The sequence below is a fragment of the Micromonospora musae genome, from assembly GCF_003626635.1.
In the GTDB taxonomy this organism is placed as follows: Bacteria; Actinomycetota; Actinomycetes; order Mycobacteriales; family Micromonosporaceae; genus Micromonospora; species Micromonospora musae.
Map to the genome: position 1 here is coordinate 283,446 of NZ_RAZT01000004.1, position 57,671 is coordinate 341,116.

A 57,671-nucleotide genomic window follows, 5' to 3' on the forward strand; every position below is an offset into this window, starting at 1 on the left:
AGGACGGTCAGGGTGAAGTGGCGTACGGCGCTCGCCCGGCCCTTCGTCGCGCGTACGGTGAGCCGGGCCCGGGCCGCCTTCGCGCCGTGCTTCGGGCGGGTGACCTCGCCGGTCGTGGTGACCACCCGGGGGTCCTTCGTGCTCCAGCTGAGGGCGACGTCGCGCTCGCCCCTGGTGGGCAGGGTGATGTTGCCCCGGACGGCGTCCTGGTCGTGGATGACGATGGCCGCGAGGGCGTCGCCGACCTTCTCCCGGTCGCTGAGATCCTCCAGGACGGTGACGGTGAAGGCACGGGTGACGCGGTGGCCGGCGTAGGTGACCGCGGCGGTCAGCGTGACGGTGGCGTCTCCGGAGCGGGGCGCGGGGCGGGTCACCACGCCGGTGTCCGAGACCACCGCCGGGCTGCTGGAGGACCAGGTGACGGTCGAGCCGCCGACGCCCCGGGTGGGCAGGTCGAGGTTCTCGGTGACGGCGGTGGTGTCGCCCAGGTCGAGCGCGGCCGCGTCGGCGGCGGCGCGCCCCGTGGCGGTCTGCTCGCCGAGGGCGCGGGCCTCGTCGGCGGTGACCGCCCGGTCGTAGATGCGGAAGTCGCGGACCTGACCCTTGAGGTACCGGTCGGCCGCGTAGACGGAGCGGCCGAGGTAGTTGGCGGTGGTGCTGCCGCCACCGATCGCCCCGGGCGTCAGGCTGAGGCCGGCGGAGCGGGCCACCTCGACACCGTCCTCGTAGAGCAACGCGGTGCCACCGCCGAGGGTGTACGTGATGGTGCGCCAGCTGCCACGGGTGAGGTTGCGGCCGGTGGTGACCGTCTGCTCGGTCGACCAGTTGCCGCTCGCGATCGAGGCGCGGAAGGCGTTGCCGGTGGCGAAGAGGTACCCGTTGCCGACCCCGTCGGACCCGGTGTTGCCCAGCCCCCAGACGAAGTACGGCGTCGGCTGGTCGGTCGCCACGTTGACCTGCACCGACACGGTGACGCCGTCGAGACCGTTCAGGACGTCGTCGGGCAGCCGGACATGGCCGTCGACGCCGCCGAGACGCAGACCGTCGGGGCCCTGCCAGGTCGCGTCGCCGCTGACGGTGCCGTGGCGCCCGTGACCGGAGCTGTCCGGCACGGTCGTGCCGCTGCTCTGGGTGAGGTCGTAGCGCAGCACGAGACCGTCGTCGAGGGAGGCCGCCGCCCCGGCCGGGGTCGGGGTCATGACGCCGACCAGGCCGGTGACCAGCGCGGTGAGGCCGGCGAGTAGTCGGCGGCTGCGGCGACGTGGGCGACGGCGCGCCGGGCGGAGCGGGGCTGGCGGCGAGGACATTGCCGGGCTTCCTCCTGTGACTCGACGGAGATCGGGCGTCAGGACGGTGGTGCAGCCGGTCGGTGGCCGAGACGCCGCGCTCCGACGGAGGCGCTCGGCCCGCCAAGCGAGCGTTAACATGCTCGGGAATGAGCGCCAACGTACGCACATGTATCGATCACGTCAATATCGCTGCCAGTGCTGATGTCCTCGATCGACAAAGATGGCCGCAGGGATTGACAAGTCCGTATGTTTACGTTCACAAGCCGTTCGGGCGATGGGTGGGCGGCGAGGTCGACACGAAGGACGGGCCCGGGTGATTGCACGGCGTCTGAGGCCGCGCGCATCGCGCACCAGGCCCGCGTCTACATTCGGGTCCGTCGAGGAGGTGGCAATGGTCGCGGTAGGACCCGATGGCGCGTTCTCCGTGAACAGTGTGGGACTCGCTCGCGCGCCGTTCCCGTTGAGTTTCAGTGTTCGCGCAACGAAGGGCTCCTGGCTGGTCCATGCCACCGCAGCGCAGGCCGCGGAACTGGCCGATGTGCTCATGACCGTGGCGGGCGACACGATCGTGATCGTGGGCCTGGAGACCAACAGCTTTCTGGACGAGAGTTACCGTCCCTGGCGGCCGTCGCTGATCGCGGCCGAACAGGGCGTCGGCTATGAGGCTCACGACGTCGGCGTACTGGCGTCCGGTGTCGTCGGTCTCAGCGACGAGGCTCTGGTGATCCGCCGGGACGACCTGCCCAGATTTCTGGCCGGTTGGTATCCGTACGAGCTGACGATGATCGACGTGCCGGGTGCGCCGACCGCGGGGCGCCTTGACGAGATCATTCTCGCGGTAGGAACGGCCGGGCATGATGAGCCGATCCTGCTCTCCCTTACCGGCTCCCGCCTCTTCTTCTCCGGTCACGACGACTGCTATGTCGCGGTCGAGTCGACGGACCCGTCGCTGCCCGCGGCGATCATGAGCCGTCTCCTGGCCCTGCTGGTCGGCTCGGCGCTGGTCGACGACTCCGTCGTCGACGTGCCGGATCCCGACGTCGAGGCGCTGGAGAGCCTCATCGAAGAGAGCCGGCACTGGGTCGGCGTACTCGGTGTCACGACGCGCGACGCGGTGACCGTCGATCTTCACGCGGTGCCCGAACCGTGGCGGCTCGGTGAGCCGCCGGTCCCGGCGCGCGTCGACCGCCGCGCGGTCTACGACATCACAACCGGCGGGTGGCGGCTGCAGGACCCGGTCGCTCCCGCGTCAGCCCGTCCGGCTCATCCGAGCCGGGACACCTGGTAGTGGCTGATGAGCCAGCGCTCGCCGACCCGCCGCACGATCACGCTGAGGTTGACGGTCACCACCGGCCGATCGGTGAAGGCGAAGTCGACGCTCAGGTAGCCGAGGACGAGATCGTCGGCGAGGCGACGGGTCTCCTTGATGTCGTACGCGGCGGTCATCCCGACCGGCTGCGAGTCGTAGTACTCGGCGACGGCGGCGGGGCCGACGCCGTACGGGTGCAGGCCCTGGAAGATCGCGTCGTCGGTGAAGTACGACGCGACGCGCTCCGGTTCGTGAGCGTCGACGGCGGACCGCCACTGGTCGAGGACGCTACGAAGGATCTCGGTCTCCGTATTGGTCATGATGGTCTCCTCTGCTGTTGGGCGCGGCGGGCAGCGCCGAGAGCCGCTGCCCGCCACGGCTTTTGAACTGTCTCAGTGCCCGGCGCTCTGGCCGCCGTCGACGTGCAGGATCTCGCCGGTGACGAACCCGGCGTTCTCGAGGTAGGTCACGGCCTCGACGATGTCGTTGATCTCGCCCAGTCGGCCGACCGGGTTCAGGCCGGCGAGGAACTCGTGGAGCTCGGCGGAGTGCATCGGGGTGCGGATGGTGCCCGGCGAGACCGCGTTGACCCGGACGCCGCGAGTGGCGTACTCGATCGCCAGCGATTTGGTGACCGCGTTGAGGCCGCCCTTGGTCAGTGACGCCAGCGCCGACGGCAGGCTGGAGTTGGCGTGGTCGACCACGCTGGCCGTGATGTTGACGACGTGCCCGCCGCCGCCCTGGGCGATCATCGCGGCGATGGCCCGCTGCGACACCTCGAAGAACCCGCGCAGGTTGATCCCGGTCACCAGGTCGTAGTCCTCGGCGGTGTAGTCGGTGAACGGCTTGGCCACGAAGACGCCGGCGTTGTTGACCAATGTGTCGACGCGCCCGAACGTGCGGATTGCCTGATCGATGACGTGGGCGCCGACGGTCGGGTCGGCGATGTCACCGGCGACCGCCAGCACCAGGGGGTCATCGGACGGCGCGATCGAACGCGAGTTCGCGACGACGGCGTAGCCGAGCTTGCGGTAGGCGGTTACGAGCGCCGCGCCGATGCCCTGGGACGCCCCAGTGATCACGGCGACTTTCTGCGTACTCATCGGTTTCTCTCTTCTGGCTGGTTGAGGACGTGCCTCACCCGCACCGCGCTGGGCGGTGCCGGTCGGAATGCATGTGGGGTCGGGTGGTGATCGTTCCGCTGTACAGACACTCCACGGGCCGGTCGTATTCCCGCGGCCCCCAAATTTCCTTGGACTGTTCGGTCCGGTTTCTGAGTCCGGAGGCGGCCGGAAAGCGGCGATGACCCTGCCGTGTGACCTGGGCAAGGCGGTCGAAACAGTAGCACCCGGTTGATCCAAGAATGGACTCGATGGACCAGTTGGAGCGCGGCCGGGTTCGGGGCATCCGGTGGGGTGCGCCCGCGCGGCGAATTGCCCGACTTGCCCGCTGATGCCGATTTACAGCTGCTCGAACAGGCCGACGGGCTGCGCGCGTCGCGCCACCGGCGCTCCGTAAACGAACCGGTCCGGCTCGGTCACGTCAAGGGCTCCTCCGCCGTCCGGGCGAGGGACGCTCCGGTGCCGGTGGACACGGGCGCATCAGCGGGCCGGTCGACCCGGGTCGCTCGGGTGCGGCGACAACGGCGTGACCGTGTCCTGTCGCCACGCGCGCAACGGCATCGACGCCAGTAGGAACTCCAGCTGATCCGCGTCGTCGGCGTCGAAGAGTCCCCACGTCCGCCACTCGCCGGGGGCCAACGGCGGTCGCCACAGCCGTAGCAGATTCCCCTGCGCCACCAGCTCGGCCGTGCGTGTGGCCTCCCGTGCGCGCATGGCGGCGACCTCGTCGTCCGTCGTCCCCTCCGGCACCGAAGTCACCATGTCGACCAGGAACTCCACCGCTCTCCTCCGTCCGTCGGCGGGAACCGCACCCCCGGCCGTCACCAGGCGGTGGCGCCGCCCTCGGCCGGGAAGTTGGACCCGGTGAGGTACGACGCCCGGTCGGAGGCGAGGAACGCCGCCAGTTCGACGATCTCCTCGGGCTGGGCGAAGCGCTTGAGGAGCGTCTTGCGGGTGATCGCCTCGCGGGCCGCCTGGTTGTCGCCGAGGTCGCGGTCACTGGCCGGCGTCAGGACGGGGCCGGGGCTGATCGTCACGGCCCGGATCCCGACGGGCGCGCCCTCCAGGGCGAGCTGCCGCGTCATGCCGATGACGCCCGCGTTCGCCGCGCAGTGCGCGATCATCGGAGGGAACTCGCCGGCGATCATGCCGGCCTCGGAGGCCACGTTGATGATGACGCCACCACCGCGCCGGACCAGGTGCGGCCACGCGAACTTCGACACGAAGAAGGGGATGTCGAGTTCCCCGGCGATCGTCGCCCGCCAGTCCTCCACCGAGAAGTCGGGCATCGGGCCGAAGCGCTGCGAGGCCGCGTTGTTGTAGACCACGTCGAACCCGCCGTAGGCGACCGCCGCCTGCTCGACGAAGTCCCGAGCCTGCTCCGGATCGGTGAGGTCGATCGGCGCGATGCCGGTCATCTCACCGCCGGCGCTCCGGACGAGTTCGACCGTCTCGTCGTTGCCGGCCGGGTAGAGGTCGCACCCGACCACGGTCGCGCCCTCCCGGGTGAAGACCAGCGCGGCGGTGCGGCCCATCCCGCCGCCGGTGCCGGTGATGAGCACTACCTTCCCGTCGAGGGTTCCCATCGCGCTCCTCGTGCTTCGCGGTCGGGGCGGCTCGGTCGGGCGATCATCTTGAGACGCCGTCGGTGCGGAATCCGGCACCGCAGCGCGCGCCGAACCATCCACTCCTCGGCTGCGAAGGCTCCCGACCACGCCTGACCGCCCGCTATTTCGCACGGTACGTGGCGCTGGAGCGCAGCGGCCCCGGAACCAACGGAAGCCGTTGCGCTGGTCCTTGCTCGACCGGTGGGTCAGGCCCGGCTCGGGAGTCGTTGCGCCACGAACGTGAATCCGCTCAGCACGATGAGGACGATGGCGTAGCAGGCCGCCGTGGTGCGCAACCCGACAGCGGTGGAGGCGAGCCCGGCGATGACGGCAGGGACGCTGAAGGCCAGGTACGCGACCGTGTACGCCACCGCGAAGAGTTCGCCGCGTTCGGCCGGGCCGCCGAGGCGTACCACCGCGCCGAAGCTTCCGAGCACGGCGGCGCCGAACCCGACACCGCCCACGACGGTGCCGACGACCGCGAGCGTCACCGTGCCGCCGAGCACACCGGCGAGGGTGATCGCGGAGCCGAGCGCGAGCAGGAGCGCGCCGGCGTCCAGGACTCTGCGGCCGCTCTGTCGGTTGCGCAGCACGAACGCGGTCAGGGCGGAGCTGCCGCAGAGAACCGTGATGACGAGGCCGCCGATCAGATGGTTGGTGAGCCCGAAGACACCGGCCGCGACCGAGGGGCCGAGCGACAGGTACAGGCCACCGAGAGCCCAGGTAGCGACGAGGATCGGCACGAGCGGGTAGAAGGCTGCGCGTAGCCGCGCCGGGACGCCGAGCCGCGGCACGAGCGAGGCCACTCCGCCCGGTCGCCGCGCGGACGTCTCGGGCATCACCGCCACGGCCGCCACGGCCAGCAGCATTCCGGCGAGGAACAGGAGGTAGACGAGGTGGGTCGGGGCCGGGCCGTACTGCACGAGGACGCCGCAGCCGAGTGCTCCGAGCGCGAGCCCACCGGTCGGGGCGATCCCGTTGACCAGTCCGGCGCGGCCCGGCGCGTGGGGCGGGTTGAGGTCGACGAGGGTGGCGCTGAGCGTGGTGATCGCCGCACCGGTCGCGATGCCTTGCAGGGTCCGGGCGACGAAGAGCATCCAGACGTCGCCGGCGATCGCGAACAGGAGGAGCGAGAGCGCCTCCAGGCCGATCGCGGCGGCGAGGACCGGACGGCGCCCGACGTGATCGGAGAGCGCGCCGACCACGAGCAGTGACCCGATCAGCCCGACCACGTACACCGCGAAGACGGCGGTGAGCGTGGCCGCGGAGAAGTGCCACTGCTGCTGGTAGACGACGTAGAGGGGGGAGGGGGCGCTGGATGCGGCCGGGAAGAGCACGGCGATCACGGCGATCACGGCGAAGCTGACCGGTTGGGACAAGCGGCGTGGCGTGGACCGGACGGCGAGTGGCTGGGACAAGATGCACTCCCTAAACGCAGTGATTGTTGCGTTAGGGATGCTAGCGCTAACGCAGTTATCGCTGCAATAATGGGTTCGTGTCGAAGCCCAGCACGAACGCGAGGCCCGGCGGCCGGTCCGCGCGGGTGCGTGCCGCCGTGCATCGCGCGGTCACGGAACTCCTCGCCGAGGCGCCGGCCGAGGCGCTGACGCTGCCGGTGATAGCGGATCGTGCGGGCGTGCACCCGACGACGCTCTACCGCCGTTGGGGATCCACCGCCGACCTGCTGGCCGACGTGGCGACCAGCCGCTTCAGCGGCGACCTCGTGGTCCCCGACACCGGTTCCCTACGCGACGACCTCAAACGCTGGACCACGGACGTCGCCACCGACCTCACCGACCCGGACGGGCTGGCGCTCATGCGGGCCGCGGTCGGATCCGGGGCCGGTGCCAGCCGCGCCTGCATGGCCGACCGGCACGCCCAGCTCGCCGCGATCCTCGACCGGGAACGCGCCCGCGGCGGCACGGCGCCGGAGGTGGAGTGGGCCGCGGACGCGCTGCTCGGGCCGCTGATGTATCGCGCGGTGTTCACCAACAACTCTCTCGAACCCGGCTGGGTCGACGACCTGGTCGAGTCGTTCCTGGCCTGACGGCAGCCGGCCGTCGTCAGCGGTGGGCCTCGCCGAGGACGCGGGCGATCCGGGTGTGCTCGTCGTGCCACAGCGTGGTGGCGATCCGTACGTGCGACCCCCCGTCGCCGTGCACGGTGAACGGCGCGCCGGAGGCGATGCCGATGCCGTCGGCGGCCAGTGACCGGATCGCGGTCGCGGCGTCGCCGACGGGAACCCAGACCGAGAGTCCGGCGATGCCGGTGGGGGTCAGCCCCTGCTCGCGGAGGGCCTCGACCATCAGCTGCCGGCGTTGCCGGTAGGTGACCCGGGCCCGGTGGATCGTCTCCCGGGTCTGCGGGTCGGTGAGCATCTGCGCCAGGGCGCGCTGGGTCAGCACGGAGGGCCAGCCGCCGGTGGCCATCTGCCGGGCGCGCACCCGCGAGACGACCCGCCGGATCCCGGCCAGCGCCCCGACCCGCAGGTGCGGCCCGTGCGACTTGTTCCAGCTGCGGACGAGCAGCGTCTTCCCCGGCAGGAACTCGCCGAACGACACGTCGGGAGTCGGGGCGAGCTCGTGGGCGCCGTCCTGCTCCAGGATGACGATGTCGCGGTCGGCGAGCATCGGCATCAGCGTGCGGGCCCGCCGGCGGGAGAGCGCGTGCCCGTACGGGCTGGCCATGCGGGTCTGCAGGAGCAGCATGCCGGGACGGGTGGCCAGGGCCGCCTCCATCGACTCCGGCAACGGGCCCTCGTCGTCGCAGCGCACCGGCACCGCCTGGGCCCGGTGGTCCTCGACGATGTCGAGCAGCGAGGCGGCGGCGACCTCCTCGACGATGACCCGGTCGTGCGGGTGCAGCACCACGCCCGCCACCCGGTGCAGGGCGTCGTGGGCGCCGCTGGTCACGGTGAAGTCCTCGGCCTCGAAGGGCCAGGTGGCGCGCAGCACCGTCGCCAGCTGCCCGTCCACCGTGTCCTCCGGGTACGTCCGCCAGTGCGTCCCGGCCACAGCCACGGCCATCGGACCGGCCAGGTCGGGCAGCAGGGCCGGATCGGGATACGCCGTGGAGAGGTCCAGCCGCACCGGCGGCGGGGGCGGCAGGCTGGCGAACCGGCGGCCGGCCAGCGCCCCGGGCCCGCGTACGAAGCTGCCGCGCCGGCGGTCGCAGTGGATCAGGCCGCGCTGGCGCAGCCGGGCCCAGGCGGAGGCGATCGTGGTGGGGCCGACGTGCAGGGCGGCGGCCAGCGCGCGCACGGTGGGCAGGCGCAGACCCTGAGCGAGTTGACCGGAGTGAATGAGGTCACCGAGGTGGTCGGCGATTCCGCGCGCCGACCGGTCGGTGAACATCAATGCGAGTGCGCTGGCGTGCAGGCGTTCCGGTCGTCGTGCGACCGCCGCGTCCGCGACCGGATCGAGCGTGTCGGTCAACCGTGGTTTCGACAGCTCGGCGATCATGGTTTTTGATACCGCGTGAGCCGAAGCCGCGGCAACCATGTTGAGCCATTCTTGAGCTTTCCCGGCCGCGGAAACGCGAACAAACGCGAACAGCGGAGCCACTGTGGAGACCGGTGCGTGCGGTTACGGTTCAGCCACAGTCGATCGACGAGGACTGATGTCGAGCCGGAAGGTCTGCCGATGCTCAAGACCCGTCCACCCCTGCTCTACGGCGCCTGCGTGGCCCTGCTGGCGCTGGTCGGAGCCACCGCCACCGCACCGGTCGCGAGCGCCGCTCCCGACCTCGCCCGCGCCGCGGCGGTCGCCGGGGCAGCGAACATCCCCACCCCCGAGCAGCACTTCGGCTTCAAGATGGGCGCGGAGGGAAAACTCGCCTCATATCCCGACGTGCTCACGTACATGAAACTGATCGCCGAACGGTCCGACCGCGTCGACTACAAGACCATCGGTCCGACGACGATGGGCAACGAATACGGGACCGTCATCATCAGTTCGCCGAAGAATCTGCGCCGCCTGGATCGGCTGGTCGAAATCAACCAGAAACTCGCTGATCCGCGCAGCACCAGCCCGGAGGAGGCCCGCCGGCTGGCCTCGGAGGGGGTGCCCTTCTACCACCTGGAAGCGACCATCCACTCCAGCGAGGTCGGCAACGGGCAGGCGATCAACGACATCGTCCACCGCCTCGCCACCGAGGACTCGGACTTCACCCGGAACATCCTGAACAACTCGGTCGTGGTCCTGGTGCCGTCGCAGAACCCCGACGGGCAGCACCTCATCATCGACCACTTCAACCGGACCGCCGGCACCGACTACCGGCGGACCTTCCCGGACCTGTACCACAAGTACACCGGCCACGACGACAACCGGGACTGGACGATGTTCACCCAGGTCGAGGCGCGGTACCGGCTCGAACTGGAGAAGAAGTACCGCCCGGCGATCGTGCACATCATGCACCAGAAGGGCAACTCGGGCAGCCGCATCTTCGTCCCGCCCTACGGCGGCATCACCAGCGAGAACGTGCCGGCGAACATGAGCTCCTCGGTCTCCGCGATCGGCCAGCACGCCGCCCGGGCGCTCGCCGCCGCCGGCAAGACCGGAGTGGGCAGCCTCGACTACCACATCTTCTGGACCCTGGAGCAGCCCGTCGGGTACTTCCCGTTCACCGGCTCCGGCGTCTACCTGACCGAGATCGCCTCGGTGACCGACTACGCGTACCCGCAGAAGTCGCAGGACGGCCGTCCGCTCGGCCCGCAGCAGGCCCGGATGAACCTCATCGAGCCGTACCGCTCGGACACCTGGACCCTGGCCGACATCGTCGACTACGCGAAGATCGCCACCTACGCCGGCATGGAGTACACCGCGAGCAACGGCGAGAAGCTGCTCTACGACAACCTGTACGCCGTGCCGCACGAGTACCTGACCAAGGGCGTGCCGTCCGGGACCTTCGCGTTCGTGGTGGACGCCAAGCAGCGTGACCCGTACGCGACCTTCGAGATGCTCCAGCGTCTGGAGTGGACGGAGGTGGAGATCGAGCGTGCGAAGTCGGCGTTCGTCGCCGACGGGAAGCGCTACGACGCCGGCTCGTACGTCGTCAAGATGCACCAGCCGCGCGGCAACTGGGCACATCAGGTCCTCGGCACCGACCAGTACCCGGAGGTCCGTGACTGCGGCGAATGCCCGGTGCTGCTGCCGTACGCCGAGGCGACGACCAGCCTGCCGCTGCAGCTCGGTGTGGACGTCGCCGAGGTCCGCGCCCCGTTCGAGGCGCAGCTGGAGCGGGTGACCTCGGTCCAGCCGCCGCAGGTGACCATGCCGCCCGCCCCTCGGGCCAAGGGCGCCTACCTGGTCCGCCCCGAGTCGTACGGGACGATCCAGATCGTCTCGGCGCTGCAGGACGCCAACATCCCGACCTTCCGCGGCGCCAAGGGCTTCACCGCGAAGGGCGTCGCCTACCCCGCCGGCACCTACATCGTGCCGGCCACCCCGCAGGCGCGGAACACGCTGGCGACCGCGTCGGCCAAGGTCGGCCTCCAGGTCGCCGCCGTGGACCAGACCCCCAAGGTCGCCGGGGTGCAGCTCAAGCCGAAGACCCGGGTCGGTCTGCTGCGCGGGGTCGGCAACATGCCCGGCGGCTGGGACATGTGGCAGTTCGACCAGTACGGCATCAACTACGACGTGGTCTCCGCCCAGGACTTCCAGCGGAAATCGCTCAACGAGCTGTACGACACCATCGTCGTGTCGTCCGGGGTCTCCCGCGACGACATCGTCGAGGGCCTCGACCCGGCGCAGTACGACGAGGCGTACTCCTGGGCCTACGGGGTGGGCGAGAAGGGCTGGCGCAAGCTCCAGCAGTTCGTCCGCAACGGCGGCACACTGCTGGCGATCGGCGACTCGGTGCAGACCGCCCAGCAGCTGCTCGACCTGCCGATGAAGCCGGCGCTGCCCACCAGCGACGACGAGTTCGTCACCGGTGGCAGCCTGCTCAACCAGGAGTTCGACCCGAACGACCCGGTGGCCTGGGGCATGCCCGAGTCCTGGCCGGTCTGGCTCTACGACACTCAGGCGTGGGAGCTCACCGGCGACTCCGGCAAGGTGGTGTCGAACTACCCCGCCGAGGGTGAGGTCCTGGCCAGCGGCTACCTGCGTGGCGCCGAGCACATCCGGGGCGCCACCAACGTCGCCTCCTTCGACGTCGGCAAGGGCCAGGTCGTCACGTACGGCAGCGAGATCACCTTCCGGACGCTGCCCCGTTCGCAGTACAACCTGCTCTACAACGCGATCTACCACGGCCCGGCGGCCGAGGTGGACGCGACCGGGGTCCAGCAGCTGCGGCCGCAGTTCGGCCTCGACGGCGCACCCGTCAAGCGCTGACCCGCCGGACCCCCACCCGCTCCGGGTGGTCACCCTGCACGGTGACCACCCGGAGCGGCACCGCGTTCACGCCGCGCCCGACGGCGCGGGGAGGATGTTGTGGTTGATGCGGAACATGTTGCCCGGGTCGACGGCGGACTTGACCTCCGCGAGCCGGCGGTACGTCTGCGGATCGTAGGCCCGCGCCACCGCCCCGGCCGTCGTGTCGTAGCCGGTCAGGAAGTTGGCCTGCCTGCCGCCGGTCGTCCAGGGGGCCACCGCGTCGGCGATCTCGGCCAGCGGCGCACGGAACTCCTCCGCCCGGCCCGGAGCGTCGAACATCGCGCCGGAGAGCTGGAAACCGGCGTCCCGGTTGCCGACGGCGTTCGGCACGCGGGGTGCGCGGGCGAGCGCACCGCCGAGCTGGCGGATCTCGATCACCCCGGCCGGGGTGTCGACGCCGGGGCCGGCGGCGGCGATCAGCGCCTCGGCGGCCGCCGCGGGGAACTCGCGGAGCAGGGTCGACATCTCGTACGTCGGCGTCGGCTCGACCGGGTCGGAGTGGATCCCGGCGATCGCCGTGTACGGAATCTCGGCCACCGTGTCGAGCAGCGCCGGCGCGGTGGCGCGCAGCTCGGCGATGAGCCGTTCGCCGTCGTCGGCCGATCCCAGGTAGGCGATCCGCACGTGCACGCTGAACCGGTCGCGCAGCGGCTCCGGCACGGACGGTGCCGACCGCAACCGCAGGAACGCGAGCGAGACGGAGAGCTCCGCCGGCGGGGCCGCCGCGATCCGCCGAAAGGCGTCGACCACCTGCTCGACGTGCTCTCCGGCGAAGTAGAGCCCACCGCCGTACAGCCGCGTCACCGGCACCAGGCCGATGGTGAGCGAGGTGACCACCCCGAAGTTGCCCATGCCGCCCCGGATCGCCCAGAACAGGTCCGGGTCGTGCTCCGCGTCGATCTGTCGGAGCGCGCCGTCCGCGCAGACGATCTCCGCCGCGCTGACATGATCGGCGGCGAAGCCGTGCAGGCGGCCGAGGGTCGGGCTGATCCCGCCGCCGAGGGCGTAGCCGACCACGCCGACGTTGGGTGACGAGCCGGCCAGCGGTACGAGGCCCACCCCGGTGCCCGCCTCGATCAACTGCTGGGCCGGAACGGCCGCGCCGATCGTCCCCGTACCCGAGCGCGCGTCGATGCTGACGCCGTTGATCCGGCGCAGGTTGACGAGGAGCGCGCCGTCCGCGGGGACGACCGCGCCGTGGCCGGTGGCGACCAGGGCGACCGGCAGCGCGTTCGCGGCGGCGAAGCGGACGGCGGCCTGCACGTCGGCGGCGGAGGTGGCGCCGACCGCGAGGGCCGGGCGTTGGACCAGGGCCGTGTTCCAGGCGGCGGTCTCCGCGGCGTACCCCTCGTCGCCGGGGGCCAGCACCGGGCCGGCGACCGCCGCGGTGAGCCGGGCCAGGTCGTTCTGGTTGATCACGTACGTCATCCGTGGCCTTCCTGCCCTCGTCCCCGGCGTGCAGCTCTTCGTCGTCGAGGGGCGCGGGAGCAGCCGTCGATCCGGCCGCCCACGCGGGTGATCCCCGCGCGCGCCCACCCGATCTGATCGTCGCGGGGTGGCGGGTCGTGCGGGCCGGGTTCGCAGAACCGGCGAAGATCATCGAGCTGCGCCGTGGCCACCCGCTTCGACGAGCCGGCCGTCCACCACCAGTCGACCGGCGACCGGGCGGGCCTTCGTAACGGGCCCTAGTCGCTCGCCAGGTCGCGGCCGATGGTGAGGCTCGCGACGACCAACGCCGCGACGGCCCACAGCACGGCGATCAGGAGCCCTCGCGTGTCACCTGACCCGGCACCGAGGAGGGAGGTGAACGGCAGGGGCAGCTTCAACTTGCCGATCAGCCCTTCGACGAGGACGAACCAACCGGCGCACCCGAGAAGGAGCCAGGTCGACCGCCGCACGATGGACGCGCAGGCGGCAGCGAGGATCGCGATCACCGGCACGGCGGTCAGCAGGTGGCCGTACCGCTCGGTGTCGCCCTTGAACAGCACGGTGAGGCCGCTGGCCCCCACGAAACCGGTGGCCACGACCATCGCCGCCACCACCTGGCCGCTGAGCACCACCAACCGTCTGGGCTGCGACAGGTAGAGCAGGACGGCGGTCCGGTGCTGATGGTGCTGCGCCACGATCATCGCGGCGAAGCCGAAGGCGCCCATGCCGGTCAGTAGCCGCCAGGCGTCGATGTTCACCGCGCCGAGGAGCAGGCCGAGCAGGGTGAAGATGACCAGCGAGATCCAGCTCGACCGGATCGTCGCCGCGCGGTAGAGGTCGCTGCGAATGACGGAGATCATCGGCTGCCCGCCAGGTCGAGGAAGATCTCCTCCAGGTTGGGGGGATCGACGGTCAGTTCGTGCAGCGGCACCCGGGCGTGGAAGGCGATCTCACCGACGTGCTCCGACGTCAGGCCCACCACCTCCAGGGCGTCGCCGTTCCTGGTGACCCGCCCACCGGCGCTCTCCAACACCTGCCACAGCCGGCGCTGATCGCGGCTACGGATCCGCAGGCGCGAGGCCGTGGCGCCGTACAGGCTGGCGAGCGGTGCCTCGCACGTCACCTGCCCCTTCACGATGACCACCACGTCGTCGATGAGGTGGGCGAGTTCGGCGAGCAGGTGACTGGAGAGCAACACCGTCCCACCGAGGCGGGCGTGCTCGCGCAGCAGTCCGCGCATCCACGCCACACCCTCGGGATCGAGACCGTTCGCCGGCTCGTCGAGCACGAGAACAGGCGGGTCGCACAGGAGTGCCGTGGCCACCGCGAGCCGCTGCCGCATGCCCAGGGAGTACTGGCCGGTGCGCTGGTCGGCGGCGTGCGTGAGGTCGACGTGATCGAGCAGGACGTCCACCCGCGATCTGCTCGCACCTACCATGATCGCTTGGGACACCAGATGTGCTCGGCCGGACTGGCCGGGGTGGCAGATGCCCTGCTCGAGAACCGCGCCGACCTCGCGGGTCGGATGCGACAGGTCGCGGAAGCGTCGGCGGTTGATGAGCGCCTGACCGGCCGTCGGCCGGGTCAGCCCGAGGAGCATTCGGAGAGTCGTCGTCTTCCCGGATCCGTTGAGTCCGAGGAATCCGGTGACCCGGCCCGGTCGTGCCTCGAAGCTGACCCCGTTCACCGCCCGTACGCGGCCGTAGACCTTCGTCAATCCAAGAGCCTGAATCATGTAGGTCGACACACTTTCGCGAGCTGTCATCTCCTGCACTCGGACATCGAGGATGCTCTCACGAAACCGATGGGTGTCAGCGTCGTCGAGCCGCGCATCGCCCCGCTTCGTGCCGGGCCGCGCATGCTTACCGAGGTGTCCGACCAGCTCCGGAGCGCGAACGTGCCGCCGTGCCCGCGAAGCGCCCGTGTAGGCTCCGATCACGTGCCCCGTACCACCGACAGCCCGGCGCTACGCGGCCGCAGACGAGAGACCGACCTGCTCAACGGCCTGCTCCGGGAGGTCCGCGCCGGAAACAGCCGGGTGCTGGTGCTGCGCGGCGAGTCGGGCGCCGGCAAGACGGCACTGCTGGACTACCTGACCGAGCATGCCCGGACCAACCGCCTGACCCGGGTCGGCGGGGTCGAGCCGGAGTCCGAGATCGCCTACTCCGCGCTGCAGCATCTCTGCGCGCCGCTGCTGGACCACCTCGACCGACTCCCCGAGCCGCAGCGCGCCGCCCTCTCCGTCGCCTTCGGGCGCAGCGTCGGCGAACCCCCGGAGGGGCTGCTCGTCGGGCTCGCCGTGCTCGGGCTCCTCGCGGAGGCGGCCTCGGAGCAGCCGCTGGTCTGCATCGTCGACGACGTGCAGTGGCTGGACCGGATGTCCGAGGTCATCCTCACCTTCGTCGCCCGCCGCCTGGACGCCGAGTCGGTCGCGCTGGTCTTCGCCGTCCGCAGCCCCGGCGACGAGCAGATCCTCGGTGGGCTGCCGGAGCTGCGTGTCGAAGGGCTGCCCGCCCCGGACGCGCGGGCACTGCTGGACTCGGTGCTACCGGGACCTGTCGACGACCACGTACGCGACCGCATCGTCGCCGAGACCCGCGGCAACCCGCTGGCGCTGCTCGAACTGCCGCGCGGCCTCAACCCGGCGGAGCTGGCCTTCGGCTTCGGTGCCCAGAGCGCGACCCCGCTGGCCGGTCGGGTGGAGGAGGGGTTCCAGCGACGGATCGCCGCGCTGCCGGCGCAGACCCGCCGGCTGCTGCTCACCGCCGCCGTCGAGCCGGTCGGCGACGTCCCCCTGCTGTGGCGTGCGCTCGACCGGCTGGGCCTCCGGCCGGACGCCGCCGCGCCGGCCGAGGCGGCCGGCCTGGTCGAGTTCGGCGCCCGGGTCCGCTTCCGCCACCCACTGGTCCGCTCGGCGAGCTGGCGGTCGGCCGACGCCGCCGAGCTGCGCGACGTGCACCGCGCCCTGGCCGAGGCGACCGACCCGCGGCGGGACCCCGACCGCCGCGCCTGGCACCGCGCGCACGCCGCCGTCGGCCCGGACGAGGAGGTCGCCGGTGAGCTGGAGCGCTCCGCCGACCGGGCACTCGCCCGAGGTGGCCGAGCCGCGGCGGCGGCCTTCCTCGAACGGGCGGCCGAACTCACCCCGGACCCGACCCCGCGCGCCGCGCGTACCCTCGCCGCGGCGCAGGCCCAGCTCCAGGCGGGCGCCCCGGCCGAAGCGGCGGAGTTGCTGGCCGCCGCGGAACTCGGCCCGCTCGACGAGCTGCAGCACGCCGAGGTCGCCCGGCTGCGCGCCCAGGTCGCGTTCACCCTCAACCCGGGGCGGGCCGCCGGACCGGCGCTGCTCTCCGCCGCCCGCCGCCTCGCCGACCTCGACGTTCACGCCGCCCGCGCCGCCTACCTCAGCGCGGTGGGCGCCGCCGTGCACGCCGGCCGGACCGGCGGCGACGACCTGCGCCGAGCCGCCCAGGCGGCCCGTGGCGTCCTGGCCGGCGACGACGCGACGGGTCTGCTGCTGACCGGGCTCACCACCTTCAGCCTCGACGGGTACGCGACCGCCGTACCGGGGTTGCGCCGAGCGCTCGACGCGCTGACCGCGGACGAGGACCTGTCCCTGCTGTGGCTGGCCGCGCCGGTGGCGCACGAGGTGTGGGAGGACGAGGCCTGGTACCGGCTCACGGAACAGGCGGTCCGCTTCGCCCGCGCCACCGGTTCGCTGTCCCTGCTGCCGACGGCGCTGGTCTTCCGCGCCGGTGCCCTGGTCTTCGCGGGCCGCTTCGCCGACGCGTCGGATCTGATCGAGGAGTCCCGCGCGCTCGAGCAGGCCACCGGGCTGGCCATGCACCCGTCCGCCGCGCTCACCCTGGCGGCACACCGCGGCCGGGAACGTCCCGCGATCGAACTGATCGACGCCACCGTCCGCGAGGCCGAGGCGCGTGGGCAGGGCCGGCTGATCGGCCTGGCCGGCTACGCCAAGGCGGTGCTCTTCAACGGCCTCGGCCAGTATCCGGCCGCGCTGGCGGCCGCCCGGTCGGCGGTCGAACACCCGGACCTCGGCGTCTTCAGCTGGACGCTCGGCGAGCTGGTCGAGGCCGCCACCCGCGCCGGGGAGACCGGGGTGGCCGCCGAGGCCCGCGACCGTCTCGCCGAGCGCACCGGCCCCGCCGGTACGGCCTGGGCGCGGGGCGCACAGGCCCTCGCCGACGCGCTCACGGCGGCCCCTCAGCACGCCGAGGCGCACTACCGGGTGGCGATCGAGCGGCTCACCGGCACCCGGCTCGGGCTGCAGTCGGCCCGGGCCCGCCTGCTCTACGGCGAGTGGCTGCGCCGGGAGAACCGGCGCGGCGACGCCCGGACGCAGCTCCGCGACGCGTACGAGACGTTCGCCACGGCAGGGGCGGAGGGCTTCGCCGAGCGGGCCGGCCGGGAACTCGGCGCCACCGGGGAGACGGTCCGCAGGCGGGCCGCCGACGTGCCCGTCGAGCTGACCCCGCAGGAGTCGCAGATCGCGCGCCTGGCCGTGGCGGGACGGACCAACCCGGAGATCGGCGCGGTGCTCTTCCTCAGCCCGCGTACCGTCGAGTGGCATCTGCGCAAGGTCTTCACCAAGCTCGGCATCACCTCCCGCCGGGAGCTGGCCGCGGCGCTGCGGGAGCGGTGACCCGGGGTCGCCCCAGGGTGTCTCCCTGGGGCGAGCGCACCCGGCGGCGCGCGAGGGTGGGTGCCGGATGCCGGAGGGCATCCGGATTCGCGCAGGAGGACATGATGGTGGACTACCAACTTGAGCTGATCGTGTTGCCGGTGGCGGACGTCGATCGGGCCAAGGAGTTCTACACCCGGCTCGGCTTCCGTGAGGACCTCGACTACGTCGGCGGCGAGGGCTTCCGGGTGGTGCACTTCACCCCGCCGGGCTCGCACTGCTCGATCGTGATCGGCGAGGGCATCGGCACCGCCGCGCCGGGTTCGACGGAGAACGTGCACCTGATCGTCAGCGACATCGAGGAGGCCCGCGCCGACCTGCTCGGGCGGGGTGTCGAGGTCAGCGAGATCTTCCACGACGCGGACGGGGTCTTCCACCACGCCGGTACCGAGAAGCGCGTGCCCGGCCTCTACCCCGGCCGGCGCTCGTACGGCTCGTTCGCCTCGTTCACCGACCCGGACGGCAACCAGTTCATGCTCCAGGAGATCACCGAACGCCTGCCCGGCCGCTGAGCCGCCGCCCCGCACTGCCGGCGTCCGCCTACCGCTCTTCGCGGTCGGCGGACGCCGTCTGTCGTTTCCGCCGGTTTCCCGGAGAGCGCCCCGGGACGATCCCACCCCGGTGCTGGTCTTTTCCGCGCCGTCACGACGGCGGTGGCCCCGGGGTTCTCCCCAGGGCCACCGCGTGTGGTTGCTACTCCGGTCAGGCGGGGGTGCAGCGGTAGCTGGCGGCCGAGTCCGGGTCGCCGTGGCCGAGGTAGCGGGTCACCTGCGGGTAGCGGCACACGTTCCGGGTGACCGTCTCGCCGTCCGCGCCGGTGGTCGCGGCGGCGAGGGTGGCCGGAGCCTCACCCTTCTCCACCCAGTCGACCAGCGCGCCCAGGTCGTCGACCGGGTAGGCGCCCGGCCCGCCACCGCAGTGGTTCACGCCGGGCAGGAGGAAGAGCCGGTAGAAGTCGTCGACCTTCCGGTCACCGCCCAGGAGGCGGTTGACCCGCTCCCGGTAGTCGACGGTGCCCTGCGTCGGGATGAGCTCGTCGGTCTGACCGTGCCAGCTCAGCAGCTTGCCGCCCGCCTTCGCGAATGCCCGCAGGTTCGCCTCGTCGGTGCCGATCACGTCGTTGAACTGTCGCTGTGACGCGCGGAAGAGCTGCGCGAACGACCGGTAGGTGAGCTTCGTGGTGTCGAAGGACGGGTCCTGCGTCACGAAGTACTGCGCCCAGAGGTCGGCGACCTTGAAGGGTCCGCCGTAGGCGGCGAGGGCGGCCAGGCTCGCGCCCTTGTTCGGCCCGTACCAGAGCTTCTTCCCACTGGGGGAGACCGGCCCGGCCCAGATCTTGCGGACGGCGTCGGCGGTCGCCGCCGAGATGGTGATCTTCCTGCCTTCGCAGACGACGGTGGTGCCGACCAGCCGGCGGGCGTCCCAGTGGCAGGTCTCCGGGTCGTCGATGATGCCGTTGCTGACCCCGTCGAGGCTGTCGCAGGCCTTGATCGCCGCGTCGGTGAAGGCCTGCAGCTCACACTGGCTCGGCTGCACCTTCTCCTCGTTGAAGACGGCCTGAGACCAGAGCGTGGCGATGGCGAAGCGGTCCCAGTTGATCGCCGGCGCCTTGGCCAGGATGCCCTGGAAGTCGTTCGGGTGGTCCTGGGCCTCGGTGTAGCCCTGCCGGCCGCCGGTGGAGCAGCCGTTCCAGTACGCGTAGCGCACCGCCTTGCCGTAGAACCGCTTCGCCACGTCCTTGCCGACGACGGCCATGTCGTGCAGCGAGCGGGAGGCGAAGTTCTCCAGCAGCGGGGCGTTGACGGTGCCGGTGGGGGTGAGGGCCCAGCCGCTCACGTCGAGCGGGTTCGCGCCGACGCCCGCGTCGGTTGCCGCGGCGACGTAGCCGTCCTTCACCGCCGCGACCAGCGGTGCGCCGAGATCACCGGCGAGGTAGGCGCTGCCGCCGGTGGCCTGGAAGCGGCCCGTCCACCTCTTCGGGTCCTGCGGCAGAGAGACCTTGACGGCGACGTGGTCGTTCGCGTCACCGTGGGTCAGCGTGACAGTGACGTCGCATCTGGCCGGGACGTCCGTGATCGGCGGGGGAGTGGGCAGCGGGGGCGCGTCTGGGAAGGTGACAGTCCCACCGGCCTGCGCGACGGCGGTCACCGACTCCACAGTGGCGCCGGGCGGCGCGGTGACGGGCATCGCGGCGCACGAGGTGACGACGGGTCCGTGGGGTACGGGGCCGGCGTGGGCGGCCATCGGGATCAGCGCCGCCACGGCGGGGACCGCCGCCAGCGCGAGGATCAGGCTTCGTTTCATGCCGCTCACCCTCACCCGGCACGGGACGGCATCGCCCCAGGGAGACACCCTGGGGCACCCCCGTGACAGGGCTCGGGCGGCGCGGCGCCGCGCACCTCCACCGCGTGGCCCGGCTAGGCGCCGGGCGTCGGCGGCTCCGCCGCCAGCAGGCCGCCGACCACGACGAGAAGGGCGCGGCTGAGCCGGGCGGTGAAGTCGACCCGGGAGTGGGCCAGCAGCGGGTCCTCGACGGCCTCCACCACGGCGGGCGAGGGGTTGGCGAACGGCCAGAACCCGGCCACCAGCACGATCGTCAGGGATACGAGCTCCCGGGACGCGGGCCCGGTCAGCGCGGGAATGCGTTCGCGCAGCAGCCCGGCCAACCTGACCTGCAGCTCCGCGTGGGTGAGTTTGAAGGCACGGACGGCATCCGTGGAGATGTTGCGCTCCAGTTCGGTGCCGAGCGCGCTCCAGAGTTCGCAGATCAACGGGCGGCGAGCCAGCGACCCGGCCAGGGCGTCCAGCACGGCGTCGGGCGACGGCGGCTCGGCGGGTGAGGCGGCCGGCAGTTCGGCGGGAAGGTCGTCGAGCCACTCGTCGAGCGCTTCGTTGAGCAGCGCGAAGAAGACCGCCTCACGGGTCTCGAAGTAGCGGACGACGTTCGTCTTCGAGAGCCCGACGCGCCGGGCCAGCTCACGCAGGCTGATCTCGCTCACCGGCGACTCGGCCAGGAGTTGGGCCGCCGCACCGAGGATGACTCGCCGGCGTGCCTCGCGCTGCTCCGGATTCCGGGCGCGCTGGAAGTTCAACTGCTCACCGGTGCCACTCATCATCCGTACCTCGGTCGATCCGGCGCGCGTTGAGCGCCGCCGGCCGCAACCATACGTCAAGGGGCCTGACTCCGTGGTGCTCGCGGACCGCCTCCGACCTGGTGATAGGTCGGAGCGCAGGAGCCGATGGGGTTGCCCGCTCGCCCTCCCCGGCCGGTGACCGGCCGGGAAGGGCGCGCGGAGCGGTCAGGCGAGCCGCGTCCGGGCGACGGCGCCGTTCACTCGTCGAAGGCGATCGACTCGCTCACCGTCCGCCACTTGGCGTCCGAGGCGGCGAGGTCCGCCGCCACGGACTGCGCGACCGCGAACGCGTCGGCGCCGAGCAGCAGCCGCCGCGGCGGATCCGGGGACTCCACCACGTCCATGAGCACCTGGGCGACGCGTGCCGGGTCGCCCGGCTGCCGGCCGTTCGCCGTCCGGTGGCGCTCCACCTGAGCTTCGATGACCGGCTTGTACGCGTCACTGATGGGCAGCATGGTCATCGAGGAGCCGGCCCAGTTCGTCCGCATGCCGCCCGGCTCGGCGACGGTGACCCTGATGCCGAAGGAGGCGACCTCCTTTCCGAGCACCTCGGAGAAGCCGCCGACCGCCCACTTGGCGGGCTGGTACGCGCCGAGGCCCGGCACGCCCACCCGTCCACCGACGGAGGAGATCTGGATGATGTGGCCGGCGCCCTGTTCGCGCATGACGGGCAGGGCGGCGCGGGACACGTTGACCACGCCGAAGAAGTTCGCCTCGATCTGGGCGCGGAACTCCTCCTCGGGCATGTCCTCGATCGAGGCGACGTCCGCGTAGCCGGCGTTGTTGACCAGCACGTCGAGGCGGCCGAACGCGTCCACGGCGGTGGCGACGGCCGCGCGCGCCGCGGTCGAGTCGGTCACGTCCAAGGCGACGGTGCGGATCCGCTCGCCGTACTTCTCGACGAGGTCGTCGAGCTGCTCGGGGCGGCGAGCGGTGGCCAGCAGGCGGCCGCCCGCGGCCAGGACGGTTTCGGCGAGTTCGCGGCCCAGACCACGAGAGCTCCCGGTGATCAGCCAGACCTTTTCCATTGACGTACCCCATTCTCGTGCTGCACCGGATCGTGGTTGCCGTCGATGCCCCGCGTCCGGTGGATCAGGTGATCGGAGTGATGTGGCCCGGGCGGGGTCGGCCGAGGCGGCTTTGTCGCACCCTTAGAGGCCAGTGGAACCTTACGTCGGCAAAGATAACGGGCCAGTGGCCTGATAACAAACGGGCCGGCCCACCGTTGCCCTGCCACCTGCCGCCGAAGGTCGGCTCGGTGCCGGCCGATGAGCTATCCTTCGCCGGTCACTGGAGATCGGAGCAGACGTGGCAGGTGACGACGACATCTCCGGGTGAGAGCCCGGATCGGCCGCCGACGCGCGCAGGATCGCGCCGTCGCCGCGGCCACCGTCGTCATGCCCTGCTCCCGCCGGGCGCCGCCGTGCGCGCCCGCGTCTTCTCCGAGGTACTCCATGTCTCACGGGCAGCGACCCGCACTGATCGCTCACGACCTCGTCCGCATCCGGGGCCCGCGCCGCGTCCTCGACGGGATCTCCCTGACCGCCACGCCCGGGCACCGGATCGGACTCATCGGCGAGAACGGAACCGGCAAGACCACCCTGCTACGAATCCTGGCGGGGGCGGACGAACCGGACAGCGGCACCGTGACCCGCCCATCGGACCTCGGCTTCCTGCACCAGGAACTGCCCTTCACCCCGACGGCCACCGTCGCCGAGATCCTCGACGACGCCCTGCGTGAGGCGCGCAGCGACCTCGCCGACCTGGACCGGCTCGGCACCGCGCTGGCGTCCGCGACTGAGGAGAGCGAGGAGCACGCCCAACTGCTGGCCGCGTACGGCGAGACGCTGGAGCGCGCGCAGGACCGTGACGCCTGGGACGCCGACCGACGGGCCCGCACGGTGCTCGCCGGGCTCGGACTCGACGGGATCCCGCACGACCGGACCCTGGCCACCCTCTCCGGCGGTCAACGGGGCCGGCTGGCCCTGGCCGCGCTGCTGATCCGCCGTCCGGCGGCGCTCGTGCTCGACGAGCCCACCAACCACCTCGACGACGCGGCGGCGACCTTCTGCGAGGAGCAGCTGCGCACGATGCCCGGCGTGGTCGTGGTGGCCACGCACGACCGGGCGTTCCTCGACGCGGTCTGCACCGATCTCGTCGACCTGGATCCGGCGGTCGACGGCCCGGTGCGCTTCGGCGGCAACTACACCGCGTACCTCGCCACGAAGCGCGCCGAGGCCGAGCGCTGGCGCCGCCGCCACGACGAGGAGCAGCAGCAGCTCGCCGAGCTGCGGGTGGCCGCCGCCGTGACCGGGCATCAGGTCGCCCACGGCCGTGCCCCTCGGGACAGCGAGAAGATGGGGTACGGGCACACCGCCGGCCGCGTGCAGAACCAGATCTCCCGCCGCGTCCGGGACGCCACCCGTCGGCTGGAGACGCTCGAACGTCACCAGGTCGCCGCGCCACCGGAACCGCTGCGCTTCCACACCCCGCTGCTCGCCACCGACGGCGGCGACGAGGTCGCCGTGGCGGTACGGGGGATGGTGGTGCCCGGTCGGCTCCGGCTCGACCGGCTCGACGTCGCGGCCACCGACCGCCTGCTGGTGAGCGGTCCGAACGGCGCGGGCAAATCCACCCTCCTCGCGGTACTTGCCGGGCGTCTCGCCGCCGAGGGGGCCGTCCGGCGGCGGCCCGGCCTGAGAGTCGGTCTGCTGACCCAGGACACCTCCTTCGACGACTCCCGACGGACCGCGCGGGAGATCTTCACGGCCACCGTCGGAGCGGCACGGGCCGAGGAGGTACCCCTCTCCTCACTCGGGCTGCTCGCCGCCGCCGACCTCGACCGGCCGGCGGCGGCGCTCTCCGTCGGCCAACGTCGCCGGCTCGCGCTGGCGCTGCTCGTCGCGGACCCACCGGAGCTGCTGTTGCTGGACGAGCCGACGAACCATCTCTCGCCGCGACTCTGCGACGAGCTGGAGGAGGCGTTGGGCGCGGGGCCGGGCGCGATCGTGCTCGCCAGCCACGACCGACGACTGCGCTCCCGCTGGCAGGGCCGGGAGATCACCCTGGTCGGCGGTCCTGAGTAGCGCGAACAGCCTCGTGGTCGAGCGGCTGCTGGGCGTGGACTCGAGGGTGATCCCCGCCGCCGAAGCGTGGTCGGGGGCCGAGCACCAGAACGTGGGCATCTTCTACCAGGTCCGGATCACCGGTGGCACGCTCCGGCCCGAGGTGAACGGCTCGGTCGCCGAGTCGGTCTGGACTCCGATACCCGAGGTGGCTCGCCTGTGTCGATCATCGCTGGTGGACGTCGGTCTCGCGCTGGCGCAGACCCTTCCGGCCACCGGCCACGTCCCGTACGTCCCGGTCGGCGGCCTGATCCAGCACTGAGACGCCGTGTCGACGCTCCTGACCGATCTGCCCCCCGGGTCGACGAACCGGGCGCAGATCGCTCAGGTCGACGAATCGCCTAGTCCACGTCGGTGCAGACGTCGTGGGTGCTGCCGTGCACCATCGTGATGGTCTTGTGGACGTAGGTCGGATCGAACTCGACGACGTACACGCCGTCGACGATCCAGATGCCGCGTGGCAGGCTGCCGGCGTTCTCGCGGAAGCCGAGCAGTACGGGTCCGGTCACGTACCAGGTCATCGAGCCGTCCGGGGCGTATTCGACAAGTGAGGTGCCGCTCGCGTCCACCCGGGTGACGGCCCCGCTGTCGAGGTTCGTCACCTCGTCGATCAGCTTGCCGGTGTACAGCTCCCGCCGGGGCGAGCCGTCCGGGTACTCCGCGAGCACCAGCTTGCGGACCTCGTCCACGACGGGCTGAACGCGGACGGCGAAGTCGCACCGCGCTCCGGCCGGCTGTTCGAACCCCTCCTGCGGTGCGGGCACCCAGCCTCCGTGCCCGGTGCCGCCGGCGACGGCGGGAGCGGAGGTGGACAGGCTCGCCACGACGACAGCCGCAGCCACCATCGACCTGACAGTCAATTTCCTGATCATGCTTACTCCACGCTGTTCGGCGGTTGGGCCTGACCAGCGTCGTCAACTCCGCTCACCAGATGCTGACCGTCCGCCGGCGTCCGAGCCGTCCACCCGCCGTTCCCCTTGGGTCCGGACTCACCAACGGCTCACCGGGCGCGACCACCTAACGTAGGCGCGGAGGAGGTACGACCGGCATGCAGTTCCGACTACTCGGACCGTTCGAGGCGCACCAGGACGGCCGGCGTGTCGAGCTCGGCAGCCGACGACAGGAGCGCTGCATCCTCGCCGTCCTCCTGCTCGACATGGGACACCTGGTCACCACCGAACGCCTCATCGATCTGCTGTGGGACGGGCGGCCACCGTCGTCGGCGCGCGGCGCCGTGCACACCTACATCGGGCGGCTGCGCACCGCGCTGGCACCGTACGGCGCTCAGATCCGCACCGGCGGCGACGGCTACCTCGTGGAGCGCGAGCACCACGTCGACGTCGACGAGTTCAGCCAGTTCGCGCACAGGGCGAGCGCCACCGCCGACCCGGCGCGGCGGGTGGAGCTGCTCGACCGGGCGCTGGCGCTCTGGCGGGGTCCGCTGCTCGCCGGCACGGCCGACGGTGAGCTTCGTGACCGGCTGCAGGGGCCGATCGAGGAACTCCGCCTCGCCAGTCTCGAACTGCGGGCCGAAGCGCAGCTGGCCCTCGATCGTCACGGACCGGTGATCAACGAGTTGACGCCGCTCGTCGCCCGGCACCCGACCCGCGAAGAGTTGGTCGGCACGTTGATGACCGCCCTGTACCGGGGCGGCCGGCAGGCCGAGGCGTTGGCGCTCTACCGGGCGACCCGGCGGGAGCTGGTCGAGGAGCTGGGCGTCGAGCCCGGCATGCGTCTGCGGGAGGTGCATCGGCGGATCCTGCACGACGACCACCGCCTCGAGCGGCCCGGCCGGCCCGTGTACGAGGTGCGGGTCCAGGAGGAGTCCCTGCCGTGGAGTGTCGGCGGACACCCGGCGCTCGAGTTCTGCAACACCTTCGCCGGCTGGGGACACGAGCCGCCGCTGCCGGGCTCCGAGTGGCTTCGCACGTACCGCACCCTGGCGGTGTGGACGGGCCACCTGGGGCTGGCCGACGACGCGGCGGTCAGCCGCCTGATCGAACTCGCGCGCCGCGACCCCGACACGGCCGCCGCGGAGCTCGACGCCGGCCGCGCTCTCCGCGCCCGGCTGTACGCCTGCCTCACCGATCCCGGCGACGGTGCGGCGTTCGACGCGGTGGCTCGGCACGCGGAGGCCGCCGCGAAGACACTGGCGTTCCGGCGTGGTGTCGACGGCCGTGGCCGGTGGTGGCCGGACCTGGTCTCCGGCCTCCGGCTGCCGGTGCACGCCGTCGCCTGGAGCGCCGCCGAGCTGCTCGCCGACCCTCGCCGCGCCACCATCCGGGTGTGCCCTGACGAGAGGTGTGGTTGGTTGTTCCTCGACGAGAGCGGGATGCGCCGATGGTGCAGCCTGGCCACCTGCGGTCGGACCGCGGGCGAGGCGCCTTGCCACAGCCGTTCCTGACGCTCTCGGCACGGCACGGCATGCCACGGCGGCCGGGCGGCGGGTCTCGTACGGGCCCGGCGTTCACCGGCTGTCGATCGATCAGACGTACTTCGTCTCCGCGAGCGACCTCGAAGCGGTACCGAATCTTGATCATCAACACGTACGCGTTTGCGTTGTTTCCGGCCCGGCTGCGTCCTCTGTCATGATCGCCGACGCTCGCCCCGGTGATTAACATCCTCGCGTCACTCGAACGGGGGAGATCACTGTGGACCTTCATCGCAACTGGAAACCCTACGCCCGTGGACCGGCGCTGCTCGCGTTGGCGCTGGTCATGGCGTTCTCGCCGCAGATCCTGGCGGCGATGGGCCGGGAATTCGTCTTCGGGGACTGGGTCGGCTACCTGCTGGCTCTGTTCGGACTCATCGGTGGGATCAGCGCGGTACGGGAGAGCCGCCGCGCGTTCGCGGTCCGCGTCGACGAGCAGGGCGTCACCTGGGTGAACGGGACGGCCACTGTGGTCTTCCCGTGGGCGGAGGTGAGCCGGGTCTCGGTGGAGAAGCGGCCGAACTCCGGAAAGCTCAACCGCCCCAGCCTGCTGACGGTGTGGACGACCGACACGGTGGAGCGGGCGCTACCGGCCACCGTTCAGCTGACCGGGCTCCGCGGTTACCAGGTGGCCGATCTGCACACCGTCAAGGAACCGGCGGACCAGGTGGTGGCAGCGCTGCGCCAGTACGGCGGCGACCGTTACCCCGCAGCCGTCAACTGACCGGACGCGCCGTCATCGAGCAGGAGTCCCTCATGTCCGTAACACCTCTGCCCGGGGACGCGACGTCCCCAGCGCTTCGCCCGCCCGCCGACGGGGAGTGCCAGTTCTGCGGCGGGCAGCCCGCAGTGCGGACGGCTTTCCAGTCCGTCACGAGCATCGTGATCCTCTACGTCATCTCCAGCCACCGCGGCTGGATGTGCCGCAGTTGCGGCCTCGCCATGTTCCGCCACCACGCGAACCGCAGTCTGCTTCTCGGCTGGTGGGGAGTCGGCGTGATCGCCGTACCGATGCTCCTGATCATCGATGGTTTCCGGCTGCGGCGCCTGCTGCGGCTCGACCCGCCCCGGCCGACGCCGGGTGTGGCGGCACTCTCGCCGGCGCCGCTCGACCCGGGCAAGCCGGTCCTCGCCCGGCCCGGCGCCATCCTGTCGATCGTCCTGGTGGCGATCATCGTCCTCGCGGTCGGCTGCGGGATCGCCGCCACCCTCGCCACGAGCTGACGCCGCACCACCACGACCGGCCCGGCCTCCGTCCACATGCGGGGTGCCGGGCCGGTCGGCATGCCGCCGCCGTGGCCCGTTGGTGCGGGACATTTGTCCCGGCCGGCCGGGTACCGGCGGCTCTGCCGTCGTCCCGCCCGCGTACGTAGCGTGGCGGAGGTGGACGACATCGCGGTACGCCGCACCGGACTCACCCGACGGTTCGGAGCGGCACGAGCCGTCGACGACCTCGACCCGACCGTCGCGCGGGACACCACCCTCGCCCGGCTCGGGCTGCCGCTACGGTGACCGACATGGCCGGCGCCACCCCTGCCACAGGCCCCGTCGAGCGAAGCCGGCGACGGCGCGGGCTCCTGCTCGTCGCGGCGCACACGCTGTGGCTGTGGCTGCTGCTGCCACCGGCCGCCGCGATCACCCGGGGGCAGATCGACCACGCGCCCACGGCGACGGTCGGGCTGGTCGTCTTCGCGCTGCTCTACCTCGCGCTGGTGGCGGTGCCGGTGGCGGAGCTGCCGGTCCGACCGGCGCTGCACCACGGCGGGCTCGTCCTGCTCGCGCTGCTCGGGGTCGGGCTCGCGGCGGCGTACGCCAGTGCGCCGGAGGGCTGGCCGGTGCTGCTGATGTACGTCTGCACCGCCGGCGCCGTGGGGCTGGTCCGGGTGGGGTGGGGATTCGGCTGGGTCGGCGCCAGTACCGCCGCCGTCCTGGTGATCGGCGTGGCGCACGGGCTGCCGGCGGACGACATCGCCCAGCTCGCACTGATCACGCTGCTCGCCGGTGCCATGACCCTTGCCTTCGCCCGGGTGGCCCGCCTGGTGGAGGAGCTTCGCCGCACCCAGCGCGAGCTGGCCCGCACGGTGGTGGAGCGGGAACGGCTCCGGTTCGCCAAGGACCTGCACGACCTGCTCGGCCACACGCTGTCGCTGGTGGTGGTGAAGGCCGAGGTGGTGCGCCGGCTCGCCCCGACGGATCCGGGCCGGGCCGCGGGCGAGGCGGCCGACATCGAACGGATCGGACGCACCGCCCTCGCCGAGGTCCGCGAGGCGGTCACCGGCTATCGCGAGCAGAGCTTCGGCCGGGAGCTGGAGAACGCGCGTAACGCCCTGGCCGACGTCGGCATCGTGGTCACCGTCCGGGAGCGTGGGCACCCGCTCGACGTGGCGGCCGACGACGCGTTCCGCTGGGTGCTTCGGGAAGGGGTGACGAACGTGCTGCGGCACAGCCGGGCGTCGCGGTGCGACATCGAGGTCAGCGCCGATATGGACGGCTCGGTGCTGACCGTACGCGACGACGGCGTGGGTGGTCGGCCGGAGCCGGGCAACGGCCTGCGTGGGCTCACCGAGCGCGTCGAGCAGGCGGGCGGCACCCTGCACGTCGGCCCGGCGCGCGGAGGCGGGCTGCTGCTCACCGCCCTGCTGCCCGCGCGCACCGCGGAGCGGGTGACCACATGATCCGGCTGCTGCTCGCCGAGGACCAGGGCATGATGCGCGGCGCGCTGGCCCTCCTGTTGAACCTCGAACCCGACATCGAGGTGGTCGCCGAGGCCGGGACCACCGCCGAGGCGCTCGAAGCCGCCCTGCGGCTCCGCCCGGACGTGGCGCTGTTGGACATCGAGATGCCCGACGGCAGCGGCCTGGACACCGCGGCCACGTTGCGGGAGCAGCTGCCCCGGTGCCGGGTGCTGATCCTCACCACGTTCGGCCGCCCCGGCTACCTCCGGCGGGCGATGGAGGCCGGTGCGGCGGGCTTCCTGGTCAAGGACGGGCCGGTCGAGGAGCTGGCGGTGGCCGTCCGGCGGGTGCTCGCCGGTGAGCGGGTGATCGATCCGGCTCTCGCGGCGGCGGCGCTCTCGGCCGGCCCGAACCCGCTCACCGACCGGGAGCGGCACGTACTGGCCGCGGCCGTGGACGGTGCCACGGTCGCCGACATCGCCGTCCGTCTGCACCTGTCGGAGAGCACGGTGCGCAACTACCTGTCGGCCGCCATCGGCAAGACCGGCACCCGCAACCGGATCGAGGCGGCCCTCAGCGCCCGGGCCAACGGCTGGCTCTGAAGCCGGGTACCGCCGGCCGGGTCACTCGGATCGTCGCGCCGTCGGGCGCCGCAGACCGAGGCGACCGGGAAGCCGGTTCACCACCGCGGCGAACACGTGCGGAGTGGGTTTGCGGGTCACCAGGAAGAGCGTGAGACGGCCGGGTAACGGCGCGGCCGAGAGACGATCCCCCTCCTGCCGGTAGGCGAGCCCGAACCCACGGGGCAGGACGGCCGGGCACCCCGAGAGCCGTGCCGTCCGTACCGCCGTCTCGGCGGTGGCCGCCGTGCGAGGCCGGGCGCCAAGGCCGGAGAGTCGCTGGTTCAACGTGTCCGCGGACATGTCGTAGGTGTAGGTGACGACATCGAGGTCGGCGAACGGCCGCCGGCCACCTCGCAGCGACACGGCCGGTGGAGTCAGGACGGCGAGTCGGTCGTCGGCCACCGGTACGGCGCTCACGGTGGCGGGCAGACGCATCTGGTTGGCGACGGCGACGAACGCCGCGTCCAGCGACCCTTCGCCGACCCACTCCACGAGCCGATCGCCGTGGTCCGTCACCTGGTTGACCGTCGAGTCGGCCAGCAACTCGTCGAGCGCCGGAAAGAGCAGCGGGGCGAGGCTGCCGAACGTGCCGACGTTGAACGTGCGGGCGCGCGCTGCGGCGCGGACCCGGTCGAAGACCAGCCCCAAATGATCGAGGACGTGGTCCGCCTCCGCGCGAAACGCACGGCCGGCCGGAGTCGGCCGCGCCCCGGTCGTGTCCCGGTCGAAGAGCCGCTCGCCGATCCGCCGTTCGAGCGCCGCCAGGCGGTTGCTCGCGGCCGGCTGGCTGATCAGCAGTTCCCGCCCGGCGGCCCCGAGTGAGCCGTGCCGGGCGATTGCCTCGACCAGCCGGAGGTCCTCGACCGAGGGGAATGAGGTCATATCTTCAGGCTATGGGTTGCCCTGCCGATCCGCCATCTACCAGCGGCTTCTTTCCGACCGAAGGATGGCCGTGTGAACAACGGACGCGACATCGCAGCCATGCTGACAACCACCTTCGTGACCTGGATGGGCCAACGTACGACCGCCGTGGCGCTTCCCCTCGTCGCGCTCGCCGAGACCGGATCCGCATGGTCCACCGGGCTGGTCGGGGGAGCGGTCGGGCTGCCCATGCTCGCCTCGCCCTGGTGGGCCCGGGGCCTGCGTCAACGCCTGACCTCCGGCAGGGCCCTCGCCTGGGTGCTCGCGGTTCAGGTGACCGGCCTGCTCGTCGTTCCGGTCGCCGCGGCCGTCGGCACGGTCGGCGCCCCGCACCTCGCGGCAGCCGGGCTCGTCACCGGATGTGCCACCGCCCTCAGCGGGCCGGCGCAGCGAGCGCTGCTCTCGGACATCGGCGACAGCCTCGGCGCCACCGTCGCCACGAGACTCCTGACCTGGCAGGACTTCCTGCACCGCAGCACGATGATCCTGGCGCCGCCGGTGGCCGGCTGGGCCGTCGCCGTCGCTGGGCCGTTGCCGTTGCTCTGGGCGGAGGCCGTCGGTGTCGGCGCGGGAGCCCTCCTCCTGCTCACCGTGCGCGGCGCCGTCTCCGTCGCCCCGCCCGACCGCCCGGCCGACGCGCCGGCCCTGCGTCACGTGCTCGCACGGCATGCGGACATCCGCCGGGCCGTGACGATGTCGGGAGTCGGCGGGCTCGTGTGGTTCGCCTTCACCCTCGGCCTGGCGATCCTCGGCGCCCAGACCGGGCGGCCCGGACTGCTCATCTCCGCCGGCATGACCGGCTACGGCCTGGGCTCGCTCGCCGGTGCCCTGCTGGCCCCGCTGCTCGTTCCGCGGATGCCGGCGCTCGCGACGATGGCGACCGGATGGGCCCTCCTCGGCGTGGCGTTCATGGTCCTGCCCGCCGTGGCATCGTCCCTGGTCCCGCTGGGCTGCGTGGCCGCGGCCGGTGGCTTGTGCATGCCGCTCGGCATCGGCGCGCTCAACCGGCTGATCAGCACCCAGAGCGCCGGCCCGGACCGCAGAGCCGCGTTCGCGGTGGAGAGCCTCGTGCACGACGGGGCGGTCTCGATCGGGCTGCTCGCCGGGGGCGCGGTCATCGGTGCGGTCGGCGCGGGACCGACTCTCGTCGCCGCCGGGGTCGCCCAGGTCGCCGTCGCGCTCCTCGCCGGCCCGTGGCTGAGAATCCCTCGCCGATTCCGCCTCCGCCGCCCGTCGCGAGTCGCCATGGACGAGGGGCGCGGCGACGTTCGCGCCGCCGCCGGCGGGCTCGGGACCACGGCGACCGGTGCCGGTCGCGGGCGCGTGCCCGGCACGGACGGCGCGCGGCGGCAGCACGCGCAAGCCCGGTAACCGTCCGCCGCACCACGGCCACCGGCCCTGCGCGCGAAGCAGCGGCAGGGCCGAGGTGGTCGAACCGCGTCAGCCGCCCACCGGGAAGTTGGAGCGGACGAGGTTGCGCGGGTCGTGGCGACGCTTGACGCCGCGCAGTCGGGTGAGGACGGCGGGCGTGAAGGCGTCGGACACGCTCTCGGTGGGGTTGAGGAAGGTCAGCGGCTTGCGTCCGCTGACCGGGAGAGCGTCGGCGAGGGCACGCTGCTTGACGGTGACCTGCTCGGCGGTCGCCGGGTCGGTGGGGATGCCGAACAGGTAGAGCGCGTAGGGCTCGGTCAGCGGGCCGTGCGGGCTGTCGGACGGACGGGCCAACGCGCCGCCCAGGTGCCGGATCTGCACGCTCAGCAGCGGTGCGATCGGGTCGGCCAGCAGGGTCTTGGCCGCGGCGTTGTCGAGGCGGGTCAGCAGCTCGCCGCGGGAGAGTCCCGCGCCGGGATCGGTGGGTTCGGCGGTGATAACACCGAGATCGGAGACCAGCATGGCCCGCCTGCTGTCGGAGATCGGGCGGGGCAGGTGGTCCAGCGGGCCGAGCAGGTCGCGCGCCTCCCGCTCGGCACCGAGGTAGGTGACGTCGACGGCCACCATGGGATCGGCGCCGGGGAAGTGCAGCAGGTCCAGCCAGACGGTCAGCTCGTCCGGCGCGACGGCGGTGATCTGTAGGTAGGCCTCCATCACCTCCGGTGCGTGCGCGGCCGACCAGAGCACCCGGCCGCCGAACAGGCGCGGTGCGGGCTGCAGGGCGAGCTCGATCGCGGTGACGATCGCATAGTCACCGCCACCGCCACGCAGCGCCCAGAACAGGTCCGGGTCGGTGTCGGCGGTGACGTGCCGCTGTCGGGCCTCGGCGTCCACGATGTCGAAGGCGGTGACGGCGTCGGAGACCCAGCCGTACGCGCGGCCGAACCAGCTCAGTCCGCCGCCGAGGGCCACGCCCGTGACGCTGACCACGGGGGAGCTGCCGGGCAGGCCGGTGAGGCCGTGCTGCGCGGCGGCGGCCTGGACGCGGCCCGACGGCACGCCCGCGCCGACGAGAGCCCGGCGGGTGGCCGGGTCGATCTTCAGGCCGTCCAGCCGGCCGGTGCGCAGCAGGATCGTGCCCTCGGCGCGGCCGGTCGCGCCGTGCCCGTTCGGCTGGACCGCGATGGCCAGCCCGGCGGAGCGGGCGTACCGGACGAGCGCGACCACGTCGTCGGCGTCGGCGGCCTCGACCACCGCCGCCACGGACTGCTCGACGGCCAGGTTCCACGGCCGGCTGGCAGCGTCGAAGTCGGTGTCTCCCGGCAGCAGGACCCGGCCTCGGACGACCGAGCGCGGCAGGTGCGGAGCGTTCATGGTGCTGTTCCTTCCGATTGGCAGGCGACGACGTACCGGGCAGTTCCGGCGGAGGCGAGTCGAGGGCCGGGGCGGCGGTGTGCTCGCCCGTGATGATCACTACGCTAGGACGGCGAAAGACCGTGGGTAGGGTGCATTCTCATGGCAGGTTCGTGGGTCAATTTGGCGCAGCGGCTCGGCAGTGACCTGCATCTGGAGCTGACCGGTCCGGGCAGCCGCCGTGCCGCGCTGACCCGAGCCCTCCGCAGCGCCGTACGCGACGGGAGGCTGGCCGCCGGCGCCCGGCTGCCCCCGTACCGCTCGCTCGCCGCCGACCTCGGCCTCGCCCGCAACACCGTCGCCGCCGCCTACTCGGAGTTGGTTGCCGAGGGGTGGCTGGTCGCCCGACAGGGCTCGGGCACCCGGGTGGCGCGGCGCACCGAAGCCGCCCGGGTCCCGCGCGTGCCGAAGCCGACCTCCACCCGCCCGGCAGCCTCCTTGCACAACCTGCGGCAGGGCCAGCCCGATGCCGCCTCCTTCCCCCGTGTGGCCTGGCTCGCGGCGGCCCGGCGCGCGCTGAACGCCGCGCCCAACGAGGCCTTCGGCCCGGGTGACCCGCAGGGCCGCCACGAACTACGCCGGGCGCTGGCCGAGTACCTGGCACGGGCGCGCGGTGTGCGGACCACACCGGACCGGATCGTGGTGTGCTCCGGCTTCGCCCATGCGCTGCGGCTGCTCTTCGGCGGTCGGGTCCTCCGTGGTCCACTGGCCGTGGAGTCCTACGGCCTCGCCTTCCACCGTGCCGTGCTGGCGGCGGCCGCCGTCCGTACACTCCCGCTCACGCTCGACGAGGACGGTGCCCGTACGGACGAGTTGGCGGGCCTTCCGGGAGTACGGACGGCGCTGCTCACGCCCGCGCACCAGTTCCCGACCGGAGGAACGTTGCACTCGGAGCGGCGGATCACTGCGGTGGAGTGGGCCCGAACCTGCGGTGGCCTGATCCTCGAGGACGACTACGACGGCGAGTTCCGCTACGACCGGGAGCCGGTGGGGGCGGTGCAGAGCCTCGACCCGGAGCGCGTCGTCTACCTCGGCTCGGTCAGCAAGAGCCTGTCGCCCGCGCTGCGCCTCGGTTGGCTGGTGCTGCCCGAGCACCTGGTAGCCCCCGTCCTGACCGCCAAGGGTGAACGGGAGGCCTGGGCGAGCGTGATGGACCAGCTCACCCTGGCCGACTTCATCGAGTCTGGCCACTACGACCGGCACCTTCGCCGCATGCGCCAGCGCTATCGCGCTCGCCGGCACCGCCTCGTCGCCACTCTCGCCGCACAGGTTCCGCACATAGCGCCCACCGGCATCGCCGCCGGACTGCACGCGGTGCTGCGGCTGCCACCCGGGACCGAACGCTCCGTGGTCGAGGCCGCCGCCCGGCAGTCGATCGCCCTGGACGGGCTCGCTGACTTCCGCCATCCGGCCGCCGTCATGCCCGGCCACGACGGCTTGGTCGTCGGCTACGCCACCCCGTCCGACCACGGGTACGGGCCGGCGCTGGAGGCACTGGGTCGAATCCTCCCGCCGCCCGCCGAGGGCTGACCCTGCCCCGCTCCGACCGACCGGCCCACGGGTCGTCCACGGCCCCGTGCTCCTGCCCGCCGCCGTCGAACGTCGCACCGTTCGGCCCGCCCACGTCGTACGACCGCCACGGGTCGAACGACGTGGGCGGGCCGGGCCGGAGCGCGAGCCGCCGGGTGGGCCGGCGTCAGACCGTCGGCGTGCCGGCCTTCGCCGCGGAGGTCCTGCCGGCCGTCGCGGCCGCCTCGGCCTCGGCGATGATCAGCCGTTCCTCGTCGCGGTGCTTGCGGTACTGCTGGAACGACCACGCGAGGGCGGCGGCCCAGGCGACGTAGATGACGGCGTAGCAGGCGTAACGGACGCCGTCGGAGGCGTCGATCCAGTCGCTGCGCAGCAGGGTGCGGGTGTTGGTGAGGACGATGATGCCGCCGACGGCCGAACCGAGGACGCGGGGCGGGATGTGCCGGACCAGCCAGGCGGCGATCGGGGCGGCGATGATGCCGCCGATGAGCAGCGCGGCGACCCACGTGTAGTTGACCCCCTCGGACCCGATGCCGATGATGAACCCGACGCTGGCGGCCACGGCGACGAGGAACTCGCTCGTGTCGATCGAACCGATGGTCTTGCGAGGTTCGAGCCGGCCGCTGGCCAGGATGGCCGGCGTGCCGACCGGGCCCCACCCGCCGCCGCCCGTGGAGTCGACGAACCCGGCGACCACGCCCAGGGGTGCGAGGAACCGCTTGCGCAGGGGCTTACCGAGATTGCCCTTGGGCAGGCCGACCGCGGTGAAGCGGACCAGGATGTAGAGGCCGAGGGCGAGCAGGATGATCGACATCAGCGGCGCGGCGGTCTCGGTGGAGAGGCTGGACAGGAACGTGGCTCCGGCGAACGCGCCGACCGCACCGGGTATGCCGATCTTCGCGACGACCTTCCAGTCGACGTTGCCGAACCGCCAGTGCGAGGCGCCGGAGACGAGCGTGGTGCCGATCTCGGCGAGGTGGACGGTGGCCGACGCGGCGGCGGGATTGGTGCCGATGGCCAGCAGCAGGGTGGTCGAGGTGACGCCGTAGGCCATGCCGAGGCTGCCGTCGACGAGCTGTGCGCCCAGGCCGACCAGGGCGAGCAGGAGCAGTCTTCGCACGAGTTCTCCAATCGGGGGTGGGGAGGTGGCGAGTCGGGCGGCGCTGCCCGGCCGGCGGATCGGTGCGGGTGATCTGACTACTATTCCTACTTGTTTGGTGGAGAATACGGTCGGCATGGAGGTAGGGCAATACCCCGTTCGACTCCGCCTCGCGGGCGTAGTGACCGTGATCGTCGTCCGCCACGGTGGCCGGGCTCCACACACGACCGACTCGCCGCTGCTCCGCCCTGGTCATCCATCGGCGGTGGCTCGGCCGACACGTCCGTCGCCCGGCGGGCCCGTGCGGAAAGCGGTCTGGCGTAGCGTGCAGTCGTGCGTACCTGGCTGATCGGTCTCGGCGTCGCCGCCGCCTGCCTGGTCGCGACCTGGGCGCTGCTTCTGCTGCTGGCTCGCCGCCTACCGCCCGGCACCGCCCGGGACCTGGCCGCGTTCGTCCCCGACTGCGTGACCACCGTCCGCCGGCTCCGCAAGGACCCCCGTGTGCCCGGCCGGGCGCGGCTCGCCATCATGATCGCCGGGCTGTGGGTGATGAGCCCGATCGATCTGATCCCCGAATTCCTCCCGATCATCGGTCCCCTCGACGACATCGTCGTCATCGCCCTGGCGCTGCGTTACGCCGCACGTCAAGTGCCTCGCGACGTGCTGCTCGGCGCCTGGCCCGGAGATCCACGCCTGCTCATCCGGCTCCTCGGCGGGCGATAGCTCCCATCGTCCGGCACTCCACGGACGAGTCCGCGCGGCCGGGCGCGCAGCGGGCCGCCGAGCGCTAGCAAGGTGCCTCGGGTCGATGAAGCGCCGACGTGGCTGATCAACACACTGTTCACACCGCGGTCCTCTGCTCATCACTGGCTCGGACCTGCCCGTTTCCGAAGGCTCGCCAGACTCGCTGCGGTTCGACACGACAAGACCCGGAGCGTTCTCCTTGCCCCCGCACCGCCGTCGTCGTTGGCGCGGCGCGGTGTGCGCCCTCGCGCTGGCGGCGTTCGCCGTCACCGCCGCCGTCACGGCCGCGCCCGCGCCAGCGGCCGCTCACCCGTTCGGTGACCCGCAGACCGTGGACGTCGCGCGCGACGAACAGCGGCCCGACGTCGTACGCGTACGCTGGCGCGTCGGCGGCCCCGACGACCTGACCCTGCTCGGCGTCTCCCTCGGCCTGCTGCCGAAGGACCGCGTCCTCTCCGACGGAAACGTCGACTACCAGTACTCGGATCCCGGGCTGGTCGGGGCGTCCGAGAAGTTCCCGGCCTACCTGCTCGAACGGATCACGGTCACCGGTGACGGGCAGCCCTGCGTCGGCAGCGTCGAGCCGCCCAGAGCGCTCGCCCGAGCCGGCGCGACCGCCGACTTCACCTGCCCCGGACCGGTCGAGACCGCCACGGTCCGCATGCGGATGCTCACCGACCTGAACTCCGCGTACCGCGCGCTCGCCACCGGCCCCAACGGCCAACGCGAGGTGTACGACTCGGTCCAGGAATCCCACGACTGGGTCCTCACCGGCGGGCCGGCATCGCAGAGCGCCAACCTCGGCCGCAGCGCCGCCGTCCAGCTCGCCGCCGTGGCGGCCGGCACCCTGCCGGTCGTGGTGGTGGCGCTGGTGCTGCTCCGCCGGTTCAACCGTCGCCGAAAGGTCGCCGCATGACACCCCTCGCCGCCGTCCAGGCAGCGTCCGTTCCGGACCAGCTCCAGGACCTCATCCACTCGCCGGGCGTGACACCGCTGGCCTTCCTGCTCGCGTTCGTCGCGGGCGCCGGCCATGCGGTCGCGCCGGGGCACGGCAAGAGCCTGGCCGCGGCGTACCTCGTCGGCTCGCGCGGGCGCGTCCGGGACGCCGCCTGGCTGGGCGGCTCGGTCGCCGCCATGCACACGATCTCGGTGCTGGTGATCGGGGTCGCGTGGACGTTCCTCTCCCTCGCGAACGTCATCCGGATGGAGGCGCTCACCACCTGGCTGCAACTCGCCGCCGGCCTGGTCGCCGTGGCCACCGGCGTCTGGCTCGTCCGTCGGCACCTGCGGGGCGGCGGTCACGGGCACAGCCACGACCACGGCCACTCCCACAGCCACGACCACGGGCACACCCACGATCACGGGCACAGCCACGAGCACGGGCACACCCACGATCACGGGCACAGCCACGAGCACACCAAGCGGCCGGGCCTGCTCATGCTCGGCATCTCCGGCGGTCTCGTGCCCTCGCCGTCCGCCTTCCTCGTCCTGGTCACCGGCCTCTTCCTCGGCCGGGCCGCCTTCGCGCTGCTCCTGGTGCTGACCTTCGGGGTCGGCATGGCCGTCGTCCTCTTCGGCGTCGGCCTGCTCGCGATCGCCGGCAACTCGGTCGTCGTCCGTGGCGCGAACTCGCACGCCCTCCTGCGACTGGCCACCCGCGTCGCCCCCGTGCTCGCCGCCGTCGGCATCACCGCGCTCGGCCTCGGCATCACCACGGTCGCGGCGGCCCACCTCACCACCGTCGCCTGATCTCACCGCCCCGGGTCCGGTCGTCGGCGGATCGGCTGGCGTCGGCGAGGAAGGCGTTGTACCGGGCCAGGTCGTCCTCCTCGCCGGTGGCCGCGGCCCGGTCGGCCGCGCGGTCGAGGCGGGCCTGTTCGCGCTGGTCGGCGCGGATCCACTGGCGGACGAGGAGGGCCATCACGAACGCGGCCGGAAGCTCCCCGAACGCCCAGGCGATGCCGGCGCCCAGCTGCTGGTCCTCCAGCAGGGGCGCCGCCCAGCCGGGGTGGACCGAGACGTACCAGTCGGGAGCGATGACCGTGGTGGTCTGCATGAGCGCGAGGCCGAAGAAGCCGTGCACCATCATCGCGATCAGGTGGACGAGCACCAGGATGGGGTGGGGAACCCGACGGCGGCCGGGGTCGATGCCGATGAGCACCCAGAACAGCAGGTGACCGGAGACCACGAAGTGCGCGACCATGGCGAGGTGGCCGAGGTGGGAGCGCATCAGGGTGCCGAGCAGGTCGCTGAAGTACAGGCCGAAGAGGCCGCTCGTGTAGAGGGCCAGTGCGACCACGGGATGGGTCAGCAGCCTGGTGGATCGGCTGTGCAGGGCGCGCAGTAGCCACTCCCGGGCGCCGCGGACCTGCGGGTCGGCGGGCCGGCGCAGGGCACGCAGGGCGAGGGTCACCGGGGCGCCGCCGACGAGCAGGATCGGAACCACCATGGAGAGCACCATGTGCTGCGCCATGTGGGCGCTGAACAGGACGTACGCGTAGCGGGCGAAGCCGAGCCCGGTGAACGCGGCGAACACCAGCAGCCCGGCCAGCCAGCTCGCGGTGCGGGCCGTCGGCCAGGAGTGCCCGGCCCGACGCAGCCGCCGCACACCGGCCAGATAGGCGTACGCCCCGACGGCGGCCACGGTCAGGAAGAACAGGTCCGGCAGGGGCCGGCCGAGCAGGTTGCCCGGCGTGGGCGCCGCGGGCATGGGGAAGCCGAGCAGTTCCGTGATCGGATCGGCGTCGACCGGGTCGGACGCGACCGGGGTGGGGCTGCGCGACAGCGCCACGGCCAGGCCGAAGGTCGCCGCGAAGAGCACCAGCTCGCCGGCCGCCAACCGGGCGAACGCGCCCCGCCGTCCGGCGCGCAGCGCGGGCAGCGTCCCCGAGCGGTGTGCCGCACCGACGAGGCCCAGGACCGTCAGGGCGAGGAGCTTGCCGCAGACCAGCCACCCGTACCGGGACTGCCAGAGCTGCTCCACCGCGCCCAACCGCACGGCCGCGCTGGCCAGGCCGCTGACCGCCACGGCGACGAAGCAGCCCAGGGCGAGGCGACTGTATCGGGCGGCCGCCTCGGCGAGCTGTCGACTGCGGCGGACCATCAGCAGCGCGGCCAGGGCGCCGACCCAGAGCGCGGCGGCCAGGATGTGCAGCACGAGGCTGCTCACCGCGGTCTGGTGATTGCCGGCCCCGGCCGCGTGTCCGGTGAACGCCGGGGGCGTCACGGCGACGAGGGCGAGCAGCGCCGCCGTGGCCGCGAGTCCGCGCGACACCCCCACCCGGGCCAGCACCGCCACGGTCACGGCCAGTCCGGCCTGGAGCAGCAGGGCCTGCCCCTGGGCGATCGAGGAGGCGAAGCTGAGCACGGTGGCCGGGCTGAGCCGCTGAGGCGGGACGCCCAGGAGGTCCGAGACCGTCAGCGTGATCAGGGTCAGCGCGGCGGCCGCCCAGCCGGCGGCGAGCGGCCCGGCCCGGCGCAGCAGCAGCCAGCCGTGCGGCGACACGCTCGACCCGTCCCCCGGTAGCAGGAACGCGGCGGTGACCAGCAGCCCCACGGTCACGGTGGCGAGCGCGTCACCGAGCAGCCGGATCGATGGCAGCGCCCACGTGGTGACGGGCCCGGGATCGGGGAGGCCGGGGATCGCGACCGCGAGCGCGCCGCCGGCGCGCAGGGCGATCACCAGCACCGCGGCGGCGGCCGCCGCGGCCGCGAACGGGACGAGGGCCGCCCTGCTGCCGAAGCGGTGGCCGGGTCCGGGCGCCTTGACGCTCGGGACGTCGCGGACCGCCGTCGCGGGAGACGCGTCCGGGGTACGGGACGGCTCAGCCTGGGGCGAGCGGATGTCTGACATGTGCTTCGACCTCGGCAGTGGGGAACGGCGGAAGAGCGCTTCCGCGTGGTGGGGTCAGGCTGTGCCCCGGCGTCGCCGGAGCAGCACCACACCCCCGGCGACGACGATCACGAGGAGTACTCCGGCCGCGAGGGGCCACGGGCCGGCTCCGGCGGATCGGCCGGACGAGGTGGCCGGGCCGGCGGCGTCCGGAGTGGAGACGGCCGGTGCGGGACTCGCGCTCGGGTCGTCGACCGTGAAGGCGTAGGAGCCCTGCACGGGATGCCCGTCGGCGGAGACGACGCGGTAGGCGACGGTGTACGCGCCGTTCGCGAGGGGTCGGTCGATCGTCACGGTCCCCGTCGCATCGGCGACGACGGGCGCGCCGGTCGGAACCTTCCGCTGCTCGGCGTCGCTGAGCACGATGGTGGTGAAGGCCGGATCCAGCTTCTGCAGGAACGTCAGGCTGATCCGCGTCGGCGGCGCGGTGAGGCGAGCGGCCGCGGCGGGTTCGGACGCCCGGAGTGTGTTGTGCGCGGCGGCCGGCGAGGCGGGCGCCACCAGCACCGCCACGGCGACCAGCAGTGCGGCGATGCGGGCGGCGGCGTGGGGACGACGAGGACGTGTGCTCATGGTCTGTCTTTCCCGGTCGGTGTCGCTCAGCCGAGCAACTGCTGGCCGATCCAGCCGCCTTCGGGGCAGCCGGGTGGGATGGCGAAGACGGCGGAGCCGATCGGAGTGGTCCACTCGTTGAGCAGGTCCCGTTCGGCCAGGCGTCGCTGGATGGGCAGGAACTGGCGGGTGACGTCGGCCTGGTACGAGGTGAAGATCAGGCCGCTGTCGGCGTGCCCGTCGGCGGTCGGCGTGCCGTCGTAGTTGTACGGGCGGCGCAGGATCTTCTGCCGGTCGTCGGTGACGTGGGCGCGGGTGAGGTGGGAGAAGTCGGGGATGACGGTGAGCCCGTCGGGCCCGGTGGCGGCGAAGTCGGGTTCGTCGTGCTCGGCCGTTCCGGTGAGCGGGGCGCCGGTGTCGAGGCGTCGGCCGACGGCGAGTTCCCGGTCGGTGCGGCCGAGCAGGTCCCAGGTCTCCAGGTTCATGCTGATCCGGCGGACGACCAGGGTGGTGCTGTCGCGTAGCCACGCCGGCCCGTCGGGCACCCACACGGCCGCGTCCGTCGGCGCGCCCGGCGTCGGATTGGCGGTGCCGTCGAGCTGCCCGAACAGGTTCCGCTGCGTGCGGCCGGGCTCGGCGCCGGCGGCGCGCCGGAAGCCCTGCTGCACCCAGCGGACGGCCGCGAACGGTCGGCTGTCCTTGATCACGACCCGCTGCGCGTGGGCGACGGTGAGCGGGTCGTCGGCGCAGATCTGGAGCAACAGATCACCGCCGGACCAGCGCGGTTGGAGCCGGTCGATGCGGAACGCGGGCAGCTCGGCCACCGACGGCGGTCGCCGGTCGCCGAGGCCGGCGGCGGCGTAGAGGCCGGGGCCGAAGCCGAAGGTGACGGTCAGTCGAGCGGGGAGGAGCCCGAGCTCTGGTTCGGTGTCGGCCAGCGCGGGCCGACCCCGGGTGAGCCGGGCGGCGTCGTCGGAGAGCAGGCGGAGCAGTCGGCCCAGCGCGGCCCGGTCGGTGCCGGGCTTGAGGGTGAACGCCACGAACGTGGCGTGCGCCTGCGGTTCGGTGGCCACCCCGGCCTGCCGGGCGCCGTGGAAGGGCTCCACCGCGCCGCCGACCTGCGCCACCGGCACCTGCACGGCACCCGGCCCGTCGGCGGTCAACCGCAGCGTGGCGGCCCCGGTGAGCGCACCCCCGGTGGCCAGGGCGCTGCCGGTGAGCAGGCCACGCCTGCTCACCGGTCGATCGGAGGTCGTGGTCACGAGACCGGGCTCGTGCTCGTTCCCGGCGTGGTGGACATGCCCGGCATCGGCTCGCCGTGGCCGGGGTCGTAACTCTCCTGCGCGCCGGTGAACGGCTTCGCCACCGCCTGGAACGTCTGGGCCTTCCCGTCGGCGAAGGTGAGCGTGAAGGTGAGCTGGTCACCGGCCTTCACCGGCTGCTTCAGGTCCATCAGCATCAGGTGGTCGCCGCCGGGCTCCAGCGTCGTGCTGCTGTGCGCCCTGACCACGATGCCGCCCTGCTTGGGCTGCATCACCATCTTCCCGTCCTTCATGGTCATCTCGTGCAGCTCCATGGGGGACACCTCGGTGGCGGCCGCGGTGACCGTGACGTCGCTGTTCCCGTCGTTCACGAGCGTGCCGAACGCCGCGGTCATCCCGGTGTCGGCCGCCTTGACCCACGGGTCGCGGATGCCGAGCACACCGGCCGGAGTGCTGGCCGACGCCGACGGGCTCGGCTCCGCCGCCGACGACTGGCCGCAGCCGGCCGCGCCGAGCGCGAGGCAGGCCGCCGCGGCGGCGAGCAGGTGGACGCGGCGACGTCGGCTGCCGACGGTCGTGCTGGACATGGGCGTTCCCTTCAGCGATGGACCTGTTGCCCGTTGGTCGATTACGGCAAAAGGAAAGTTCCTGGGCGAAAGTGATTGATTTCACCGGCCGTCCGGGGAACTTCCGGGTCAACCGGCCCGACGGCCACCGGCCCGTACCGGTGAAGCCCCGGCGCTGTGCAGACAGCCGGGTAGTCGTTCCGTGGCGGGTCCTGGTTCCCCGGCGCGAGCGGCATCGGATACCGGAAGGTCGGGAACTATCCGTGCCCGTCGGCCGACCTTCACCACATGGGCGCTTGGTCAGGCACGGTCATCACGACGTGGGCGCAGCGCGCGGCCGTCGTCGCCAACACCGACTTCGGGAGACTCTCCGACCTGGAGGCGCTGCTCGCCGATGCGGCGTCCTTCGAGCTGCCGGCGGGCCCGGACGACCTGACGCTGGCCCGTACCGCCGCCGCCGGCCTGCGGGAGGCGTTCCTCCGTGCCGGTGACGGCGATGCCGGCGGCAGCGCGGCGACCCTGAACATGGTCATGGCCCGGTTGTACGCGCGACCGCGGGTGACCGTCGACGACGAGGGTTGGCGGACCTACGTCGCCGGACGTGGTGGCTCGCCAACCGCCGAGTATCTGGCCAACGCGGCCTGGGGGCTGGCGCAGTGGGTCGGCCAGTACGGCCCGGACCGGCTCGGTCGGTGCCGGGCGTCGAGATGCCGGTCGGTCTACCTGGTCCGCCGCTGGGCCGCCCAGCGGCGCTACTGCAGCGAGCGATGCGCCAACCGGATGTACGCGGCGGCGTTCCGCAGGCGACAGGCCGGGCTCGGTCAACCGGCCACCGACGAGGGGCACGCCCCGGCGGATCGCCCGCTTCCAGCGGCGCGCGGCTGAGGGGGCCCCGCCCGGGGAGAGCGGCCGGTCGCGGGGGCCGGCTTACCGTGCCGGTGCGGTCACCGCCCCCGCGAGGTCGACGATCCGGTCGGCCCAGCGCCCCATCAGGGCCTCGTCGTGCGTGATGACCAGGACGCCCGCGTTCTGCGCGCGCTGGTAGTCGGCGATGACGGCGGCGACGTGGGCCTGGGTGGAGGCGTCGAGCATCGCCGTGGCCTCGTCGCAGAGCAGGTAGTCGGGGCGGTGCACCAGGGCACGGGCGAGGCAGGCGCGTTGCAGCTGCCCGTCGGAGACCGCGTGCGGCCGGCGGGTGAGCAGGTCGGGGGTGAGCCCGACCAGGTCGGCGAGCTCGGCGACCCGCTCGCGGACGCCCGGCTCGGGAGCCCGGACGGCGCGCAGCGGTTCGGCGATGAGGTCGGTCAGGCTCAGCCGGGGATCGGCGGCGGCACGCGGGCTCTGGAACAGGACTGCCACCCGGGTCCGCAGCCCGACCGGAACGGCGTACCGCACCCCGGTGACCGGGGTGCCGTCGATGCTGACCTGCCCGCCGTCCGGGCGGTGCAGCAGGGCGAGCACCCGGACCAGGGTCGACTTGCCGCAGCCGGACGGGCCGCGCAGCCCCACCGTCTCACCCCGCCCGACGCTCAGGGTGACGCCGTCGAGCACCACCTGACGGTCGTAGGCGACGCGCACCTCGTCGGCGAGCAGTTGCTGTGGGCTGGTCACGGGGCGGCTCCGGGGAGGATCGGGTGATGGCATTCCACCGTGCCGCCGCCCGCCGATGTCGGCTCCGGCCGGCCCTCGCAGGTGTCGGTGCGTCTCGGGCACCGGGGCGCGAAGGCGCAGCCGGTCGGGAGGGCGGTCAGCATCGGCGGGTGGCCGGGTACCGGCCGGAAGGCCCGGCCCGGCAGCGCGTCGAGCAGCGCCGCCGCGTACGGGTGGGTGGGGGCGGCGAAGAACTCGCCGCCGTCCCGGTGTTCGACGACGCGGCTGGCATACATGACGGCCACGGTGTCGGCGACCCGGCGCGCCGCCGCCAGGTCGTGCGTGATCAGCACGACGGCGGCACCCGCGTCACAACGACGGCGGAGCAGGTCCAGGGTGTGGTCGACCAGCGGGCGGTCCAGGCCGGTGGTGGGCTCGTCGGCGATCAGCAACGGCGGATCCGTGGCCAGCGCGAGGGCGGTGACCAGGCGCTGGGCCATACCGCCGGATAGCTCGTGCGGATAGCGGTCCAGGTCTGCCGGGTCGAGCCCGACGTCGGCGGCGAGCCGGTCGGCCTGCGCGCGCTCGCGTCCGTGGGCCCGCAACGTCTCTCCGAGCAGCCGCCGCCCGGTGCGGACCGGGTTCAACGCGGTGGCCGGGCTCTGCGGGACCAGCCCGATCCGGCGACCACGCACCTGCCGGGCCAGGTGGCGCTGGCCGCAGCTGACCAGGTCGACCGGCTCGGTGTCCGGCTGGTGCAGCAGCGCGCGGCCGGTGACGGTGGCGTTGTCCGGCAGCAGCCCCAGCAGGGCGTGGGCGAGCACCGACTTGCCGCAGCCCGATTCGCCGACGACGGCGAGCAGTTCGCCGGCCCGTACGGTGAGGCTGAGGTCGGTGACGGCGTGCACGACCGCGTCGCGTAGCCGGAACCGGACCCCGAGCCGCTCGACGGAGAGCAGCGGCGACTGCTGCGAATCGGCCGGGCGGGTGGGCGTGGTGGCCGGCTGGGTGGTGGTCACAGTTGCAGCTCCGCTCTGACCCGGGGATCGAGGCGGTCGCGCCACCGGGCGGCGAGGACCGCGATGGCGAGGGTGACGACGACGATCACCGCGCCGGGCACCAGGCTCGCCCACCAGGCGCCGGTCAGCAGCGACCCCTCACCGTCGCTGATCATGTTGCCGAGGGACGCGAGGTGCGGTGGCAGGCCGAGGCCGAGGAACGACAGCGCGGTCTCGTGCCACACCGCGTGCGGGATCATCAGCGTGGTGGCCAGCGCCAGCCGGGGCAGCACGTGCGGCAGGAGGTGGCGTACGAGCACCCTTCCCCGGCCGGCTCCGCCGCTGATCGCAGCGTCGACGAAGGTCCGGGTGCGGAGGCTCAGCAGCTCGGACCGGACGATGCGGGCGGTGGAGAGCCAGTGGGTGAGCCCGACGGAGGCGATCACCGCGCCGAGGCTGGGCCGCAGCATGGCCACGATGAAGATGCCGAGCAGCAGGTGCGGCAGCGCGGCGATGGTGTCGACGATCCGCATCAGGACGCGATCGACGCGTCCGCCGAGCGTGCCGGCGATCCCGCCGATCAGGCCGCCGATCACGGTGGCGACCAGGGCGGCGACCGCGCCGACGAGCAGTGAGACGCGCAGGCCGTAGACCGCGCGGTGGGCCACGTCCCGGCCGAGGTCGTCGGTGCCGCCGAGGTGGCTCCAGGACGGTGCCAGCCGGGTCTGGTCCAGCGCGACGGCGCTCTGGTCGAGCGGCCAGACGATCGGGGCGAGCAGCGCGCCGCCGACGGCGACGATGAGGACGAGCCCGGCCGTGACGACACCGGCCCGGCGGGGCCGCAACCGCGACCGCAGCGGACGGGGCAGCGCACGGCGGGCAGCGAGGTCAGCCATCGAGTCGCACCCTCGGGTCGGCGGCGGCGTAGGCGAGGTCGGCGGCGAGGTTCGCGGTCAACACCACCGCGGTGGTGACCAGGGTGATCGCCGCCAGCAGCGGGAAGTCGCTGCCGAGCGCGGCCTCGACCGTGACCGCGCCGAGGCCCGGCAGGGAGAAGACCGTCTCGACCAGCACCGCCCCGCCGACCAGCTCCGGCAGGTGGGTGCCGACCAGCGTGAGGAACGGCAGCAGCGCGGTACGCAGCGCGTGCCCGAAGAGCACCGTCCGTCCGGGCAGTCCGCGGGCCCGCGCCGCGAGCACGTGGTCGTCGCGCAGGCTCTCCGCGACGGCATCGCGGACGAAGAGCAGGAACCACGGCGCCTGGGAGATCGCCAGCACCGCGACCGGCAGGATCAGGTGGTGCGCCACGTCCGACCAGGAGGTGCCGGTCGCGGTGACGTCGGTGAGCCCGCCGGCCGGAAACCAGCCGAGGGCCAGCGCGAAGACGGCTATCGCGGCCAGGCCGATCCAGAAGACCGGCATCGACTCGACCGCGTAGGCCGCGGCCCGCAACCCGCGGTCGAAGAGCCCACCCCGGCGGTACGCGGCCAGGGCGCCCAGCAGCAGGCTCGCGAGCAGGACCACCGCCAGGGTGACGCCGATCAGCAGCAGCGTCCAGCCGGCGCGGGCGGCGAGCACCGAGGTGACCGGCTCGTGCCGGCTCGTCGACCAGCCCAGGTCGCCCCGGAGGAGGTTGCCGATCCACCGCAGGTACTGCACCGGCAACGGGTCGTCGACGCCCCAGTTCGCGCGGATCTGCGCCAGGTTCTCCTCGCTGGTGGTGAACGCCGCCGCGCCCGCGTACTGCTTGGCCGGGTCGACGGGCGACGCGGCGCCGAGCGCGAACATGCCGACGCTGGTGGCGACGAGCACCGGTACGGCGACCAGGAGTCGGCGCCGGACCACCACCGCCGCCCCGGCCAGCCGGCCGGAGCGACGGCGGGGCGGGGCGGTGGTGGTCACGACCGGGTCCAGGTGTCGATGTTCCACCAGAGGCTGTTCGCGACGCCGTGCTCGTGCGCCTCGACCCGGGGGGAGACGCCCTGGACCGAGGACTTCAGCACGTAGCTGTGCCGCAGGTAGGTCAGGAACAGCCACGGCACGTCAGCGGCGATCTGCTTCTGGAACGTCGCGTACGCGGCCTTGCGGCGGGCCGGATCGGCCTGGTCCCGCCCCTCCTGCAGGGCCTGGTCCGCCACCGGCGAGCGGTACGAGCCGGGGTTGAAGTAGCCCTGCCCGGCGAAGCGCGAGTGGTACAGCTTGTACGTGACGAAGTCCGGGTCGTACGGCGTGCCGTACCCCATCAGCAGCGCGTCGGACTTCATCCGCGGGTCGATGGCGTCCCAGGTGAGCCCCTCCGGCGCCACCTCGATGCCGACCTTCTTCGCGTCCGCGGTCACCGCCAGGGCCAGGTCCTTGCGCAGCGTGTCGCTCGCCGGGTACATGAGCGTGAAGCGGGCCGGGCGGCCGTTCTTGACGCGTACCCCGTCGGGGCCGGGCGTCCAGCCGGCGGCGTCCAGCAGCGCGGTCGCGGCCGTGGGGTCGGCGGTCGGTTTCCCGGCGATCGACGGCTCGGCGAACTCGGAGGTCGGCGGGACCGGACCGAACGCCGGGTCGCCGGAGCCACCGAGGATGCCGGCGACCATCGCGGCCCGGTCGACGGCGAGGCTGAGCGCCCGGCGGATCGCCACGTCGGCGAGGACCGGGTTGCCCATGGGCAGCATCACGCCGCGGTAGTCGGCGGTCGGCACCTGCTCGACCCGGTACGCGCCGTCCGGCGCGAAACCGGCGGCGAGCTTCGGCGGCAGCTCCGCCGCGTCGAACTCACCGGCCCGCATCCGCTGGGCACGGACGTTGTCGTCCTCCACGAAGGCGACCACCACCCGGTCGTTCGCCGGGCGGCCGCCGAAGTAGCGCTCGTTCGCCGTGAGCACCAACCGGTCGCCCGGCGTCCAGGACTCGACCCGGTACGGGCCGGTCCCGACGGGCTTCCGGTTGAACTCCGCCTTGTTGATGTCCTGCCCCGTGAGGAGTTTGGCCGGGACGACGCCGAGGGTGAGCCGCTGCAGGAACGGCGCGTACGGGTAGCGCAGCCGGAACACCACAGTGGCCGGGTCGGGCGCGGTGATCGACTCGACCATGTCGAGGTCGGACCGGAGCGTCGAGTCCACCTTCGGGTCCAGCACCGCCTGGTAGGTGAAGGCGACGTCGCTCGCGGTCAGCTCGCCACCGTCGTGGAAGAGCACGCCGTCGCGGAGCTTCGCGGTCACCGTGCGGCCGTCCGGGGAGACGGTCGGCAGCTCCGCGGCCAGGCCGGGGACGAGCCGGTTGCCGGCGTCCCGGGCGACGAGGCCGTCGAAGATCAGCGAGGCGCCGTCGACGCCGTAGTTGAGCACCGGGTTCAACGTGTCGGACTCGCCCGCGGTGGCGACGACCAGCGTCGCGCCGCCGGCCGAGTCCTCGGGGACCTCCGGGGTCGAACAGCCGGCCAGGGCGAGCAGACCGGCCGCCGCGGTGGTGACCACGAGGCGTCGGAGAGTCGGACGTAACCGGATCACGAAAGCTCCTGCGGGTAGGGGAGGGGACGTCGGGGGTGGTGCCGGCCGTGGCCGTGACCTGAGTGACCAGGGTGGCATAGCTGCAAACCCTTGGCAATTACTGCATTTGTGCATTACAGCCGGGCGGCGGATGTGTGAATGCGGCGCGGTCGTCCGTGAACGTTGAGCGGCAAGCGCGGAGGGGGCCCGCGGTGGCGCGACGATCCGTCGGCGGCCTACGAGGTGACCGCCCCGTCGGGGCGGCCGGCGCGCGCCCGTCCGTCTCGTCGAAAATGGAGGGTCGGCAGGGGCGCGGAGCACGCACTGACTTCCGTGCATGCCACAACGGGTCACCAGGTGATCCGGCCGCTCCTGGCGACGCCGCCTGGTGACTCTCCTCACCGAGCGGCGAAGCGGCCGTGGCTGTACTCGGCGAGGCCACTGCACGATCATCTCCGGCATGGTCCACAGCCGAAGCGCCGACGCCCCGCCAGCGACCAGGGTGGGAATAACCTCCGCCGCGGCCGCCCTGCCGGAGCGGGTGGTGACGAGCGCGGAGCTTCAGGAACAGGTCGAACGAGCCAGCGGCATCGCCCTACCGCCGAGGCTCTTCTCGCGAATGACGGGTATCGAGACCCGGCGCATCGCCGGCCCCGACGAGCACGCCTCCACGCTCGCCGTCCGGGCCGCCCGCACCGTGTTCGACAGCGCCGCCGTCGCACCCGACGACATCGACCTGCTGATCTTCGCCTCCGCGTCCCGGGACATGGCGGAGCCCGCCACCGCGCACATCGTCCAGGCGGAGCTGGGCACCCGTGCCCACGCTTTCGACCTGACCAACGCCTGCAACAGCTTCCTCAACGGAATCGACACGGCACGGACGTTCCTCCTGGCCGGGCGGGCGCGACGAGCCCTGGTCGTGACCGGCGAGACGCCGACCCGGTCGATGCGGATGCGGGCGTCGAGCGCGGCGCAGGTCCGATCGTCGTTCGCCGGCTACACGTTCGGCGACGCCGGCGCGGCCGTGCTGGTCGAGCAGGTGCCGACCGGCGGCATCCTCGACGTGCAGACGGCCACCTTCTCGGAGTACTGGACGATCGGCGGGATCGACGGCGGCGGCTCCCGGCACCCGCGCGGCGACGAGCACACCTACTTCCACGGCGACGGCGGAAAGCTGCGCTCCGTCTTCGAGCGGGTCGGCCTGGACGTGCTCCGCACGGTCCACCACCGCACCGGCTTCGACTGGTCGGACTACGAGCGGGTCCTCGTCCACCAGGTCACGCTGCCGTACTTGAACCGCTTCGTCGAGCTGGCCCGGGTGCCGGCGGAGAAGCTGATCGTCACCGTGCCCGAGCTGGGCAACGTGGCCAGTGCCACCATCGGCGTGCAGCTGGCCCGGGCCGACGAGGAGCTGCCCAGCGGGTCCCGGGTCTTCTGCCTCGGTCTGGGCGGCGGCGTCAGCATCACGACGATGGTGTGGGAGAAGTCCTGACGTATGGCCCCGACCTCACCGGGGCGGCGCCGCGACCGCCGGGTCTACCTGCGGAGCCACCCCCTCCTCTTCGCCCTGCTCGCCGTCGCCCGTCGGGCGCCGGTGCTCCGCCTCGGCCGTACGGTGCTGGTCAACGGCACCGAGGCGTACCTCCAGGCGCTCACCGAGGTCGCCCTGGACCGGAGCGCGGCGGGTACGACCGGCGGGAACGCCCGCCGGCTCACCGGCGGCGAGCTCCTCTTCGACCAGGAGGACGCGGCCCACCGCCGCGCCCGACGCGAGCTCTCGCACGTCTTCAACTCCGCCGGAGTGGCACGAACCCGTCCACTCTGGGCCGACGTGCTACGGCGGCGACTCGCACCCCTCGCCACCGGCGAGACGATCGATCTGGTGGACGTCGCGGCCGAGTTGGCCGGCGTGGCGACGGTGTCGCTGCTCGGCCTGAACGCCGACCCGCATGCGGTCGCCGCCGCGGCCCGCGCCGCCGCCGCGGCGGCCGTACGCGCGGAGCTGCCGGGTCCGCGCGGGCCGGGGCGGGAACGCGCCACCCGGGCCGCCGTCGACCGGCTGGCAGGCGTGCTGGCCGGCGCCGTCGTCGACCCCGCGCTGGCGAGCATGATCGCGGTCGCGGCGGTCAACACGACGGTCGCGGCGATACCCCGCGCCGTCGCCTGGTGCGCCGACGACCGGCTCTGGTCCCACGCCGCCGACCCGGAGCTGCTGCCGACGCTCGTCGCCGAGCTGCTGCGGGTCACCGCGCCCAGCCCGGTCCTGCCGCGAGCGGTCGCGGCGCCGGGCGAGGTCGGCGGCTGCCCGGTGCGCTCCGGCGACCGGCTGATCCTGGTCGCCCGGCACGCCGCGTACGCTCACGAGATGGGACCCGACCCCGTCGCCCCGATGACGCCGCGGATCTCACATCTGGTGTTCGGAGCGGGCACGCACAGCTGCCCCGGCGCCGGGCTCGCCCGGGCCCAGCTCGCCGACACGTTGGCCGCGCTGGCTCCGTACCGGCCGGTGGTGGTCTCCGCCCGAGCCGATCGGCGAGCCGCGCTGCCGAGCTGGGCGACCCTGCGGCTGCGGGCGGTCAGCCGATGACCACGGGGAGTCCGCGGCGGGCGACGGTGGCGCCGAGGGAGGTCCTGACCTCTCCCGGTGACCGGTTGCGTGCCCACGCCGCGGTGTTCGGCGACAAGCCGGCACTGGTCTTCCCGGCCGCCACGGGACAGACCCGGACCACGACGTTCGCGGAGCTCGACGCGGCGTCCGACCGGTACGCCGCCGGGTTCGCCCAGGTCGGGATCGAGACCGGCACCAGGACCGTCGTCATGATGCCGGTCGGTGACGAGCTCGTCGCGGTCATCTTCGGCCTGCTCAAGCTCGGCGCGGTACCGGTCATCGTGGACCCGGGCATGGGCCTGCGTCGGATGCTGCGCTGCTACCGCGCCGCCGGGGCCCGGGCCTTCATCGGCGTACCGGCCGCACAGGCCGTCCGCGTCCTGCGACCGGACGCCTTCGCCGGGATCCGGACGGTCATCACCGCCGGTCGTCGCTGGTGCTGGGGCGGCGCGACGCTGCGCGGGCTGGCGGCGACCACGGCCGCGCCACCGAGGCCGGCCGTCGAGGCCGACGACCTACTCATGATCAGCTTCACCTCGGGGAGCACCGGCAGCGCGAAGGGGGTCGAGTCCACCCACGGCGCGTTGGCGGAGATGGTCCGGCAGACGGGCACCCACTACCGGCACACCCCGTCGGACGTCTGCCTGGTCACCTCGCTCTCCTTCGCCTTCCTGCACCTGCTGACCGGCTCGACCTGCGTGCTGCCGGAGATCGACTTCGCCCGCGTCGCGGACGCCGAACCGGCGATGATCAGCGACCTGATCCGGCGGTACGGGGTGACCGCGATGTTCGGCTCGCCCGCGCTGCTCGACCCGCTCGCCCGGCACCTCGACGAAACCGGCGAGCAGGTGCCGACGCTGCGCCTCGTCGTCTCCGGCGGGGCGCCCGTCGCGAACGAGGTCGTGGCGCGGCTGCGACGCGTACTGGCCCCGCAGGGCGGCCGCATGCACGTCACGTACGGCGCCACCGAGGCGGTCCCGATCGCGTCCATCGAGGCCGGCGAGCTGCTCGACGAGGTCCGGGCCACCGCTGCGAACGGCGGCGGCACCTGCGTCGGCCGGCCCGTCGACGGGGTCGACCTGCGCGTCATCCGCGCCACCGACGGACCGATCCCCGACTGGACGGCGGTTCGACCGGTCGCGCCGCACGAGATCGGCGAGATCGTGGTCGGCGGACCGACGGTGAGTCGCCGCTACCTCGGCCCGGCCGCCGCGAACGCCAACGCCAAGATCGCAGAGGGGGAACGGATCTGGCACCGGACGGGCGACCTCGGTCGGGTCGACGAGCAGGGCCGGGTCTGGTTCGCCGGCCGGTCCAGCGACGTGGTCCACACCGCCGACGGCCCGCTCTACCCGGTGCCCTGCGAGACCGTGCTCGACGAGCACCCGGAGGTGCGTCGCACGGCGCTGGTCGGGGTGGGTCTCCCCGGCCGGCAGCAGCCTGTCGTCTGCGTCGAGCTCCGCGCGGGTGTGCCGGCGACGCGACGGTCCAGCATCGAGCGCGAGCTGCGGGAGCTGGCGCAACGGCACGAGGCGACGCGGTGCCTCACGGAGTTCCGCTTCCACCCCGCGTTCCCGGTCGACGTACGCCACAACGCGAAGATCGACCACGGCCGGCTGGCCGCCTGGGCGGCGCGTACCCGAACGGGCGGAACCCGCCGTGCACGGCGTACGGGATTGGCGTGAGAGCGCTCATCACGGGTGGTTCCGGCTTCCTCGGCGGTCACCTCGTCGACGAGTGCGTACGCCGGGGCGACCGGGTACGCGTGCTGGTCCGTCCGACCAGCGACCTCGGCCACCTCCGCACCGTACCGGGCATCGAACTGGTCAGCGGCGACCTGACCGACCCCGCCTCGCTGCGCTCGGCGACCCGCAACGTGGACGTGATCTACCACTCGGCCGCCCGGGCGCAGGACTTCGGCACCCGCGCCCAGTTCTGGGCGGCCAACGTCACCGGCACGCAACACCTGCTGACCGCCGCCCGCAGCAACGGTGTGCCGCGGTTCGTCCACGTGAGCAGCCCGAGCGCCGTGATGAACGGGGAAGATCAGGTCGACATCGACGAGAGCGTGGCCTACCCGGACCGGTTCCTGAACCTGTACTCGGAGACGAAGGCGGTCGCCGAACAGTTGGTGCTCGCCGCCAACGACGGTGAGCTGACCACCTGCGCCCTCCGACCGAGGGCCATCTGGGGGCCCCGGGACCGCACCGGTTTCCTGCCCCGGCTGCTGACCAGAATGCACCGGGGCACGCTGCCCGACCTCTCCGGCCCGGCGCCCGTCCTCGCCTCCCTCTGCCACTGCCGCAACGCGGCCGTGGCCTGCCGGCTGGCCGCGACCTCGGACCGGGTCGGTGGCCGGGCCTACTTCATCGCCGACGCCGAGCGGATCGACGTCTGGGCGCTGATCGCCCGGGTCGCCGAACTCTTCGGCCTCCGCGCGCCGACCCACCGGATTCCCGGCCCGCTCCTCGCCGGCGTCGTCGGCCTGTTCGAGCTGCTCTGGCGGGTGCCGCTGCTCGCCCGCCGCCCGCCGCCGGTCTCCCGCTACGGGGTCGCCCTGCTGACCCGGACGGCCACCTACGACACCACGGCGGCGAACCGGGACCTCGGCTATCGCCCGGAGGTCGACCTGGAGACCGGGCTCGTGCAGCTCAGGAAGTGGGTCGAGCGGATCGGCGGCGTCGCGGCACTCGCCCGCGGGGCCCGGGGGTGAGCTTCTCCCGCCCGATCTCCGCGATCGAGCAGGGCTACCTGGCCGGCGCCCCGCTGCTGCCTCCCTTCGCGATCCAACTCCTGGTGGAGGGGGTCGGATCGATCGACGAGGCGGCGCTGCGCCGGGCGGTGGCCGTCGCCTCCGAGGCCTGCCCGGGGTCGCGACTGGTCGGCCGCGGGAGACTCTGGGTGGACAGCGGCCGACCACCACCGGTCACCGTGCTGCCCGCGCTGGATCTCGACGGTCCGGCCCTGCGCCGCCCGCTCGACCCCTCGACGGGCCCGCTCAGCGAGGTGCTGCTCGTTCCCGGCGCGGCGACGACGATCGTCTTCCGCGCCGCACACGCCACGATGGACGCCAGGGGAGCGCTCGTCTGGGCCACCGACGTCCTGCGGGCCCTGCGACACGAACGTCCGCTCGGCGCGCGCTCGCCGGTGACCGACGACGCACTCCGCCGACGGGTCGCTGCCTCGCCCGCCCGGTTGAGCACCGGCCTGCGGTGGCGTACCCCACTCGTCGGCGCGACGGCCCACCGCCGGCACCGCTGGCGGCGCACCACCATCACCGGGAACCAGCACGCTCTGGTCGCGCGGACGATCGCGGCGATCGGCGCGGCGGCCGGCCGGCCGTCACGTTTCATGGTCCCGGTCGACCTGCGCCGACACGAGCGCACCCTGGCCGCGACCGGGAACCTGGCGCTGCCCGTCTTCCTCGACGTGACACCGGACCAGCCCTGGGCGGAGGTCCACGAACTCCTGCTGCGGGCGCTCGCCGACCGTCGGGAGCTCGCCGTCTCCGCCGCCGAGAGCTGGGCCGGCCGCCTGCCCCGCCCGGTGCTGCGCGCCGGCCTCTCCGCCGCCGAGCGGGTCAGCCGCCGGTGGAACCGGGGGATCTGCACGGCCGCCGTCTCCCACCTGGGCCGGATCGACCTCGACGCGTTCTGCACCGACACGTTCACCGCCGGCACCGTCTACACCCTGCCGGTGCACGGACCCTTCATTCCGGTCGCGTTCAGCACGACCGAGCTGCCCGGGCACATCGAGCTGACCATGTCCCACCCGAGCGGGCCCGGTGCCGAGCAGGCCGCCGAGACCCTGCTGGCCGCGGTCACCGCGGCGCTCGCCCCGGAGGGCGTCCCATCCGTCACCGCCGGGCCGCGCGCCCCGGCGCCCCGAACCGGCCGTACGCCGCCACCGGACGAAGCGACCGTCGGCCCGACCGTGGTGGACATCTTCGCCCAGCGCGTCCGGCAGACCCCCGATGCGATGGCGTTGACCGGGCCGCAGGGCGCGGTCACCTACGCCGAGCTGGACCGGCGCGCCGACGTGGTGGCCGAGCGGCTGCACCGCCTCGGGGTGGGGCCGGGAGACGTGGTGGGTCTGCTGGCCGACCGCACCCCGGCGGCGATCGGCGCGCTGTGGGGCGTGCTCAAGGCCGGCGCCGCCTACCTGCCGCTCGAACCGTCGTACCCGCCGGGTCGGCTCGCCTTCCTGCTCGACGACGCCGGTGCCGCGCTCTGCCTCGCGCAGCGTCGGTTCGCCGACCGGCTCGGCCGGCGCCGCGTCCTGATGCTCGACGACCTGCCGTCGAGTGGCGCGTCCGCGCCAGCCACCCGGCCGGCCCCGACCGACCTGGCCTACCTGATCTACACCTCCGGTTCCACCGGACGGCCGAAGGGCGTCCAGGTCGAACACCGCAACCTCACCGCGTACGCCGCCTGGGCGCTGCCGCGCTACCGGGTCGACCGGAGCACCCGCTTCGCGTTCTTCACCTCGATGGCGTTCGACCTCGGCGCGACGGCCGTCTTCCTGCCGCTGCTCGCCGGTGGCAGCGTCGAACTGGTGCCCGGGGAGATGACCCCACCGCTGCTGCGCCGGATCATCGAGGGCGGAGGCGTGAACGCGCTCAAGCTCACCCCGACCTACCTCGACCTGATCAACCGGCTCGACCTCGCTCCGGCCCGGTTCCGAACCGTGGTCGTCGGCGGGGAACAGCTGCCGGCGGCGGTGGCGGCCCGCGCCCAGCGGCTCTTCGGCTCCGGATGCGACATCGTCAACGAGTACGGGCCCACCGAGACGACGATCGGCTGCGTCGTCGGCTCCTTCGACGCCGAGCGGGACGGCTCCGCCGGCCCGGTGCCGATCGGGGAGCCGGTGCCCGGCACCGGTGTCCTGCTGCTCGGCCTCGAGGGGGAAGCGGTTCCCCCGGGCACGGTCGGCGAGCTCCACCTGACCGGCACGCAGCTCGCCCGGGGCTACCTGAACCGGCCCGAGGCGCAGCGCGAGCGCTTCGTACGGCTGCCCGACGGCACCCGCGCGTACCGTACCGGCGATCTCGGTCGGCTCCGCCCCGACGGGCTCCTGGAGTATCTGGGCCGCACCGACGAGCAGGTGAAGATTCGCGGGTACCGGATCGAGCCGGGAGAGGTCGCGGCTGTCCTGGCGGAGCATCCGGCGGTCGCCCGCGCCGTGGTGCTCGCGCATCCGCAGCCCGCGAGCAGGCAGATCCGGCTGCACGCCTACGTGACGACGCGGGAGCCGGTCACCGAAGCCGCGCTGCGGGCCCATCTGGCCGGGCTGCTGCCACCTCCGGTCATGCCGGCGACGTTTGCCGTGCTGGAGCGGTTTCCGCGGACCTCGAACGGCAAGGTCGACACCGCCGTCCTGCTGGCCGCGCTCCGGGACGAGGCCCCCGTTCCGCCGGTGGTGGACACGCCGGACCCGACCGCCGGGGTGGTGGCCGGGATCTGGTCCGAGGTGTTGCGGGTGCCGGTCGACGCCGGCGACCCGAACGCCGACTTCCACCGGCTGGGTGGGGATTCGTTGACCTTCCTGGAGATGCTGGACCGGGTCTTCCGGCGCTTCGGCGGCGACTCCGGCGGGGATGCCCTCGCGGCCCTGCGGGAGGTGACCGCCGACCCGACTCTCGGCGCCGTGTGCCGGGTGCTGCGGGCGGCCCCGGGCGCGGCCGCCGCCGGCCGGCCCGAGGACCGGCGCGGCCGAACCTCCTCCTGACGCGCGCTGCTGCTCGCCCTGACGCCCGCCCCTCACGCGCGGCCGGCCCGCAGCGCTGCCGCCCACCACCGTGCCCGTACGGCCGGCGCGTTCAGCCTTGCGGT

Annotated in this window: 50 protein-coding genes (1 of these 50 only partly in view); 24 read left to right on the top strand and 26 right to left on the bottom strand. The window is 73.0% G+C overall.

From position 1 onward, the window contains the following. On the bottom strand, window positions 1-1,307 hold the 5' portion of the coding sequence (locus D7044_RS10095) for a family 43 glycosylhydrolase (RefSeq protein ID WP_199716559.1). The gene continues 2,746 nt to the left of window position 1, outside the view; only the first 1,307 of its 4,053 coding nucleotides appear in the window; the start codon lies at window positions 1,305-1,307; its stop codon lies beyond the left edge, outside the window. Window positions 1,308-1,674: 367 nt separating this feature from the next. Here D7044_RS10095 and D7044_RS10100 point away from each other — a divergent pair, with 367 nt between their 5' ends. Then, the gene (locus D7044_RS10100; RefSeq protein WP_147434626.1) at window positions 1,675-2,577 is read left to right on the top strand and encodes a hypothetical protein; all 903 of its coding nucleotides are present in this window, start codon (window positions 1,675-1,677) and stop codon (window positions 2,575-2,577) included. Here the strand turns inward: D7044_RS10100 and D7044_RS10105 are convergent. The 5 genes from D7044_RS10105 to D7044_RS10125 all read right to left on the bottom strand — a co-directional run bounded on the left by D7044_RS10105 (window position 2,553) and on the right by D7044_RS10125 (window position 6,744). After that, on the bottom strand, window positions 2,553-2,918 hold the full coding sequence (locus D7044_RS10105) for a YybH family protein (RefSeq protein WP_120688653.1): 366 nt from the start codon (window positions 2,916-2,918) through the stop codon (window positions 2,553-2,555). The two genes, D7044_RS10100 and D7044_RS10105, sit on opposite strands and share 25 nt — an antisense overlap. 72 nt (window positions 2,919-2,990) lie before the next feature. Then, window positions 2,991-3,701: an SDR family NAD(P)-dependent oxidoreductase gene (locus D7044_RS10110; protein ID WP_120688654.1), complete on the bottom strand. Its 711-nt coding sequence runs from the start codon at window positions 3,699-3,701 to the stop codon at window positions 2,991-2,993. 498 nt (window positions 3,702-4,199) lie between these two features. Then, window positions 4,200-4,499 carry a muconolactone Delta-isomerase family protein gene (locus tag D7044_RS10115; RefSeq protein WP_120674499.1) on the bottom strand — a complete coding sequence of 100 codons (300 nt, stop codon included), beginning with the start codon at window positions 4,497-4,499 and terminating at the stop codon, window positions 4,200-4,202. A 41-nt stretch (window positions 4,500-4,540) separates the two neighbouring features. Then, a complete protein-coding gene (locus tag D7044_RS10120) occupies window positions 4,541-5,305 on the bottom strand; it encodes an SDR family NAD(P)-dependent oxidoreductase (protein WP_120674501.1) in 765 nt (254 codons plus the stop codon). Between the two features lie 227 nt (window positions 5,306-5,532). After that, window positions 5,533-6,744, bottom strand: a complete 1,212-nt coding sequence (locus D7044_RS10125) for an MFS transporter (RefSeq protein ID WP_233564925.1) — start codon at window positions 6,742-6,744, stop codon at window positions 5,533-5,535. 77 nt (window positions 6,745-6,821) lie between these two features. Here D7044_RS10125 and D7044_RS10130 point away from each other — a divergent pair, with 77 nt between their 5' ends. Then, a complete protein-coding gene (locus D7044_RS10130) occupies window positions 6,822-7,373 on the top strand; it encodes a TetR/AcrR family transcriptional regulator (protein WP_120674505.1) in 552 nt (183 codons plus the stop codon). A gap of 16 nt (window positions 7,374-7,389) precedes the next feature. Here the strand turns inward: D7044_RS10130 and D7044_RS10135 are convergent, their stop codons facing one another. Next, window positions 7,390-8,787, bottom strand: a complete 1,398-nt coding sequence (locus D7044_RS10135; protein ID WP_158609974.1) for an aminotransferase-like domain-containing protein — start codon at window positions 8,785-8,787, stop codon at window positions 7,390-7,392. Window positions 8,788-8,967: 180 nt separating this feature from the next. On the opposite strand from D7044_RS10135, the gene D7044_RS10140 reads away from it, so the two are divergent. Beyond that, window positions 8,968-11,658, top strand: coding sequence for a M14 family zinc carboxypeptidase (locus D7044_RS10140; RefSeq protein WP_120688657.1), 2,691 nt, complete (start codon window positions 8,968-8,970; stop codon window positions 11,656-11,658). 66 nt (window positions 11,659-11,724) lie between these two features. Here D7044_RS10140 and D7044_RS10145 read toward each other — a convergent pair whose 3' ends face one another. The 3 genes from D7044_RS10145 to D7044_RS10155 form a co-directional block, all read right to left on the bottom strand. Next, the gene (locus D7044_RS10145; RefSeq protein WP_120688658.1) at window positions 11,725-13,128 is read right to left on the bottom strand and encodes an FAD-binding oxidoreductase; all 1,404 of its coding nucleotides are present in this window, start codon (window positions 13,126-13,128) and stop codon (window positions 11,725-11,727) included. Window positions 13,129-13,385: 257 nt separating this feature from the next. Then, window positions 13,386-13,988 (bottom strand): hypothetical protein, encoded by a 603-nt coding sequence (locus D7044_RS10150; RefSeq protein WP_120688659.1) that lies wholly within the window; start codon window positions 13,986-13,988, stop codon window positions 13,386-13,388. After that, window positions 13,985-14,863, bottom strand: a complete 879-nt coding sequence (locus D7044_RS10155; RefSeq protein ID WP_120688770.1) for an ABC transporter ATP-binding protein — start codon at window positions 14,861-14,863, stop codon at window positions 13,985-13,987. Before D7044_RS10155 ends, D7044_RS10150 begins: the two co-directional genes overlap by 4 nt. A 204-nt stretch (window positions 14,864-15,067) precedes the next feature. On the opposite strand from D7044_RS10155, the gene D7044_RS10160 reads away from it, so the two are divergent. Continuing rightward, entirely contained in the window at window positions 15,068-17,791 is a 2,724-nt protein-coding gene (locus tag D7044_RS10160; RefSeq protein WP_233564926.1) for an AAA family ATPase, read from the top strand. 104 nt (window positions 17,792-17,895) lie between these two features. Then, on the top strand, window positions 17,896-18,342 hold the full coding sequence (locus tag D7044_RS10165) for a VOC family protein (RefSeq protein WP_120675259.1): 447 nt from the start codon (window positions 17,896-17,898) through the stop codon (window positions 18,340-18,342). Window positions 18,343-18,532: 190 nt separating this feature from the next. On the opposite strand, the gene D7044_RS10170 is transcribed toward D7044_RS10165, so the two are convergent. The 3 genes from D7044_RS10170 to D7044_RS10180 form a co-directional block, all read right to left on the bottom strand. Next, entirely contained in the window at window positions 18,533-20,134 is a 1,602-nt protein-coding gene (locus D7044_RS10170) for a tannase/feruloyl esterase family alpha/beta hydrolase (protein ID WP_120688660.1), read from the bottom strand. A 113-nt stretch (window positions 20,135-20,247) separates the two neighbouring features. Then, window positions 20,248-20,943 (bottom strand): TetR/AcrR family transcriptional regulator, encoded by a 696-nt coding sequence (locus tag D7044_RS10175; RefSeq protein ID WP_120688772.1) that lies wholly within the window; start codon window positions 20,941-20,943, stop codon window positions 20,248-20,250. A gap of 218 nt (window positions 20,944-21,161) precedes the next feature. Continuing rightward, a complete protein-coding gene (locus tag D7044_RS10180; RefSeq protein ID WP_120688661.1) occupies window positions 21,162-21,992 on the bottom strand; it encodes an oxidoreductase in 831 nt (276 codons plus the stop codon). Between the two features lie 426 nt (window positions 21,993-22,418). Here D7044_RS10180 and D7044_RS10185 point away from each other — a divergent pair, with 426 nt between their 5' ends. Further along, on the top strand, window positions 22,419-24,050 hold the full coding sequence (locus D7044_RS10185) for an ABC-F family ATP-binding cassette domain-containing protein (RefSeq protein WP_120688662.1): 1,632 nt from the start codon (window positions 22,419-22,421) through the stop codon (window positions 24,048-24,050). Window positions 24,051-24,084: 34 nt separating this feature from the next. Continuing rightward, a complete protein-coding gene (locus D7044_RS10190; protein WP_199716560.1) occupies window positions 24,085-24,351 on the top strand; it encodes a hypothetical protein in 267 nt (88 codons plus the stop codon). Window positions 24,352-24,430: 79 nt separating this feature from the next. Here D7044_RS10190 and D7044_RS10195 read toward each other — a convergent pair whose 3' ends face one another. Then, complete coding sequence (locus tag D7044_RS10195; RefSeq protein ID WP_120674523.1) at window positions 24,431-24,934, bottom strand: hypothetical protein; 504 nt, start codon at window positions 24,932-24,934, stop codon at window positions 24,431-24,433. Between the two features lie 203 nt (window positions 24,935-25,137). On the opposite strand from D7044_RS10195, the gene D7044_RS10200 reads away from it, so the two are divergent. The 6 genes from D7044_RS10200 (at window position 25,138) to D7044_RS10220 (ending at window position 29,797) form a co-directional block, all read left to right on the top strand. Beyond that, window positions 25,138-26,493 (top strand): BTAD domain-containing putative transcriptional regulator, encoded by a 1,356-nt coding sequence (locus D7044_RS10200; protein ID WP_120688663.1) that lies wholly within the window; start codon window positions 25,138-25,140, stop codon window positions 26,491-26,493. Between the two features lie 247 nt (window positions 26,494-26,740). Continuing rightward, window positions 26,741-27,244, top strand: coding sequence for a PH domain-containing protein (locus D7044_RS10205; protein WP_120688664.1), 504 nt, complete (start codon window positions 26,741-26,743; stop codon window positions 27,242-27,244). Window positions 27,245-27,276: 32 nt separating this feature from the next. After that, window positions 27,277-27,744 carry a hypothetical protein gene (locus tag D7044_RS10210; protein WP_147434628.1) on the top strand — a complete coding sequence of 156 codons (468 nt, stop codon included), beginning with the start codon at window positions 27,277-27,279 and terminating at the stop codon, window positions 27,742-27,744. 159 nt (window positions 27,745-27,903) lie between these two features. Next, on the top strand, window positions 27,904-28,032 hold the full coding sequence (locus D7044_RS33265; protein ID WP_267900752.1) for a hypothetical protein: 129 nt from the start codon (window positions 27,904-27,906) through the stop codon (window positions 28,030-28,032). Window positions 28,033-28,037: 5 nt separating this feature from the next. After that, window positions 28,038-29,195, top strand: coding sequence for a sensor histidine kinase (locus D7044_RS10215; protein WP_147434629.1), 1,158 nt, complete (start codon window positions 28,038-28,040; stop codon window positions 29,193-29,195). Continuing rightward, window positions 29,192-29,797 (top strand): response regulator transcription factor, encoded by a 606-nt coding sequence (locus D7044_RS10220; protein ID WP_120674533.1) that lies wholly within the window; start codon window positions 29,192-29,194, stop codon window positions 29,795-29,797. Before D7044_RS10215 ends, D7044_RS10220 begins: the two co-directional genes overlap by 4 nt. Window positions 29,798-29,818: 21 nt before the next feature. Here D7044_RS10220 and D7044_RS10225 read toward each other — a convergent pair whose 3' ends face one another. Beyond that, window positions 29,819-30,700: a LysR family transcriptional regulator gene (locus D7044_RS10225; protein ID WP_120688666.1), complete on the bottom strand. Its 882-nt coding sequence runs from the start codon at window positions 30,698-30,700 to the stop codon at window positions 29,819-29,821. 72 nt (window positions 30,701-30,772) lie between these two features. Between D7044_RS10225 and D7044_RS10230 the strand changes: the two genes are divergently transcribed. Further along, complete coding sequence (locus tag D7044_RS10230) at window positions 30,773-32,110, top strand: MFS transporter (protein WP_120688667.1); 1,338 nt, start codon at window positions 30,773-30,775, stop codon at window positions 32,108-32,110. A gap of 69 nt (window positions 32,111-32,179) precedes the next feature. Here the strand turns inward: D7044_RS10230 and D7044_RS10235 are convergent, their stop codons facing one another. Further along, window positions 32,180-33,484, bottom strand: coding sequence for an FAD-binding oxidoreductase (locus tag D7044_RS10235; protein ID WP_120688668.1), 1,305 nt, complete (start codon window positions 33,482-33,484; stop codon window positions 32,180-32,182). Window positions 33,485-33,625: 141 nt separating this feature from the next. Between D7044_RS10235 and pdxR the strand changes: the two genes are divergently transcribed. Beyond that, on the top strand, window positions 33,626-35,053 hold the full coding sequence (gene pdxR / locus D7044_RS10240) for a MocR-like pyridoxine biosynthesis transcription factor PdxR (protein WP_120688669.1): 1,428 nt from the start codon (window positions 33,626-33,628) through the stop codon (window positions 35,051-35,053). Window positions 35,054-35,219: 166 nt separating this feature from the next. On the opposite strand, the gene D7044_RS10245 is transcribed toward pdxR, so the two are convergent. Beyond that, window positions 35,220-36,173, bottom strand: coding sequence for a sulfite exporter TauE/SafE family protein (locus D7044_RS10245; protein WP_120688670.1), 954 nt, complete (start codon window positions 36,171-36,173; stop codon window positions 35,220-35,222). Between the two features lie 312 nt (window positions 36,174-36,485). On the opposite strand from D7044_RS10245, the gene D7044_RS10250 reads away from it, so the two are divergent. The 3 genes from D7044_RS10250 to D7044_RS10260 all read left to right on the top strand — a co-directional run bounded on the left by D7044_RS10250 (window position 36,486) and on the right by D7044_RS10260 (window position 38,645). Next, window positions 36,486-36,875: a YkvA family protein gene (locus tag D7044_RS10250; protein ID WP_120674545.1), complete on the top strand. Its 390-nt coding sequence runs from the start codon at window positions 36,486-36,488 to the stop codon at window positions 36,873-36,875. Between the two features lie 256 nt (window positions 36,876-37,131). Beyond that, the gene (locus tag D7044_RS32340) at window positions 37,132-37,812 is read left to right on the top strand and encodes a hypothetical protein (protein ID WP_158609975.1); all 681 of its coding nucleotides are present in this window, start codon (window positions 37,132-37,134) and stop codon (window positions 37,810-37,812) included. Continuing rightward, complete coding sequence (locus D7044_RS10260; RefSeq protein WP_120688671.1) at window positions 37,809-38,645, top strand: nickel/cobalt transporter; 837 nt, start codon at window positions 37,809-37,811, stop codon at window positions 38,643-38,645. Before D7044_RS32340 ends, D7044_RS10260 begins: the two co-directional genes overlap by 4 nt. On the opposite strand, the gene D7044_RS10265 is transcribed toward D7044_RS10260, so the two are convergent. From D7044_RS10265 to D7044_RS10280, 4 genes are read right to left on the bottom strand one after another with little or no spacing between them, the layout of a single operon-like run. Continuing rightward, window positions 38,629-40,749 (bottom strand): cytochrome c oxidase assembly protein, encoded by a 2,121-nt coding sequence (locus D7044_RS10265; RefSeq protein WP_120688672.1) that lies wholly within the window; start codon window positions 40,747-40,749, stop codon window positions 38,629-38,631. The genes D7044_RS10260 and D7044_RS10265 overlap by 17 nt on opposite strands. A gap of 54 nt (window positions 40,750-40,803) precedes the next feature. Then, window positions 40,804-41,361 (bottom strand): copper resistance CopC family protein, encoded by a 558-nt coding sequence (locus D7044_RS10270; protein WP_120688673.1) that lies wholly within the window; start codon window positions 41,359-41,361, stop codon window positions 40,804-40,806. Window positions 41,362-41,387: 26 nt separating this feature from the next. Continuing rightward, a complete protein-coding gene (locus D7044_RS10275; RefSeq protein WP_120688674.1) occupies window positions 41,388-42,602 on the bottom strand; it encodes a Dyp-type peroxidase in 1,215 nt (404 codons plus the stop codon). Next, window positions 42,599-43,189 (bottom strand): copper chaperone PCu(A)C, encoded by a 591-nt coding sequence (locus tag D7044_RS10280; protein WP_120674555.1) that lies wholly within the window; start codon window positions 43,187-43,189, stop codon window positions 42,599-42,601. The genes D7044_RS10275 and D7044_RS10280 overlap by 4 nt, the downstream gene beginning before the upstream one ends. Window positions 43,190-43,456: 267 nt before the next feature. Here D7044_RS10280 and D7044_RS10285 point away from each other — a divergent pair, with 267 nt between their 5' ends. Beyond that, a complete protein-coding gene (locus D7044_RS10285; RefSeq protein WP_120688675.1) occupies window positions 43,457-44,053 on the top strand; it encodes a CGNR zinc finger domain-containing protein in 597 nt (198 codons plus the stop codon). Window positions 44,054-44,095: 42 nt separating this feature from the next. Here the strand turns inward: D7044_RS10285 and D7044_RS10290 are convergent, their stop codons facing one another. The 5 genes from D7044_RS10290 to D7044_RS32935 are packed head-to-tail and all read right to left on the bottom strand — an operon-like array spanning window position 44,096 to window position 49,253. Beyond that, window positions 44,096-44,779, bottom strand: a complete 684-nt coding sequence (locus D7044_RS10290) for an ABC transporter ATP-binding protein (RefSeq protein ID WP_233564927.1) — start codon at window positions 44,777-44,779, stop codon at window positions 44,096-44,098. Further along, window positions 44,776-45,777: an ABC transporter ATP-binding protein gene (locus tag D7044_RS10295; RefSeq protein WP_233564928.1), complete on the bottom strand. Its 1,002-nt coding sequence runs from the start codon at window positions 45,775-45,777 to the stop codon at window positions 44,776-44,778. The genes D7044_RS10290 and D7044_RS10295 overlap by 4 nt, the downstream gene beginning before the upstream one ends. Further along, window positions 45,774-46,652, bottom strand: a complete 879-nt coding sequence (locus tag D7044_RS10300) for an ABC transporter permease (RefSeq protein WP_120688677.1) — start codon at window positions 46,650-46,652, stop codon at window positions 45,774-45,776. The genes D7044_RS10295 and D7044_RS10300 overlap by 4 nt, the downstream gene beginning before the upstream one ends. Beyond that, window positions 46,645-47,685: an ABC transporter permease gene (locus D7044_RS10305; RefSeq protein ID WP_233564929.1), complete on the bottom strand. Its 1,041-nt coding sequence runs from the start codon at window positions 47,683-47,685 to the stop codon at window positions 46,645-46,647. The genes D7044_RS10300 and D7044_RS10305 overlap by 8 nt, the downstream gene beginning before the upstream one ends. Next, complete coding sequence (locus D7044_RS32935; protein WP_233564930.1) at window positions 47,655-49,253, bottom strand: ABC transporter substrate-binding protein; 1,599 nt, start codon at window positions 49,251-49,253, stop codon at window positions 47,655-47,657. The genes D7044_RS10305 and D7044_RS32935 overlap by 31 nt, the downstream gene beginning before the upstream one ends. A gap of 481 nt (window positions 49,254-49,734) precedes the next feature. Between D7044_RS32935 and D7044_RS10315 the strand changes: the two genes are divergently transcribed. The 5 genes from D7044_RS10315 to D7044_RS10335 are packed head-to-tail and all read left to right on the top strand — an operon-like array spanning window position 49,735 to window position 57,567. Next, the gene (locus tag D7044_RS10315) at window positions 49,735-50,724 is read left to right on the top strand and encodes a 3-oxoacyl-ACP synthase III family protein (protein WP_233562966.1); all 990 of its coding nucleotides are present in this window, start codon (window positions 49,735-49,737) and stop codon (window positions 50,722-50,724) included. A gap of 3 nt (window positions 50,725-50,727) precedes the next feature. Beyond that, a complete protein-coding gene (locus D7044_RS10320) occupies window positions 50,728-51,819 on the top strand; it encodes a cytochrome P450 (protein WP_120688680.1) in 1,092 nt (363 codons plus the stop codon). Continuing rightward, on the top strand, window positions 51,816-53,525 hold the full coding sequence (locus tag D7044_RS10325) for a fatty acid CoA ligase family protein (protein ID WP_120688681.1): 1,710 nt from the start codon (window positions 51,816-51,818) through the stop codon (window positions 53,523-53,525). The genes D7044_RS10320 and D7044_RS10325 overlap by 4 nt, the downstream gene beginning before the upstream one ends. After that, on the top strand, window positions 53,522-54,553 hold the full coding sequence (locus D7044_RS10330; protein ID WP_120688682.1) for an NAD-dependent epimerase/dehydratase family protein: 1,032 nt from the start codon (window positions 53,522-53,524) through the stop codon (window positions 54,551-54,553). Before D7044_RS10325 ends, D7044_RS10330 begins: the two co-directional genes overlap by 4 nt. Then, entirely contained in the window at window positions 54,550-57,567 is a 3,018-nt protein-coding gene (locus D7044_RS10335; protein WP_147434630.1) for a non-ribosomal peptide synthetase, read from the top strand. The genes D7044_RS10330 and D7044_RS10335 overlap by 4 nt, the downstream gene beginning before the upstream one ends. Window positions 57,568-57,671 lie beyond the last annotated feature (104 nt).

Bases quoted from the DNA above. Each gene is read 5' to 3' on its own strand.
- D7044_RS10105 (WP_120688653.1), bottom strand. From the start codon at position 2,918: ATGACCAATACGGAGACCGAGATCCTTCGTAGCGTCCTCGACCAGTGG.
- D7044_RS10110 (WP_120688654.1), bottom strand. From the start codon at position 3,701: ATGAGTACGCAGAAAGTCGCCGTGATCACTGGGGCGTCCCAGGGCATC.
- D7044_RS10120 (WP_120674501.1), bottom strand. From the start codon at position 5,305: ATGGGAACCCTCGACGGGAAGGTAGTGCTCATCACCGGCACCGGCGGC.
- D7044_RS10135 (WP_158609974.1), bottom strand. From the start codon at position 8,787: ATGATCGCCGAGCTGTCGAAACCACGGTTGACCGACACGCTCGATCCG.
- D7044_RS10140 (WP_120688657.1), top strand. From the start codon at position 8,968: ATGCTCAAGACCCGTCCACCCCTGCTCTACGGCGCCTGCGTGGCCCTG.
- D7044_RS10145 (WP_120688658.1), bottom strand. From the start codon at position 13,128: ATGACGTACGTGATCAACCAGAACGACCTGGCCCGGCTCACCGCGGCG.
- D7044_RS10150 (WP_120688659.1), bottom strand. From the start codon at position 13,988: ATGATCTCCGTCATTCGCAGCGACCTCTACCGCGCGGCGACGATCCGG.
- D7044_RS10155 (WP_120688770.1), bottom strand. From the start codon at position 14,863: ATGATTCAGGCTCTTGGATTGACGAAGGTCTACGGCCGCGTACGGGCG.
- D7044_RS10165 (WP_120675259.1), top strand. From the start codon at position 17,896: ATGGTGGACTACCAACTTGAGCTGATCGTGTTGCCGGTGGCGGACGTC.
- D7044_RS10170 (WP_120688660.1), bottom strand. From the start codon at position 20,134: ATGAAACGAAGCCTGATCCTCGCGCTGGCGGCGGTCCCCGCCGTGGCG.
- D7044_RS10175 (WP_120688772.1), bottom strand. From the start codon at position 20,943: ATGAGTGGCACCGGTGAGCAGTTGAACTTCCAGCGCGCCCGGAATCCG.
- D7044_RS10180 (WP_120688661.1), bottom strand. From the start codon at position 21,992: ATGGAAAAGGTCTGGCTGATCACCGGGAGCTCTCGTGGTCTGGGCCGC.
- D7044_RS10185 (WP_120688662.1), top strand. From the start codon at position 22,419: ATGTCTCACGGGCAGCGACCCGCACTGATCGCTCACGACCTCGTCCGC.
- D7044_RS10195 (WP_120674523.1), bottom strand. From the start codon at position 24,934: ATGGTGGCTGCGGCTGTCGTCGTGGCGAGCCTGTCCACCTCCGCTCCC.
- D7044_RS10200 (WP_120688663.1), top strand. From the start codon at position 25,138: ATGCAGTTCCGACTACTCGGACCGTTCGAGGCGCACCAGGACGGCCGG.
- D7044_RS10210 (WP_147434628.1), top strand. From the start codon at position 27,277: ATGTCCGTAACACCTCTGCCCGGGGACGCGACGTCCCCAGCGCTTCGC.
- D7044_RS10215 (WP_147434629.1), top strand. From the start codon at position 28,038: ATGGCCGGCGCCACCCCTGCCACAGGCCCCGTCGAGCGAAGCCGGCGA.
- D7044_RS10220 (WP_120674533.1), top strand. From the start codon at position 29,192: ATGATCCGGCTGCTGCTCGCCGAGGACCAGGGCATGATGCGCGGCGCG.
- D7044_RS10225 (WP_120688666.1), bottom strand. From the start codon at position 30,700: ATGACCTCATTCCCCTCGGTCGAGGACCTCCGGCTGGTCGAGGCAATC.
- D7044_RS10235 (WP_120688668.1), bottom strand. From the start codon at position 33,484: ATGAACGCTCCGCACCTGCCGCGCTCGGTCGTCCGAGGCCGGGTCCTG.
- pdxR (WP_120688669.1), top strand. From the start codon at position 33,626: ATGGCAGGTTCGTGGGTCAATTTGGCGCAGCGGCTCGGCAGTGACCTG.
- D7044_RS10260 (WP_120688671.1), top strand. From the start codon at position 37,809: ATGACACCCCTCGCCGCCGTCCAGGCAGCGTCCGTTCCGGACCAGCTC.
- D7044_RS10265 (WP_120688672.1), bottom strand. From the start codon at position 40,749: ATGTCAGACATCCGCTCGCCCCAGGCTGAGCCGTCCCGTACCCCGGAC.
- D7044_RS10270 (WP_120688673.1), bottom strand. From the start codon at position 41,361: ATGAGCACACGTCCTCGTCGTCCCCACGCCGCCGCCCGCATCGCCGCA.
- D7044_RS10280 (WP_120674555.1), bottom strand. From the start codon at position 43,189: ATGTCCAGCACGACCGTCGGCAGCCGACGTCGCCGCGTCCACCTGCTC.
- D7044_RS10285 (WP_120688675.1), top strand. From the start codon at position 43,457: ATGGGCGCTTGGTCAGGCACGGTCATCACGACGTGGGCGCAGCGCGCG.
- D7044_RS10300 (WP_120688677.1), bottom strand. From the start codon at position 46,652: ATGGCTGACCTCGCTGCCCGCCGTGCGCTGCCCCGTCCGCTGCGGTCG.
- D7044_RS10320 (WP_120688680.1), top strand. From the start codon at position 50,728: ATGGCCCCGACCTCACCGGGGCGGCGCCGCGACCGCCGGGTCTACCTG.
- D7044_RS10325 (WP_120688681.1), top strand. From the start codon at position 51,816: ATGACCACGGGGAGTCCGCGGCGGGCGACGGTGGCGCCGAGGGAGGTC.